Here is a 57,671-nt window from a genome sequence, read left to right as displayed (position 1 = left end):
CCTTGGCTAAGGGAAGAAATAGCGAGTGCTAACGTCGCGCCCGCCATTCCGCCCCCCACGATAATCACATTCATGCGTTATTTCTTACCTTTATTAATAACTCTTTTTAAACCAAACGCTGTTTTGCTTGCAACATTAAAGCTTCTATTTCATCTGGGTCTTTCACGACCAGATCTGTCAGATTTTCGTTGCCCTCTGCAGTGATCACAATATCGTCTTCAATACGTATGCCGATACCACGGTATTGAGGAGGCACATCAGCATCTGGTGCAATATATAAACCAGGCTCGACGGTTAATACCATCCCAGGCTCAAGTATACGGTCTCTATCGGTCCCATAAAAACCGACATCATGCACATCTAGCCCTAACCAATGACTTAAACCATGCATAAAGAAAGCTTGATATGCTTTGTTTTCGATCAATTGATCGACATCGCCTTGTAAAATACCTAAGGCCACTAAGCCTTCGGTTTTGATACGCACAATCTGGCGAGTAACCTCATGCATACTCGTTCCCGGGCGATACAATTCTAATGCGGTATTTAGAGCTTTCAGCACGATATCGTAGACTTCGCGCTGAGCTTGGCTAAATTTGCCATTAACAGGAAATGTACGCGTAATATCCCCCGCATATCCCTCAAACTCTGCCCCTGCATCAATTAATACCAGCTCACCATCCTTCATTTGGCATTCATTTTCGGTGTAATGCAAAATACACGCGTTTTCACCGCTTCCAACAATAGAATTATAAGAAGGGAAACGTGCACCATGACGGGTAAATTCGTGCTCTAACTCACCGCATAACTGGTATTCATACATATTTGGCCGACAAGTTTCCATTGCTCGGATATGTGCAAGGGCTGAAATCCGCCCTGCCTCGCGCATCGTATTAATTTCTGCTTCCGATTTAAATAAACGCATTTCATGCACAATCGGACGCCAATCCACCATAGTTTCTGGCGCACGCAGATTACGACGGCTTCCCTTACGTAAAACATCTAGTGCATCAAAAACGAGTTTATCTGCGTAAGCAAATTCACCTTGAGCATGGTAAACCACATCTAATCCGTTGAGTAACTGATACAACTGCTCTTCAACTTCGTTAAATGGTAAGGCTTTATCAATGCCTAGCTTTTCAGGAGCGGCCTCTTGACCAAGACGACGCCCAAACCAAATTTCAGCTGTTAAATCGCGCACCCGATTAAAAAGAACAGTATGGCTATGTTTTTCATCACTTTTAATTAAGACTAATATAGCTTCAGGCTCGCTAAAACCGGTCAGATAAAGGAAATCACTGTGCTGACGATAAGGGTATTCACAATCCGCATTGCGCTGTGCAGGCGGGGCAGAAAAAATAATTGCTGCACTACCTGACTGCATTTTTGCCAATAATGCGTTACGACGAGAAATAAATTCCTGTTTATTCATACCGTTTTTGCCTTATTATCTGAATTATGATGTTGCTAATATTATGCTAGCGAACAATACGCGCTGGCGACAATGACCCAAAGCTGGATAAACCAGCTCTAAGTTCCCCTATTTTAGTGATAAAACAGAGCTCATGTGTAAAACTGACGCGATTAGAATTAATGAAGGATAGGCTTATTATTCTCAACCGCTGTTGGGCCTTTATTTGGCTCAACTAATGCGATATAACATAGCTGTACCGCAACCCTGACGTACTCAACCACTTCTTCTAGCGCTTGCTCAAGCTCTTCTTGGTCTTCGTCTTCGTCATACCCAAGCATTCCGATATTACGTAAATCTGTAATAACTTCTGCAATCTCTTTTTTATCCGCCAGTTTGGGTTGAGCCACCCCAACGCCTAATAAAAAGTGATTAACCCAACCCGCTAATGCGTCTGCATGGTCAAAAATAGAGGCGTCTTCATCAGGGAATAGCATAGTAAATGCAAATTCACTGTCATCTAGCGACTCAAAAGTGGTGTCAAATAAATCACGTAGTGGCTGTGAAATTGTTTGAGGAAATGCTAAACCATCGTTAGCAAGGTCATGGACTAATGTTTGCCAGCTATGATCACGGCTACCACCACAAATTAACCCCGTTATTAGACCATGGATTTCAGCTGCGGTAAGTGCTATTGAGTGCTGTTGTAACAGTTTGTCCAGTGTTTCATAGTTTGGTAAAGATTTTTGTATAGACATCTGAATTCGTCATGTTAGCTTATGATTCGTGATATGCTACCATCAAGGATAGCCGCTAGACCAGTATGCTTTTGTCTTATCTATTAATTGCGCCAAATATGTTGTATTTATGGCGAACATTATTCAGTATGGAGGTAACATGTCCGCACAACCTGTCGACATTCAAATTTTTGGGCGCTCACTGCGAGTCAACTGCCCTGCAGAACAAAAGGAAGCCCTTCTTGAGTCGGCTAAAGAATTAGAACAGCGCTTGCAGAACCTAAAAGATAGAAGCGGTGTCACCAATATGGAACAACTTATTTTTATCGTAGCATTGAACGTCTGTCACGAATTAGCACAAGAAAAGACAAAAACGCGTGATTATGCTTATAATATGGAAGAAAAGATAAAAATGTTGCAACATACTATTGAACAAGCGTTGCATGATCAGGTAAAAATTACTGAGAGGCAAGTATTGCCCCTAGAGTAAATTCGCTTATTAATCAGACACTAGTAGAAAAAAATATCCAAAATTAAGGTTGCATTTTAAATCTAGTTTTGTACAATGAAATCACTGGGTAACGAAAGTACTCAAACCAAATTTCTCTGAGATGCGCGTGAGTGGGCGAGTCCCCTGAGCCGATATTTCTACCAAACAGAATGTGGTTATTGCGCTGGTGAGCATGCCTGATTCGTTCAGGAAGCCTAAAGGTTGCTAAACTGCGTTCACCTTGAACCAAGGGTTCAAGGGTTACAGCCTACAACGGCATCTTGGAGACCCTCTACTGTATTCCTATTTACCTTTAATAACACACACCAATAATACAACGTCGTATTGATTCAGACGATTTACTTTTCTACAATAATTTTCGCCTTGCGATATACTCTAAATAGTTAATTATTTCCTATTGCTGATAGAGTAGGTTTTCATATGCAAGATGCCCTTTCCACACAACGCCAGCAAGTACGCCAATCCATCCGTCAGGCTCGCCGTCAATTAACCACGAAACAACAACAGTTAGCCGCTCAACTGGTCATGAAGAATGCCTTGCAGCACCCAAAGATTAACTCAGCGAAATGCATTGCTCTATTTCTCTCGTTTGATGGTGAAATTGATACTAGGCCATTAATTAGTGCACTGTGGGAACAAGGCAAACAGGTTTACCTTCCTGTTTTACACCCTTTCAGCCGCCATCATTTACTTTTTCTTCGCTATCACGCAAAAACACAGTTAGTCAAAAACCGCTTTAATATTGATGAACCTCCACTCAATGTACAAGATGTACTCCCTATAGAAAAACTGGATATCATGTTCATTCCCCTTGTGGCTTTTGATAGCCAAGGGCAGCGATTAGGAATGGGGGGTGGGTTTTATGATAGGACATTAGCTCATTGGCAACAAACCGGTTTTTACCCCATCGGCTTAGCCCATGATTGCCAGCAGGTCGAGGCACTTCCCGTAGCGCACTGGGATATTCCGTTACCTGAAATTATTACGCCACAAAAAATATGGCGCTGGTAATTAATACCTGCGCCATCATCATCAAGTAAAAGCAACCAATGCTAATTTAGAACAGCAAACGTGCTCGGATAGTGCCTGGCAGTGCTTTTAGCTTAGCTAAGGCATCATCTGTTTGACTTGGGCTCTGCGTTAACACATCGATCACCACATAACCAACATTACCAGCTGTACGTAAATACTGCCCAACTACGTTGATATTATTCTCCGTAAATACTTGGTTAATGCTATTAAGAATACCTGGGCGGTTTTCATGAATATGCAAGAAACGGTTAGTATCCTCGGTATGTACTGGCAGTGAAACCTCAGGGAAGTTAACAGCAGATAACGTTGAACCATTGTCTGAGTATTTTGCTAATTTACTTGCAACTTCTAACCCGATGTTTTCCTGAGCCTCTTCAGTCGAGCCACCAATGTGCGGTGTTAAAATCACATTGTCGAATTTAATTAATTCAGAGATAAACGGGTCGTTCGGGTCATTATTCGCCGCTGGCTCTGTTGGGAATACGTCAACGGCGGCACCTGATAAATGCTTGCTTTCCAGCGCAGCTGCCAATGCTGGGATATCCACCACTGTACCTCGAGAAGCATTAATAAAAATAGAACCCGGCTTCATACGGTCAAACTGCTCTTTAGCAAACATATTTTTGGTGCTTGCTGTTTCAGGTACATGTAAGCTCACGACATCACTCATATTAAGCAGTTCAGTTAAAGAACGGACCTGAGTTGCATTACCTAATGGCAATTTGTTTTCTATATCATAGAAGAAAACATTCATACCGATCCCTTCAGCTAAGATCCCCAACTGAGTACCAATATGACCATATCCAACAATCCCTAAACGCTTACCACGAGCTTCAAAGCAGCCTTTAGCTTGTTTTTCCCATATCCCACGGTGTGCTTGCATATTCGCTTCGGGAATACGGCGTAATAACAGTAATAGTTGACCTAACACCATTTCTGCAACGGAACGAGTATTGGAAAATGGCGCATTAAATACTGGAATACCGCGTTTTGCCGCAGCATCTAAATCAACTTGGTTAGTCCCGATACAAAAACAGCCGACTGCAACTAATTTCTCTGCTGCCGCAAAAACCTCTTCAGTAAGGTGAGTACGGGAACGGATACCAACAAAACGTGCATCTTTAATCGCTTTTTTTAATTCTTCGTCGGATAACGCGCTTTTGTGGTATTCAATATTGGTGTAACCTGCTGCTTTTAGGTTCTCAACCGCACTTTGATGCACACCTTCTAGCAGTAAAAATTTTATTTTGTCTTTTTGCAAAGATACCTTGACCATTTCCCCTACCCTATCGTGAACGTACTAATAATTTATAACCGATGAATTTGCATGTTTGCTTCGCATTCTTCAAAGCACCTGTAAAAATCGACATCCACCCACCTTGAAGTATGCAGCTATACCAACATAACAAAAAACGGCGCAGTATCAATACAACCGTTTGCTTTATGGATACTAAAAATAGCAAAGAAAAAGAAGTTAAACGGTAGAAAATCAGGAGCAGTAACACAAAATAAGTTTTTTTCCTGCACAATGCGCATTAGTGTGAGATATATCACCAAAATAACGGGGTATTAAAAAAAATGAAATAAATTTCAAATCATCGATATTTATAAAACTGGTTAATTAATTTAGTGCTATCTCAGAAATAACACCCGCTCAATTCACAATCAAACATAAAAAAAGCCAGTAAATATGACATCTACTGACTTATTTTAAGACGCTGAATTTATCTATTTGTTATAACATAAATTATAACTTAATAGTTTTAACCCCTTCATCAGAGGTTCCCATTAATACGACGTCTGCACCACGGTTAGCAAATAGCCCAACAGTCACCACGCCAGCAATGCCATTGATAGTATTTTCTAATGCAACAGGGTCTACAATACTTAAATTATGGACATCTAAAATCACATTTCCGTTATCAGTTACGACATTTTGACGATATTCAGGGGTCCCCCCCAATTTCACCAACTCACGTGCCACATAGCTACGAGCCATAGGGATCACTTCAACGGGTAATGGGAACTTACCTAAAACATCAACTAATTTGGATTGGTCAACAATACAGACAAATGTTTTTGCAATAGCTGAAACAATTTTTTCTCTTGTTAAGGCTGCCCCGCCACCTTTAATCATATTCATATGATGGTCGACTTCATCAGCGCCATCGACATAAACATCTAATGAATCAACTTCATTACAGTCAAATACAGTGATCCCCAGTGATTTTAGCTTTTGGGTTGATGCTTCTGAACTGGATACCGCCCCTTCTATTTGCCCCTTCATCGTTGCCAAAGCATCAATGAAATGAGAAGCTGTTGAACCCGTTCCAACACCAACAATAGTACCCGGTTTAACGTAATCGAGTGCTGCCCAACCTACCGCTTTTTTTAATTCGTCCTGAGTCATGATCATGCCTTTTGCTAATTAATTGAGTCGTGATTAAGGTTATGAATAGCTAGTATATACCGGACACTGGCTAAGTTGCAGTATTGTTCTTTACATTTATGCCGTTGTTTTTGGGATTTATCTAGCAACAATAATATTTTCAAGTGTTATCACTAAAAATATGGCATAGTGATTTAAGGTTACTGCTCTTTGTTAATAACCCTAGCTGAGCTTTTACACTGAGTTGGAAATTCGCCTTGTGTGTTTTCCCCATCTATTTTTATGGAACAGCAAAGGTCAATAGCCTCGAATAGAATAACAATAAGGAGATCTTTTCGATGAAGCGCCCTGATTATCGCGCGTTACAAGCACTGGATGCCGTCATTCGTGAACGCGGCTTTGAGCGTGCGGCTCAGAAACTTTGCATCACACAATCTGCTGTTTCACAACGTATCAAGCAGCTAGAGAACCTGTTTGGGCAACCTTTACTTGTCCGCACTGTTCCGCCTCATCCAACAGAACAAGGGCAAAAACTGCTAGCGCTACTTCATCAAGTAGAACTATTAGAGGAACAATGGCTTGGCGATGAAAATGGGGGCTCAACACCACTTCTTCTGTCCCTTGCCGTTAACGCAGACAGCTTAGCAACTTGGTTGCTACCCGCGTTAAACCCAGTACTGGGTAATAGCCCTATTCGGCTAAATATACAAGTTGAAGACGAAACTCGAACTCAGGAAAGGTTAAGGCGTGGTGAAGTCGTGGGTGCTATCAGTATTCAACCCCAAGCATTACCCGGCTGCTTAGTTGATAAACTCGGTGCTCTCGACTACATTTTTGTCGCTTCCCCTGACTTTGCCGCTAAATATTTCCCTGATGGTGTAACTCGTTCTTCATTACTTAAAGCCCCCGCGGTTGCATTTGACCATTTAGATGATATGCACCAAGCCTTTGTGCAACAAAATTTTGGGCTATCACCGGGGAGTGTTCCTTGCCATATCGTAAATTCATCCGAAGCCTTTGTCCAACTGGCGAAACAAGGCTCAACTTGCTGCATGATCCCTCATTTGCAAATAGCAGATGAGCTGAAAAATGGTGAATTGGTTGATTTAACGCCGGGGTTATGCCAAAGGCGTATGCTGTATTGGCACCGGTTCGCACCTGAAAGCCGTACAATGAAGAGAGTAACCGACGCCCTATTGAAAACAGGGCGCCAAATGTTAAAACAAGAAGATGATATAGCCTCTGAAAATTAACGTTTCAACTCAAACACCACATCCACTTGGTCATTAAAATCAATACTCTGTTGTTCATAGGTCTCATCAACTTTGAGGTCTTGAGCAACAGAGGCTTTCATTGCCCCACCGTAATTTCTTGCAGCGATTGGATATGGCACCGCAGCTGGCGCATTATAGTTAATGCTATACACTGGGCCTAACTGAACATTAAAACCTTTCGCTAAGATATTGGCTTGTTCTGTCGCATTTTTAATCGCTTGAGACCGTGCTTCATCACGGTACTGTTGCGGGTTAGCAACACCAAACTGTACTGAGTTTATTTCATTAAGACCAGCTGCTAAAGCGCCATCTAATAAAGTATTCAGTTGATCAAGTTTTTTAACCTTAACTTCCACTGAGCGTGTTGCAGTATAACCTTCAATCGTCGATTTTTGCTTCACACTACTGTAATCGTATTTTGGCTGAGTACGCACATTAGCAGCATTAATATCTTGTTTTTCAATGCCATTTTTCTTCAAAAATTCAAAATACTCAGCGACTCGTTTATCAACACCCGCTTTAGCCGCAGCCGCATCTTTTGCTGTTACCTCGACCAAAATATTCAGTGTTGCCATATCAGGGGCTGCTTTTACGATTGCGTTCCCTGATGTCGTAATATGTGGGCCATTCGGTAGTGGATCGGCGAATGAGAAGCCCGGAACCGCAGCACCAGCTACCATAGTAGCAAAAACTAAAGACTTTAATTTCACAGAACCTCCCAATGATATTATTTATCGCTAAAAAAAGGATAGTTCATAACAAACTATCCCTCAATACAACTTAACAATATCACACTAAATAAAAAACGTAGTTCAGAATAATAAGAAACTGAAAGGCGTTTTCAATCTGTTGATGTAATATTGTCTTTTAAAACCCTTTTAAGCCTTGCAATGCTAACTGAACAGCAATAAACCACATAACACTACCAACAAATACGTTGATCAAGCGTTGTGAACGAGGTTTATTAAGTACAGGTGAAAACCATGCAGCTAATATAGCTAAAGCAAAAAACCATACAAAGGATGCCGTCAGTGCACCTGCGGTAAACCAAGGCCGTAGCTGGCTTTCTAGTTGGCCACCTACGCTACCTAACACAACAAAAGTATCTAAGTACACGTGTGGGTTTAACCATGTCACGGCAAACAAAGTTACAATTACTTTCCACCGAGTAATCACTCGGTTTTCAACTTGAAGAATTGTCTCATCTGGGCTCATTGCAATACGGAATGCACCATAGCCATACCACAAAAGAAACAATACCCCAGCCCAAGTTATCAATTGCATTAATATTTCTGACTGACTCAGTAATGCACTACCACCAAAAACACCAGCACTAATTAAAACGGCATCACTTAAAGAGCATAACAATGCACTCATTAAATGAAACTGCTTACGACTTCCCTGCTGTAAAACAAATGCATTTTGTGGCCCTAATGGCAATATCATTGCTGCACCCAATAATATCCCCTGAAAATAAATCGTAATCATGCATAAATTCCAAATAGTTATTCAATTTATATGCGGGATATTAGCGAGAAACAATTATTAGCGGAAATGATTTACTCTAATGGGTCATAAGTCAGACTTATGGCATTTAACTTAATTAAGCTAGATTTTCTGTCATAAATGCCAATGCCATATTGGTATATTAAAAACAAAAATGGAGCCAAATTGGCTCCATTTTTAAATATTAATGCAAATTACTCTGCTGATACTTTATTCGTTGCTGTATCTTGTTTGTATAAATGGACATCCATTTGTGGGAATGGAATACCAATTTGGTGCTTATCTAAGGCACGCTTGAATTCTTCTAGCAGATCCCAATACACTGGCCATGCATCCCCATTTGTCGTCCAAAAACGCACTACGTAATTTAATGAAGATGGCGCCATATCATGTAAACGTATCGTGACCCCTTTGCTGTGCTGAATACGTTCATCAGCCGCAACAATATCACCTAATACTTTTTTCACGGTATCAATATCAGAGTCATAAGCCACCCCGACAATGATATCTTGACGACGGTTAGGTTCACGTGAGGTGTTAATTATGTTATCAGCAATTATTTTGCCATTTGGAATAACAATAATGCGGTCATCAACTGTTTTTAGTGTAGTTGAGAATATTTGCACATTTTGCACCGTGCCTTCAACCGCACCTATAGTGACATACTCCCCCGCTTTTAATGGCCTAAATATTACCAGTAATACACCAGCAGCAAAGTTACCGAGTGAATTTTGTAATGCCAAACCAACCGCTAAACCTGCCGCACCCATTACCGCAATAACAGAAGCTGTCTGTACACCAATTTTGCCTAATACCGCGATTAAGGTAAACGCAACAATCGTATAGCGAACTATTGCAGATAAAAAGTCACTCACTGTAGCGTCAATGCCTTTCATCGTCATTACGCGATGCAAACCGCGCCCGACTGCTTTTGCTACCATCATACCGACTATGAGGATAACAATAGCTGACACGATGTTCACCACATACTGAACTAACAGATCTTGGTTTGCCACAAACCAATTCGTTGCATTATTCAACGCCCCTGTAACATCATCAGTATTCATATATATATGCCCTTTTGGATCTCATTATCAATATCAACCCTAGCCATTTAAGTTTCTAATAAAAAGTTTAATAGCTAGCTATACCCTGAAAATAATAGCGATAATTTATAGAAATACAAAACAAATCACTAAAAAAATTATTTTTTCCCATTTTCAATAACAAAAACACGGTAATCTTTTAACATTAAAAGAAAGTCATCGATACCGCAAAATGCAATACTTTCATTATCGTAATAACTCATTCCCTCTTCTAGGCCATCTGTTTCAAAGAATAATTGATTAGCTCGGATCATCACCTCTTCATCATCAAGTAACAGTGTATATTCATGACCAATAAGCTCCCACTGCTTTTCACTGCCTTTGACTTTTTTATAATTATCTTCGATAGCATCTAACAGACTAAGGTTATTTTTAACCTCTTCATTAAGCCAATATCCAATAGCCTCATGATCCATCGAGAATTTAGCGGAGATAGCTCCGGTGATATCTTGGAAAAATTGGTAGTCCATATGCAATACCTCTACTCTTTGCGTCATTATGACCAGTATAACGTGAGACAATCACGTTTGTTGAGAGGTATTACCTGCTCGCTGAAAGAAAATTCGATAAAACACCAATTTCAACACTATAATTTTTATATTCACTTAATATTAAATGACTAAAAAATGATAATAACCTCTGTTTAGATTATAGGAGTTCCAATGATCAACCGCTTAGACCATTTAGTCCTAACAACCACTCACCTTGATGCCTGCCTTGATTTCTACCAGCGTGTATTAAAGATGTCAGTGATGACCTTTGGTGAACAACGCTATGCCCTGCAATTCGGTCAGCAAAAAATAAATATTCATCAATATGGAAAGGAATTTGAGCCAAAAGCACATTTACCTGTTCCCGGCGCATTAGACCTGTGTTTTATTAGCGATATCCCCCTTGAACAGGTACAGGCACACATCGAACAACAAGGTGTAAAAATTGTAGAAGGGCCAGTGAAACGTACTGGTGCAGTGGGGCCAATTATGTCAATTTATTTACGCGACCCTGACTTAAACCTAATTGAAATTTCACAATACATTTAACTCAATATTCTGCAATAGAGACAAAAAAGGCCCCTAAATTAGGAGCCTTTACGGTTAATATAAAAAGTGGCTTAAACCGCTGTTTGGAAAATCACGCCATCCGCTTTTTCGGTATATTGTGATAATTGGTCAAAGTTCAAGTAACGGTATGTATCCGCTGCTGTTTCGTCGACTTTATCCATAAATTGCTGGTACTCTGCAGGCGTTGGTAAACGGCCTAACAATGAAGCAACTGCAGCAAGCTCAGCTGATGCAAGATACACATTCGCCCCTGTTCCTAAACGGTTAGGGAAGTTACGGGTTGATGTCGAAACAACCGTTGCCCCATCCGCCACACGCGCTTGGTTACCCATACACAGTGAACAGCCTGGAACTTCTATCCTTGCACCACTCTTACCAAACACACTGTAATAACCTTCTTCGGTTAATTGTGCTGCATCCATCTTAGTGGGTGGAGCAACCCATAAGCGGGTTGGTAACTGGCCTTTGTGAGAATCCAGTAATTTACCTGCTGCACGGAAGTGACCGATGTTTGTCATACAAGAACCGATAAACACTTCATCAATTTTCTCGTTTTGGACATCAGACAGTAAACGTGCATCATCAGGGTCATTTGGTGCACACAAAATTGGCTCTTTAATATCGTTTAAGTCAATTTCAATCACTGCTGCATATTCTGCATCTGCATCGCCTTCGAGCAGTTGCGGATCAGCTAACCAACTTTCCATACCTTTAATACGACGTTCGATAGTGCGGCGGTCGCCATAACCTTCAGCGATCATCCATTTCAATAAAACGATATTCGATTGCAAGTATTCAGTGATTGGCGCTTTATCTAATTTAATAGTACAACCCGCGGCTGAACGTTCTGCTGAAGCATCAGCTAATTCAAACGCTTGTTCAACTTTCAGTTCTGGCAAACCTTCGATTTCTAAAATACGACCTGAGAAAATATTTTTCTTACCTTTTTTCTCAACAGTCAGAAGGCCGTCTTTAATCGCATACAAAGGGATGGCATGAACAAGGTCACGTAATGTGATACCTGGTTGCATTTCACCTTTGAAACGAACTAAAACAGACTCAGGCATATCCAGAGGCATTACCCCTGTTGCCGCTGCGAACGCAACTAGCCCTGACCCTGCTGGGAATGAAATACCAATAGGGAAACGCGTATGTGAGTCACCACCTGTACCGACGGTATCAGGCAAGAGCATACGATTTAACCAAGAGTGGATAATACCGTCGCCCGGACGCAGAGAAACACCACCACGGTTCATGATGAAATCCGGTAATGTATGGTGCGTAGTAACGTCAACAGGTTTTGGATACGCCGCAGTGTGACAGAATGACTGCATCACTAAGTCAGCAGAAAAACCAAGGCAAGCTAAGTCTTTTAGCTCATCACGTGTCATTGGGCCTGTTGTATCCTGTGAACCTACTGACGTCATTTTTGGCTCACAATACTCACCTGGGCGGATACCCGGGCGACCACAAGCACGACCAACCATTTTCTGTGCCAATGAGAAACCACGGTTGCTTTGAGCTACAGATTTCGCATGACGGAATACATCAGTTGCTTCTAAACCTAATGATTCGCGAGCCTTGTTAGTTAAACCACGGCCAATAATCAATGGAATACGGCCACCGGCACGGACTTCATCAATTAAAACATCCGTTTTTAATTCAAATGTTTCAAGCAGCTCACCTGTTTCATGGTTGCGTACTTCACCTTTAAATGGATAGATATCAATAACATCACCCATATTTAGTTTAGACACATCCACTTCAATCGGTAACGCACCAGCATCTTCCATCGTATTGAAGAAGATTGGGGCAATTTTGCCGCCTAATACTACCCCACCACCACGTTTATTTGGCACAAATGGGATATCATCACCCATAAACCACAGCACGGAGTTAGTGGCTGATTTACGAGAAGAACCGGTACCGACTACGTCACCCACGTAAGCTAATGGAAAGCCTTTCTTATTTAGCGCGTCGATTTGCTTGATTGGGCCAACATTGCCCGCATCGTCTGGTTCAATACCATCGCGCGCATTTTTCAGCATGGCTAAAGCGTGTAGAGGGATATCAGGACGTGACCATGCATCCGGAGCTGGAGATAAGTCATCAGTATTCGTTTCGCCAGTGACTTTAAAAACAGTCACGGTCATTTTTTCTGCTAATGCAGGGCGCTGTTTGAACCACTCAGCATCAGCCCATGATTCAATAACTTGTTTCGCATGCGCATTTCCAGCTTTCGCTTTTTCTTCTACGTCGTAGAAGTTATCAAACATTAATAATGTATGGGAAAGGGCTTTCGCTGCGATAGGCGCTAATTTAGCATCATCAAGAGCTTCAATTAGTGCATGGATGTTATATCCGCCCTGCATGGTACCTAGTAATTCAATGGCTTTTTCAGGGGAGATAAGAGAAGAGGAAGTTTCGCCTTTAGCAATTGCGGCTAAAAATCCAGCTTTTACGTACGCTGCTTCATCAACACCAGGGGGGACGCGGTTGGTTAGCAGGTCTAACAAGAAATCTTCTTCACCTTTGGGTGGGTTTTTTAGTAACTCTACCAGTGCAGCTACTTGTGACGCATCTAATGGCTTAGGGACAATCCCTTGAGCGGCACGCTCGGCTACGTGCTTACGGTATTCTTCTAGCACGACGTTCTCCTCGCTTCTTTGTTATTTATATACCCGGCTGTCTGCACCTTATTGATAAAATTATCATCCGGTGCCAGGTCAGAGGAATTTGCTCGCATAATCTCAATGGCGGTAAAATTATGTCCAGCTTCGGGCTCTCAGCATAGCAGAATTTAAACGCAATGTTAATTCATTCACAAGAAAGTAACATTTATCTACTAACTTCATGCCTTAACACTTAATTACGGGTTATTTTTTAGCTTAAGAGATTATAAATCTTTATAAAAAGCTGAAAAAACCATACTTTTTATAATGCATTTCGCTGATTAAAGCACCCTCTTTTATGGCTTTTTCCTTTGGGTATCACAAATTATATTTATTATCGTAATTTTATTTACATTACTAATTGATAAGGTAAATCATTACGATTGGTTTTAATCTATTTAAAGGATTTTATTGATTTTATTAACCTTTTATTCCAAGTAAATTTCCGAAGCGGTCAATAAACTGGCACATGTGGTTGTTATCATCGATTAACATTGGCCCTCGATATAATTTTGCTCCTAACTGAGTGAAATGTTCACAGGCCAAATTAAAATTATCGACTTGCCAATAAAGCACAGTGCCTTTACTGCTTAATTTCTACTTCTGATGCTCCATTAAAAACCTTTGCGTTACCTTTATTTGGCATTTCAATTAAAGTCCTATTTCCTATTTGAATGCCTTTTTTATGTACAAGGATATTTTTGTGGGTCAATTAAAAATTTCCAGCTGAGCGATTTTTCAATCTCCGCAATGTTCTTTCTGAAGGTAATTAAATTATTTTCAATTAATATTTGTTTAGATTTTAATAAATAATTGAACTGAAACATGTGACTAGTTGTTTATATTCACAAAAACAAAAAAAAGCCAACATGTTTCCACATTGGCTTCAATTCGCTTTGGTGATAAACAGCATACTAGAGATACTGTTTATCAGTGCAGTTAAAGAAAATTATTTTTTCTTTTTCGCTTTAGCGTTTGGTAAATCAGTAATGCTACCTTCGTAAATTTCAGCAGCCATACCGATTGATTCGTACAGTGTTGGGTGCGCGTGGATAGTTAATGCTAAATCTTCGGCATCACAACCCATCTCAATTGCTAGGCCGATTTCACCCAGTAATTCACCACCGTTGACACCGACAACAGCACCACCAATAACACGGTTAGATTGCTTGTCGAAAATCAGTTTAGTCATACCTTCTGAACAATCAGATGCGATTGCACGGCCTGATGCTGCCCATGGGAAAGTCGCAACTTCATAGCTGATATTTTGCTCTTTCGCTTCTTTCTCAGTTAAACCAACCCATGCAACTTCTGGCTCAGTATAGGCAATAGAAGGAATAACTTTCGGGTCAAAGTAATGTTTCAGACCAGAGATAACCTCAGCGGCAACATGACCTTCATGCACACCTTTATGCGCTAACATTGGCTGACCAACGATATCACCGATAGCGAAAATATGTGGCACGTTAGTGCGCATTTGTTTATCCACATGGATAAAGCCACGATCATCAACTTCGACGCCTGCTTTGCCTGCATCCAAGTTTTTACCGTTAGGAACACGGCCGATAGCCACTAATACCGCATCATAACGTTGTGGTTCTGCGGAAGCTTTTTTACCTTCCATCGAAACGTAGATACCGTCTTCTTTCGCTTCAACTGCTGTTACTTTAGTTTCTAACAGTAGGTTGAATTTTTTACTGATTTGTTTGGTGAATACTTTAACCACATCTTTGTCAGCCGCTGGGATGACTTGGTCAAACATTTCAACCACATCGATTTGAGAACCCAGTGCATGATACACAGTCCCCATTTCTAAACCGATAATACCACCACCCATCACCAGCAGACGCTCAGGAACTTCAGTCAGTTCTAATGCATCTGTTGAATCCCAAATACGTGGGTCTTCATGTGGGATAAATGGTAATTGAATTGGACGGGAACCTGCAGCAATGATTGCGTTATCGAAATTGATAGTCGTACTACCATTTTCGCCTTCAACAACCAGAGTATTAGCGCCTGTAAATTTACCGAAGCCGTTAACCACGTTAACTTTACGGCCTTTAGCCATACCAGCTAGACCGCCAGTCAGCTGATTAATCACTTTTTCTTTCCATAAACGAACTTTGGAAATGTCAGTTTTTGGCTCACCAAAAACAATACCGTGCTCAGCTAAAGCTTTTGCTTCTTCGATCACTTTTGCAACATGCAATAAAGCTTTTGAAGGGATACAGCCAACGTTTAAACAAACCCCACCAAGCGTTGAATAACGTTCTACTAAAACAGTTTCTAAACCTAAGTCAGCGCAACGGAAAGCCGCAGAATAACCTGCAGGGCCTGCACCAAGCACAACGACTTGGGCTTTAATTTCAGTACTCATCATGACCTCTTTTTGTTTTGTCCAGCGGTACTGCTGAATAAACGATTTTCCACTGGAAAAGTACACACCGAGAGCAGTTTACAGAATTGTTAACACCCTGAAAAGGCTCATTTCGTGATGTAACTCCCAACCTTTCGTAGCAGCAGCAAAAAATTCTGTCTCAGCCTAAATAAAGCAGACCGGCCTATAAGCCGGTCTTATTATTTACATCACTAAGCGGCGAATATCGCTCATTAATTGCCCTACTAAGGTAATGAAGCGAGCTCCATCAGCGCCATCAATAACACGATGGTCAAAGGACAGTGACATAGGCAGGATCAGGCGAGGAACAAACTCACTACCATTCCAAACTGGTTTCATTGCAGAACGTGACAGCCCCATAATCGCAACTTCTGGTGCATTCACAATTGGTGCAAAGCCGGTTGTTCCGATACCACCAAGGCTAGAAATAGTGAAACATCCGCCTTGCATATCAGATGCAGTCAGTTTACCTGCACGTGCTTTCTTAGAAACTTCCATCAGTTCGCGAGATAACTCTAAAATGCCTTTTTTGTTAACGTCTTTAAAGACAGGAACAACTAAGCCATTTGGTGTATCAACTGCAATACCGATGTTGATGTATTTTTTCAGGAATAAACGCTGCGCATCTTCAGAAATCGAGCTATTAAAGCGTGGCATTTCTTCCAGTGCGCGAGCAACGGCTTTCATGACAAATACCAGTGGGGTAATTTTCACGCCAAGCTGTTTTTTCTCTGCTTCTTTATTTTGTTGCTTACGGAATTCTTCAACTTCTGTGGTATCTACTTCTTCCATTAGCGTAACATGCGGGATCATCACCCAGTTACGGCTCAGGTTAGCACCAGAGATTTTTTGAATACGGCCCAGTTCAACTTCTTCGACTTCACCGAATTTGCTGTAATCCACTTTTGGCCACGGCAACATGCCTGGTAAACCACCACCAGCTGCTGCTGGAGACTCTGCGCGTTTAACCGCATCTTTCACGTAAGCTTGAACGTCTTCACGCAGGATACGACCTTTACGACCTGTACCTTTTACTTTCGCTAAGTTAACACCAAATTCACGCGCTAAGCGACGAATAACTGGCGTTGCATGTACATATGCATCGTTTTCAACGAATTCATTTTTGCTATCAGCGGCTTTAGCTGGGGTAGCCGCCGCAGGAGCTGGCGTTGCTGCTTGAGCAGGTGCTGATGCTTGAGGTGCTGGTGCCGCAGCTGGCGCTGCACCCGCAACTTCAAAAGTCATAATCAGCGAGCCAGTTTTCACTTTGTCGCCAGTCGCAATTTTGATTTCTTTAACAGTTCCCGCAAATGGTGCAGGCACTTCCATTGATGCTTTGTCGCCTTCAACCGTAATGATTGATTGCTCAGCTTCAACGGTGTCACCCACTTTAACCATCACTTCGGTAACTTCAACTTCATCGCCACCAATATCTGGAACATTAACATCTTTAATTGCTGAAGCTGCTGGAGCAGCTGGTGCCGCCGTTTCAGAAGTTGGAGCTGCTGCTGGCGCTGCGCCTGCAACTTCAAAGACCATAATTAGCGAGCCAGTTTGTACTTTGTCGCCAGTCGAGATCTTGATTTCTTTAACAGTACCTGCAAATGGAGCAGGTACTTCCATCGAAGCTTTATCACCTTCAACAGTAATCAATGATTGCTCAGCTTCAACGGTGTCACCGACTTTTACCATGATTTCGGTAACTTCAACTTCATCACCACCGATATCTGGTACAGCAACGTCTTTTGACGCTGCTGCGCTTGGTGCTGCCGTTGGAGCCGCTGCAGGTGCTTCTGCTGGAGCAGGTGCTGCTGCACCCGCTTCTGCTTCAAACAGCATAATCAATTTACCGGTTGTGACTTTATCACCAACTGCAATTTTAATTTCTTTAACCACACCCGCTTGTGGAGATGGGACTTCCATAGAAGCTTTATCACCTTCAACGGTAATAAGCGATTGCTCAGCTTCTACTTTATCACCCACTTTAACCATCACTTCGGTGACTTCAACTTCATCAGCACCGATATCTGGCACTTTGATTTCAATAGACATTGATTTTTACCTCTTATGCCAAACGTGGGTTAACTTTATCTGGGTTGATGTTGTATTTTTTGATCGCTTCTTCAACGACCTTAACATCAATCTCACCACGTTTAGCTAATTCACCTAATGCTGCAACGATCACATAGCTAGTATCCACTTCAAAGTGGTGACGTAAGTTTTCACGGCTATCTGAACGACCGAAGCCATCTGTACCCAGAACACGGTAGTCACTTGCTGGTACATAAGTACGAACTTGTTCAGCAAACAGTTTCATGTAGTCAGTCGACGCTACTGCTGGTGCATCGTTCATCACTTGTGCGATATATGGAACACGTGGAGCTTCAGATGGGTGTAGCATATTCCAACGCTCACAGTCTTGGCCATCACGCGCCAATTCAGTAAATGAAGTCACGCTGTATACATCAGAGCCGATGCCATAATCTGCAGACAGAATATCCGCCGCTTCACGCACATGACGCATCATAGAACCTGAACCTAACAACTGAACTTTGCCTTTACTACCTTCAACTGAAGCCAGTTTATAGATACCTTTACGGATACCTTCTTCTACACCTTCTGGCATTGCAGGCATATGATAGTTTTCGTTCAGAGTTGTGATGTAGTAATACACGTTCTCTTGTTTTTCACCGTACATGCGCTCTAAACCGTTTTGCATGATCACAGCAACTTCATAAGCAAATGCTGGGTCATAAGAAATACAGTTAGGGATTGTCAGTGATTGAATATGGCTATGGCCATCTTCGTGTTGTAAACCTTCACCATTTAGCGTTGTACGACCTGAAGTACCACCAATCAAGAAGCCACGTGCTTGTTGGTCACCCGCTGCCCACATTAAGTCACCAATACGTTGGAAACCAAACATTGAGTAGTAGATATAGAATGGGATCATCGGCAAGTTGTTAGTGCTGTAAGATGTTGCAGCAGCTAACCAAGAAGAACCTGCACCCAATTCATTGATACCTTCTTGCAGGATTTGACCTTTCGAATCTTCTTTATAGTATGCGACTTGTTCTCTGTCTTGTGGTGTGTATTGCTGGCCTTTCGGGCTATAAATACCAATTTGACGGAATAGACCTTCCATACCAAAAGTACGCGCTTCATCAGCGATGATTGGCACTAAACGCTCTTTGATAGACTTGTTTTTCAACATAACGTTCAATGCACGAACGAAAGCGATCGTGGTCGAAATTTCTTTCGATTGTTCTTCTAATAATTGGCTGAAATCTTCCAGTGCAGGGATTTCCAGCTTCTCATCAAAAGTTGAACGACGAGCAGGTAAATAACCACCCAGCGCTTGACGGCGCTCGTGCAGATATTTGTATTCCTCTGAATCTTTTTCAAAAGTAACGTAAGGCAGTTTTTCGATTTGCTCATCAGCGACTGGAACATTGAATTGATCACGGAAATGACGAACGCCATCCATGTTCATTTTTTTCACTTGGTGCGCAATGTTTTTACCTTCTGCTGTTTCACCCATACCATAACCTTTAATGGTTTGAGCTAAGATAACAGTTGGTTTGCCTTTGGTTTCTTGTGCTTTTTTGAATGCTGCATACACTTTCTTCGGATCATGACCACCGCGGTTCAGTGCCCAAATCTCATCATCAGTCATATCTTTAACTAATGCAGCCGTTTCAGGGTAGCGGTTGAAGAAGTGCTCACGGACATATGCGCCATCACGTGATTTAAAGGTTTGGTAGTCACCGTCTAAGGTTTCGTTCATCAGTTGAACAAGTTTGCCACTCGTATCTTTACGCAGCAGTTCATCCCAACGGTCGCCCCACATCACTTTGATAACTTGCCAGCCAGCGCCACTAAAGACACCTTCTAATTCGTTAACAATTTTACCGTTACCTGTAACTGGGCCATCCAGACGTTGCAGGTTACAGTTAATAACGAAAACTAAGTTATCTAATTGATCACGTGTTGCAATAGTAATTGCACCTTTAGATTCTGGCTCATCCATCTCACCATCACCAAGGAATGCATACACACGCTGAGCGGATGTATCTTTCAGACCACGGTTGTTTAGGTATTTCAGGAATTTAGCTTGATAAATAGCATTAATTGGCCCCAGCCCCATTGATACGGTTGGGAACTGCCAGAAATCAGGCATTAATTTAGGGTGCGGGTAAGAAGACAGACCATTGCCGCCAATTTCTTGACGGAAATTGTTCATTTGCTCTTCAGTTAGACGACCTTCTAAGAAAGCACGTGCGTAGATCCCCGGAGAGATATGACCTTGGAAAAATACTAAGTCACCGCCATCATTGTTATTATGAGCGCGGAAGAAGTGGTTGAAGCATACTTCATATAAGGTTGCTGATGACTGGTAAGAAGCCATATGGCCACCCAGTTCTAAGTCTTTTTTAGAAGCCCGCAGAACAGTCATTACTGCGTTCCAGCGAATTGCCGAGCGAATACGGCGCTCTAAATCCATGTTACCAGGGTATGCCGGCTCATCTTCAACAGCAATTGTGTTGATGTAATCAGAACGACCAGATGCACCAGCGGCAATATTAACACCGCCTTTACGCGCTTCGCTTAATACCTGTTCGATAATAAACTGAGCACGATCAACACCTTCTTCACGGATGACCGATTCAATCGCCTGTAGCCAGTCGCGAGTTTCAATCGGATCCACGTCATTTTTTAGCATATCTGACATGGTGTATTCCTTATCTGTTATCTATTTTATATGGTTATATGGAGCCTATCTTCCTGCCATTTTCCCAATATGACTAAAAATAGCGGGAAGATAGGCCCTGATGTAGTTGCCGCTTTAACTCTCGTTTAGAGTATTCACAATAATATAGACGCAGCAGTCAGGATCTATATTATTAATTTAAATCAGGATGTTGCTGTAACCGACGTAAAGAACGTTCTCGTCTTGTCTGTTCACGGCTGATATCCAATAACAAATCTTCGATAAAAGCTAAATGACGATGAGAAGCTTCACGCGCTTTTTCTGGCTCTCTTGCCATTATAGCTGCAAAAATCTGGGCTCTATGTTCACTAACTGCTTTATACATTTCTTTACGGGTATATAAGAACTCAAAATTCTGACGAATATTTTGTTCTAGCATTGGGATCATGCAACGCAATAGGTGTAATAGCACAACATTATGGGCAGCTTCCGTCACAATTAATTGATATTGCAATACGGCATCTGACTCAGCTTCTAGGCCGCCATTTTCTTGTGCTGTCTTAATTAGTTCATAGCTTTGCCGAATTCGTTCAAGATCCTCTTCTGTGCCGCGAAGTGCAGCATAATAAGCTGCAATACCTTCGAGGGCATGGCGAGTTTCAAGCAGATCGAATTGAGATTCGGGATTACCTTCAAGTAGTTGGGCTAAAGGATCACTGAAGCTTTGCCACATTTTCTTTTGAACGAAAGTGCCGCCACCTTGGCGACGAGATAGAAGCCCTTTAGCTTCTAACGTTTGAATTGCTTCACGCACTGATGGCCTAGATACGTCGAATTGCTTGGCAAGTTCACGCTCAGGAGGCAGCTTTTCGCCGGGCCGTAGTGTCCCTTCGAAAATAAGATGTTCGAGTCGTTGCTCTATCACATCTGATAACTTTGGTTGGCGAATTTTACCGTAAGTCATAATCTGCCATATTCATTAGTGAGTAATTATTGATTAGGTATTACCCAGTGTTAATTGGTAATACCAATTTTCTTATGGGGTAATAAAGTAACAAAGTATTCACTATCTGTCCATAAAGACCTTGCGCTAAATCATAAAATCCTGCAAATCTTAACAATTTTTTTTAATATTTAGCATGATTTGATAACTTAATAACCAATCACATATGAATATTTTTAACATTAAAACCGATTTTTTATGCTAAAAAACAAAAGCTGAAGCGTTAAAGTAAGTCATTATTTAAATTTAAATTCATATTTTTTGAATAAATAATCGATAATAAAAACCAACTTATATTCAGGCTCTAAAAAACACTATCTATTGTAATGAAAATGTTAACAAAAGAGTTAACCCTGACTTAAGTGAAACACAGTGTGTTGATAACACACTTTTTTTACCATAAAACTTCAGAATAAAATGGAAGTAATGAATAGAATAACACGCTAATATTTCAATATTGCGGATAGGCGCAAGCCTATTTATTCAGTTTAATCATGGGGCGACAAAAATAATGAAATTTTACCGCCCTCCGATTCCACTAACCCTTTGATCTAATTAATTTTAACAGTAAAAGAAAGGCCAATTTATACTTTACTTTCAACAAAGCGCATTGATAAATCCATTGCTTTAATATGCTTAGTCAATGCCCCTACAGAAATAAAATCAACCCCTGTTTCCGCGAATTCCTTTATTGTATTTAATGTAACATCCCCTGAGACCTCAAGTGCTGCTTTCCCTGCGGTGAGTACTACGGCTTCTTTCATCATCATTGAAGTGAAGTTATCTAACATAATGATGTCAGCCTCTGCCTTCAAAGCACGTAATAGCTCAGCTAAACTTTCAACTTCGATCTCAATCGGTACATCAGGGTGAGCTTGGCGAGCTAACTCAACAGCGCGCTCAACAGACCCTGCGGAGATAATATGGTTCTCTTTTATTAGATAAGCGTCAGACAACCCTAGTCGATGGTTAAAACCACCGCCCATCAGCACAGCATACTTTAAAGCGGTTCTCAGCCCAGGTATGGTTTTACGGGTATCAAGCAGTTTAGCTTTCGTCCCCTCGATTTGTTTCACATACTGCGCGGTTACACTTGATACCGATGAAAGTGTTTGAATAAAGTTCAACGCAGTACGTTCGCCAGTTAATAAAATTTGTGATGGGCCATGCATCTCACACAATACTTGGTTTGGCGTAACAACTTCGCCATCTTGTACTTTCCAGTCAATTTTGACTTGCCCCCCTAGTTGAAGAAACACCTCTTCTAACCATTGTTTCCCGCAAAAGACCCCATTTTCACGGGTGATAATGCGTGCTGTCGCTTGAGTATCCGCATTCAATAACTGACCTGTTATATCCCTTTTATAATCAATGACCTGACCTAAATCTTCTTTCAGAGCAACACCAACCATAAATGGAATATCCGTATCCAATCTTGCCTGAAGAATTGTACGTCTTTGCTGTTCATCATAACGTCGTATAGGCATTTATAACTCCAAAATATGCACCCGTCTTATTTTATCTATGCTAATCTTTTCATTCGCAGATAACGAGTATTAACAAAAAAGAAAAGAGAATACTATGGATAACGATATGAAAATACATGATGGTTGGCTAAATAATGTGACTCATATCCCTTCCCCACACCACGACCAACGCCCTGAGAATGTTATTCCTTCTCTTTTGGTTATCCATAATATTAGCCTCCCCCCCGGTAGGTTTGGTGGACCTTATATTGATCAACTCTTTACAGGGAAGTTAAACCCTAAAGAACACCCCTTTTTTGAAGAAATCAAACACCTTCGTGTTTCTGCACACTGCTTAATACGCCGTGATGGTGCGATCGTTCAATATGTACCTTTTCATTTACGAGCTTGGCATGCAGGGCAATCTAGCTACCAAGGCAAAGAAAAATGTAATGATTTTTCAATTGGCATTGAGCTGGAAGGTACAGATTTTGAACCATTCACTGAAGCGCAATACCAGTCTCTTGCCCAACTAACCCAGTTGCTTATTTCTGTGTACCCATTAATTAAACATAATATTACTGGTCACAGTGATATAGCCCCTGAAAGGAAAACAGACCCAGGCCCATTTTTCGATTGGCAAAAATATAAAAATAAATTAAAACGTTAATAGTTATTATACTTAATTAACAGCTAATATTTTTATTTTAATATATATTAGCTGTTAATAGCACCGAACTTATCTTATATAACAATTCATTACCTAACACTGTTTTAAAAGCAATTCTTTTTTTATTGCGAAGCCACTCGAAAAAAATAATGTAACGCATCCTTTCACACTACAAAACTTACAAAACGCTTTCTATTTTTTTATTTATCGATAAGTTTATTAAAAAAAATTAATTATGATTAAACCTCACTAAACAAAAGAGGTTTTAATTATGAATCAGCAAGGTTTTTCTCTTATCGAAATAATGGTAGTCATCGCAATCATTTCTATACTTAGTGCTATTGCTATTCCTGGTTATCAAGGGTATATGCAAAAAGCTGCGATGACAGATGTACTACAAATGGTGCTCCCCTATAAAAGTAGTATAGAACTGTGTAGTTTTGAGCAAGGAAGTTTATCACAATGTAATAATGGAAATAATAACATACCTACTAATATAACAGGAAAGTACATTAGTAAAATAGAAGTAAAGTCTGGGGTTATTAAATTAACGGGTGATAAGTCACTATCAGCACTTAATATAACCTTAACACCGTCAATCCCAGCAAATAGCATGCCTTTTAAATGGTCAGTTCTTTGTGAAAGTAAAACTGATGCAAATTTAAAATCATTATGTGAAAAAACATTTGTATTTTAATTAGGAGTTTTCATGAACACACTCAAGGACAAGCAATATATTTTAAAAGAGTTAAAAAATATATGTGATAGAAACTATATGATCATAATTGATTATAATCACAAAAGGTTATCTATCGCTGTCGCAAAAAAGCCTAATGACAATTTAATTGCCACACTAAAATTTATTGCAAGTGTACCCGTTTGCTACGATATTTGGCCAAAAGAGAAAATCGACCATTATTTCAACAGTGAAATACATCAAATAAAAGAAGAAGAGACTCAATATCAACCTAAAGAGGCTGAGTCCCTTAATGTTAGCTCACCCGCTGTTGATTTTGTTGAGGACCTACTAAAAACCGCTGTTCATAAACGTTCATCGGACATCCATCTTGAACCTACCAAACAAGGGTTAAAGATTAGGTTGCGGGTTGATGGGAAATTATATTTTATCCCTTCCCCACCATATGAAATTAACAATGAAATCATTGCTCGTATAAAAATACTCGCAAAAATGAATATCGCAGAAAAACGGCGTCCACAAGATGGGCAAATGAGTTGGCATTTTGATGGGAAAAATTACAGTATCCGCCTATCAAGTATTCCAATTCTTCATGGTGAAAAACTAGTATTACGCATTTTGAATACACAGTTAAAATATTCTTTAGAGCACATTGGGATGTGCTCTTCCCTTCTTTCTTCACTACAAGACTATCTAAATCAGCCACAAGGGTTAATTTTAGTTACAGGCCCTACAGGTAGCGGTAAAACAGTAACGTTGTATAGTGCCCTTGAATATTTAAATAAGTCCTCTAGAAATATCTCAACCATCGAAGACCCAATTGAGATCCCTTTACAAGGGGTCAATCAAACTCAAGTCAATGAAAAATATGATCTTAGCTTCGCTTTTATTCTGAGAGCATTACTAAGACAAGACCCAGATATTATTATGATTGGGGAAATTAGAGATGAAGAAACCGCTAAAATTGCCACGCGTGCCGCACAAACAGGGCATTTAGTTTTATCAACATTACATACTAATTGTACCTTTAGTGCGATAGAGCGCATGAATCAGCTAGGCGTTAGTCATATTGAATTAAAATCGTGTTTAAAAATGGTAATAGCACAAAGGTTAGTAAGAAAGCTTTGCCCTTATTGTAAAGGAATTACAGCGCAGCCCGTTAAACTGAATGATGATCTAATTATTAATCAGTGGTCGTCTAAAGGGTGTGAGCTCTGCTTCTCTGGCTTTATGGGCAGAACCGCTATTTATGAGTATATCGATCAACCAAAGATAGGCAAATTATTTTCTGGTCAGCCCTCTAGCATAGAGGGTTTCGATAACTTATTTAAAGCGGGCCTAACTTTAGTTGAATCAGGTGAAACAACTCTGCAAGAAATTTATTCTGTTATTGGGCATGGAAAACTATAATTATGTTTATTTATTCATATATTGCTATTGACAGTAACAACAATTTAATTAAAAAAAACCTTTTAGCCAGTAGTAAGAAAAATGCTTTTTTGGCAATTACTAAAAATAACCTAACCCCATTAAAAATTAAATTTAAAATGATTTTTATTTTAAATCGTGAGAATATAGATTATCGAATACATTTCTTTCACCAATTAAGTATATTGGCATCTTCAGGTATTAACCTAGTTCAATGCCTAAAAATACTACTATCTAATTGCCACCTTCCTTATTGGCAAAATATGATAGAAAATTCAATTGACAACCTAGAAAAAGGCGATAAGCTTTCACAGCATCTAACTAAGCACCCTCTTATTTTTAATAACACAATAGTCAGCCTAATAATTGTTGCCGAAAAAACAGGGCGTTACGATGAAAGCTTTCAAGTTATTAGCACAATGTTAGAACACAATGAAAAAAATGCATTACTTATCAAAAAAGCAATGCGTTATCCAATCGCACTATCACTATTTTCAATCTTATTATTAATAATTATGATGTACTATGTTGTCCCTCAATTTGAAAATATATATGGTAATTTTCAACATGAATTACCTTTTGTTACTAAAGTTGTTATTTTTACCTCTGAATATATACAAGAAAAATCAATCATTCTGTTATTTATATTTTTCATTTTATCAGTATTAACAGTTAAATTTAAATTTACACTTAAATCTATTTTAAATAGAGTCATGATGCGCATACCATTACTCAAAGATTTAATACAAACCCATTACTTAAGCCTTTATTTTTTAACCATGCACTCAACATTAAGAGTCGGATTATCATTATCTGAATGCTTAAGTTGCACTATTCAAACTATCAGCAATTACCAATACAATAAAGATTGTAGGCAAATACAAACCTCTGTACACCAAGGGGAATTACTTTCTTATGCAATGAAGCACACTAAACTCTTCCCTGATTTATCTGTACAGCTACTCTCTATTGCTGAAGAGTCAGGAAAGCTTCAGTATTTCACCCAATATTTATTTAAATATTATTCAGAGCAATATCTATTTTTAACTGAAAAATCGCTCAAAAACCTAGAGCCTATTTTATTGGTTTTTATTGCAATTTTAGTCGGTACGATTATGTTAGCGATGTATTTGCCGATATTTAATTTAGGTAATGTAATAACTGGGTTATAACTTATTTTAATAAAGATACAATTGTTATATTTACAGAATATCAATATCATATGGCGTACTTTCACTAGTTATTTTTAACTAGTGAAATTAATACAAAATTGAGTAAAGACAAACTGATTGTTTCAGTGTAATCTATTTTTCTTCGATGAATAAATGAATAATTTTATGCCCTATATAGTTGCTTTGACAGGTGGTATTGGTAGCGGAAAGACAACGGTTGCAAACGAGTTTGCAAAATACGGTGTCCCTCTTGTCGATGCGGATGTCATCGCGCGTCAGGTCGTAGAGCCAAATACACCAGCATTAGAAACCATTAAATCTCATTTTGGTGAAGAGGTTATTCTCCCTAATGGCTCTCTCAACCGGCGTAAGCTCAGGGAAATTATTTTCTCTAACCCTAATGAAAAAAAATGGTTGAATGCACTGCTACACCCCCTTATTCAGCAAGAAACACAAAAGCAATTCCAACAAGCAAATTACCCTTACGTGCTCTGGGTTGTTCCATTATTAATTGAAAATAATATTTATCATTTGGCTAATAGAGTGTTAATTGTAGATGTAACACCCGAAGAACAAATTCAGCGAACCCTGAAAAGAGATAATACCAGTCTTGAGCAAATAACGAATATACTAAATGCGCAGGTAAGCCGTGAAAAACGTCTATCTTATGCCGATGACATAATTACAAACCACACTAACGATACAGATATTTCAGATAAGGTAGCAATTCTACACAATCAATATTTAGCATTAGCAAAAATAAAAAAATAGGAATAAAAATGGGCGAACTAATTGCAACAAATTTTATTACTTATGAGTATCCGATGAATGAAAAGATCCGTTCATGGTTGCGCCTTGAAACACTTTTATCTCAAATTTATGAGCTTAGTAATATTACCTCTTATTCTTCAGGTATCGCTTTTTTTCGCTCTGTTTCAGAATTAATTGAAATTCTCGATAGAGGGGAAGTTCGTTCTGAGCTAATTAAAGAACTTGAAAAACAACGGACTCGGTTATCCAATTGGGCTGAAGCCCCTAACGCAGATAATGAATTGATTTCCTCATTATTAGAACAATTATCCGGTAAAATTTCCCATTTAATGTCTGCGCCTCGTTTTGGTCATCACTTACGTACAGATAAAATTATTAGTATGGTGCGCCAACGCCTAAGCATTCCTGGAGGATGCTGTAGTTTTGATCTTCCTACATTACAACTCTGGTTAAATATCCCTCAAGTTGAACGGGATAAAGCGATTAACGGCTGGCTACAAAGTATTGAGCCTCTAAATGACGCATTAAAAACTGTTCTTACTTTAATTCGGCAAAGTGGAAAATTCGAAGTCAGAGAGTCTAATAATGGCTTCTACCAAGATAATGTAGAAGGCAAAGAATTGTTGCGTATCAAGCTATCTACAGAATACCTGATTTACCCGCAAATCTCAGGGCACAAAACACGGTTTGCTCTACGTTTCCTGCATATTGACAGTGAGAATGGTATACTACCAGACGTAATTAATTTTGAATTATCCTGTTGCTAGCTAGAGTTATAATTTATGAGTGAAATTATTGAGGTAAATTGCCCCACATGCAAAAAAATAGTGGTCTGGGATGAAACTAGCCCTTATCGACCTTTTTGCAGTAAACGTTGCCAACTTATTGATCTTGGTGAATGGGCAAGTGAAGAAAAACGCATTGCGAGTCAAGGTGACATATCTGACAGCGATGATTGGAGTGAACAACCCGATAAGTAATATCTATAATTTAGGTGGAAAATACAAAATATGGTGATTATCCCCTTATGTATTTTCCACTTACTATGCTTTCAGGTACGATTCTTTATGTTTAGTCCTCAATTCGTACCGGACTAAAAACTACCCGATTTTACCTTAGCATATCAACAATAACACGGTTTGCTGGCGGGAATTCATCCGCAACCAGATCTTGTTGAGCAACCCAACGTGAAACCTGCCCTTCTTTACCATAAGGTTCATTATCCCATTCGGAAACCATAAAGAAGTAAAGTGTAATAAACCGATCATCAAACTCATGGTCAACGCGGTGAAATAATTCACTTTGAGTGACAATAATGCCAACTTCTTCTTCAAGTTCACGGATTAATGCCGCTTCTGGTAATTCTCCTTTTTCAAGCTTGCCGCCCGGAAACTCCCAAAAACCAGCCATGTGAGTACCTTCTGGGCGTTTAGTAATAAAAATTTGCTGCTGTGAATTGCGTATAATCCCAGCTGCAATATGCAAATGTTTTTTTTCCATTATTTCTTCACCAAAAAGGCGGGTACCCCCGCCTTTTTTATAGTATTGATATTTTTAACAACGAATTAGTTTAAGCGGCCATGGCATTGCTTATACTTTTTACCTGAGCCACAAGGACATGGGTCATTACGACCGATTTTATGGCCTTGTGTTGCTATTTTGGCTTCAGTTTCAGTCATTAAAGATTCCGAACCTGCTTCGTGACTAAGTTGTTGTTTCTTCGCTAAACGCTCTGCTTCTTCACGGCGCTGTTGTTCTAAAGCTTCGACCTCTTCAGGTAAACGAACTTGTACTTTAGATAACGTACTGATCACCTCATATTTCAGTGCTTCAAGCATATTTGCAAACATGCTGAAAGACTCACGTTTATATTCTTGTTTCGGGTCTTTTTGGGCATAACCACGTAAATGAATACCTTGACGTAAATAATCCATTGAAGCTAAATGCTCTTTCCATAAGGTATCTAATGTTTGCAACATTACCCCTTTTTCAAAGTTACGCATTGCTTCTGCACCGACAATTTCTTCTTTGCGATCATAAACTTCAATGGCTTTTGCCATGATACGTTCACGCAATGTTTCCTCGTGCAGTTCTGGTTCTTTATCTAACCACTCTTTGATTGGTAAATCGAGGTCAAAATCATTAACTAAACGCTGATGTAGCCCTTCAATATCCCACATTTCTTCTAATGACTGCGGAGGAATATATGCATCCATTGTTGTTGTGAATACATCTTCACGAATGCTATCAACGGTTTCCTTGATATCACCACCATCCAACAATTCATTACGCTGAGTATAGATAGCACGACGTTGGTCGCTCGCTACATCATCATACTCAAGTAATTGTTTACGAATATCAAAGTTACGGCTTTCAACTTTACGTTGCGCATTCGCAATCGCTTTAGTGACCCATGGATGCTCTATTGCTTCACCAGGTTTCATCCCTAGTTTTTTCATCATCCCAGTGACACGGTCAGAGGCGAAAATGCGCATAAGTGCATCTTCCATCGATAAGTAGAAACGTGATGAACCTGCATCCCCTTGACGACCAGCACGGCCTCGTAACTGGTTATCAATACGGCGAGACTCATGACGCTCTGTACCAATGATATGTAAACCGCCGGATGCTAATACTGCATCATGACGAATTTTCCATTGGGCTTTGATTTCATCAATTTGTTCTTGAGTTGGGTCTTCCAAAGCGGCAATTTCAGATTGCCAGCTACCACCCAACATAATATCAGTACCACGCCCCGCCATGTTCGTTGCAATGGTGACAGCACCCGCTTGACCCGCATTGGCGATAATATCAGCTTCCATTGCGTGGAATTTAGCATTAAGAACATTGTGCGCAATCTTAGCTTTTTTCAATGCATTAGAAATTAGCTCTGATTTTTCAATCGAAATAGTACCGACCAGTACTGGCTGACCATTGGCAGTTCTTTCACGGATATCTTCAATAATTGCAGCGAATTTATCTGCTTCATTCATATAAACCAGATCAGGTAAATCTTTACGAACCATTGGGCGGTTAGTTGGAATAACGATGGTATCAAGTTTATAAATAGAGCTAAATTCAAACGCTTCTGTATCTGCGGTACCCGTCATACCGGCTAGTTTTTCATACAAACGGAAGTAATTTTGGAATGTTATAGACGCGAGTGTCTGGTTTTCATTTTGGATTTCAACACCTTCTTTCGCTTCAACAGCTTGGTGCAAACCATCAGACCAACGACGCCCTTCCATTGTACGACCTGTATGTTCGTCGACAATAACAATTTGGCCATCTTTTACAATATAATCAACGTCTAACGTAAATAAAGCATGCGCACGTAAGCCAGCCATAACATGGTGCATTAACATAATGTTAGATGGAGAATATAACGACTCTCCTTCAGCCATTAAGCCTTCTTTTGCCAATAACTCTTCGATTAATACTAGCCCACGCTCAGTAATGGTAACTTGACGTGCCTTTTCATCAACCGAAAAATGACCTTCCCCTTGGAAAGTATCGGAGTCTTCTTTTTCTTGGCGTTGCAGATGTGGAATTAGTTTATCCACTTTTTGGTACAATTCTGAGCTATCTTCAGCAGGACCTGAGATAATTAGAGGTGTACGAGCTTCATCGATAAGAATTGAGTCAACCTCATCCACTAAAGCATAATGAAGCTTACGTTGAACGCGTTCTTCAGGACTAAACGCCATGTTGTCACGTAAGTAGTCGAAGCCAAACTCGTTATTAGTTCCATAAGTAATATCCGCAGCATACGCTTCGCGTTTCGCTGGAGGAGCCATACCCGGTAAGTTAATACCCACCGTTAAGCCTAAGAACTCAAATAATGGGCGGTTATTTTCCGCATCTCGTTTTGCTAAGTAGTCGTTTACTGTTACAACATGGACACCTTTGCCACTTAATGCGTTAATATATGCAGGTAACGTTGCGGTAAGTGTTTTACCTTCACCTGTGCGCATTTCAGCGATACAGCGTTCATTCAGTACCATCCCACCAATTAGCTGTACATCAAAGTGTCGCATACCAAATACACGTCGACTCGCTTCACGTACCGTAGCGAACGCTTCAGGAATGATGCTTTCTAAGCTTTCGTTTTTCTCTAGACGCTCACGAAACTCAATTGTTTTAGCTTTTAGTTCATCATCCGATAACTTTTCGAAATCAGGCTCTAAACGGTTAATTTTTTCAACTTCTTTGCGTAAGCGGCGTAGTGTGCGGTCGTTACGGCTACCAAAAACTTTGGTTAGGATCTTTGTTAACATATCTTTAATCTCTAATATATCAATTAGTTATTTAATTTTTTATTCATTGTTATGCCATAAAATAATACAGCGATATCTGCTGATACTTTATGAGGGAGATTAAGAAGTTAACGGCCCTGCACGAATACCATGGACTTGTGCCACCCACATCGCAGGTTGGTAAGAAATAAAGTGAGGGTAATCATAATGATTAACTTGAACAACACGTTCATCCCACTGAAGTGAACGCTGAGCCAACATGGCATACAACGTATCTAACATCAATTGTGGTACAATAAGTTGTTCTGATTCTTTTTTGGCCGTACTTGCATCGTCATCTTCGGTTGCTGAAAAGGCAAAAGTTAACTGACGGATGACATTTCTTACCGCATGTTGCTGCCAATAATTAACCGAAAAAGAGGATGAGGATGAAGAACGTTGAGAATTTTGCTGAGCAAATAAATTATCAAACGCATTAACCGCCTGACTTTGGCGATTAACTGGTGAAGAGTTAATTTGTGTTAATTGAGACTCAGATAATGCATTTAAAATTGTAGGCAAGCCGACACCCGTGGCAACCACACCTAATAATAGGTGGGACCAAAAGTATTTTCTACCAAGTTGTCGCCAAAAATTTAAAATGCCCATTAAACTCTTATATCATCAATTCGTGACAATGCTATTATCTGTCTATACGTTTTATCATTGTACATTGTTAGCTGGAGCCAAAAATGAGAGATAGTCATCCCCAAGCACTTTTTGATGTTCTTGAAGGGTCATTGGCAACATCATCGAACACGTTGCAGACAATTCAGCGCAATGCAAAAGCCATTGTTAAACTGAACCGTGCAGTAAAAGGCTTACTTCCTAGTGAAATCAAACCAATGTGCCGTGTTGCAAACTACCGTAACAATGTTATGGTCCTCGAAGTGGCTAATGCCAGCTGGATGACCCGCCTTAATTATGAAAAAATAAACCTTCTTTCTGCATTAAGGACATCTATTCTACCATCTTTATCTTCTATCGACATCAGAATCAATCCCGATCTAATGCGAAAATCGAAGCAAAATAGTTCAGTAACTAAGCAAACAGACTCAACAAGTCAAAAAATGAACAACCGTCAGATAAGCACGCAAACAGCACTAACATTATTAAAATTAGCGGAGAATAGCCCAAAAGGGTTAAAAGAAAGGTTTGAGCGGCTGGCTGCACTAGCCGGAGAGAGTACTAGCACAGCCAACAGAAAGGGCTAACCCCGATTATTTTCGGTGATAGCCGCATAACCAACGTTATGCGTATACAGCTGAAGGGGCTTTAAATGCCACTGGCAATTGAGCTTCATCTTCAAAGGTAACAAGATCCCAAGCGGACTCTTTCGCTAAAACCGCTTGTAGAAGTTTGTTATTCAGTGCATGACCAGATTTGAACGCAGTAAATGCGCCAATAATGTTATGCCCACACATGAATAAGTCACCTATTGCATCCAACATTTTGTGACGAACGAATTCATCTTCAAAACGTAAGCCATCTTCGTTAAGAACTTTATAGTCATCAACAACGATAGCGCAGTCGAAACTACCGCCTAAGCATAAGCCTTTTGATTGCAGATATTCAATATCACGCATAAAACCAAAAGTACGTGCTCGGCTGATTTGATTAACAAATGATTCCGCAGAGAAATCAAGTGAATAGCGTTGTGTGCTGCTATCAATAGCCGGGTGTTGGAAATCAATAGTGAAATCAAGACTAAACCCATTATAAGGTTTCATCTCTGCCCATTTATCACCATCTTCAACACGTACAGTTTCTTTAATACGCAAAAATTTCTTTGCACAATTTAACTCTTCGATACCGCCATCAAGCAGTAAGAAAACAAATGGTGCTGCACTGCCATCCATAATAGGGATTTCAGGCGCATTGACTTCAATAACAATGTTATCGATACCTAACCCTGCTAAGGCAGCATTCAAATGCTCAACAGTTGAAATACGTACGTTATCTTCGTTGACTAAGCAAGTACATAACATAGTATCGCGAACTGATTTCGCATCTGCCGGAAAATCAACCGGTGGATTAAGGTCAGTACGACGGTAGATGACCCCGGTATTGGCCGGCGCTGGACGTAAAGTAAGCGTAACTTTTTTGCCGGTATGTAGACCGACACCAGTCGCTGTAATTATACGTTTTAATGTCCTTTGTTTGATCATCGTATTTTTCTCGCAATGTTATAAGTCCTACTGATTATCTTACAGGATAACCAGTAGGAAATTTTAGCACAAAAAGCGGAGAAACCAATATAAATTAAAATTAATCGGCCTGCTTACGCAAGAACGCAGGAATATCAAGATAATCTGGTTCTTTATTTGTTTGCGTATTTTGGTCATTAACCGCTTTAGCTGCTGGTTTCTCTTCTGTTAATGAAGACATGCTATTTTGCATTTGCTGATAACGTTGCTCCATTGACGTCTGCTGAGACATCTTATTGCTGACTAAGGTAATTTCAGGGCGTTTGTCCATACCAATACCCGTAGCAACAACAGTGACGCGCAGCTCTTCGTGCATTTCTGGGTCTAGAGAAGTACCGATTACTACCGTCGCATTATCAGATGCGAAAGCACGGATAGTATTACCTACCGTCTCAAACTCATCCAAGCGCAGGTCGAAACCAGCGGTGATGTTAACCAACACACCACGCGCACCAGACAGGTCGATATCTTCAAGTAGTGGGCTAGAAATGGCCATTTCAGCCGCTTCTTCTGCTCTATCTTCACCACGAGCGACACCTGAACCCATCATCGCGTAGCCCATTTCTGACATGACTGTACGTACGTCAGCGAAGTCTACGTTCATCAAACCTGGGCGTGTAATCAGTTCAGCGATACCTTGTACTGCACCTTTAAGTACGTCATTTGCCGCACCAAAAGCATCTAGTAACGAGATACCACGACCAAGTACTTTCAATAATTTATCATTTGGGATGGTGATCAGTGAGTCTACGTGTTTTGATAACTCAGTAATCCCCGCTTCTGCAAATGCCATGCGCTTTTTACCTTCAAAATTGAAAGGCTTAGTCACAACAGCAACTGTCAGAATACCCAGTTCTTTGGCTACCTCGGCAACAACTGGAGCAGCCCCAGTTCCTGTACCACCGCCCATACCTGCTGCGATAAAGACCATATCTGCGCCATCTAATGCATTACGCAGAGCTTCACGATCTTCTTCAGCGGCATTACGGCCGACTTCAGGGTTTGCGCCAGCACCCAGACCTTTGGTAATACCTGTACCGATCTGGATAGTTTGTCCAACTGCGGTTTTACGCAGTGCCTGTGCGTCTGTATTGACAGCGAAGAACTCAACGCCTTCAATACGTTCACGCACCATGTGTTCAACGGCATTACCGCCGCCGCCCCCAACGCCGATGACTTTAATCACCGCATCGTTGGTTAGCTCCATTGGTTCAAACATAATGTCTCTCCGTTTTGTGCTTACTACTTTTGAAGCTAATAATATGCTTCTTTATAAAAATTAAAATTCTTTTCTCAGCCAGCTAGTTATTTTACTAAACCACCCGCTCACTGATGCTCGTTTTTCTATTTCGGTATCATCGCCTAAATGGCTTTCTTTACCGTAGTGCAGAAGCCCAACCGCAGTTGAATAGTATGGCTCCTGCGCATAATCCGTTAATCCTGTGATGTTGAGCGGTGTACCAATTCGCACTTGCGTATGGAACACTTTTTGAGCACATTCGACTAAACCATCGATTTGAGCTGCTCCACCAGTCAACACGATACCAGCGGCCAAATGGTGTTTGACACCTTGTTGGCGTAACTGTTCCTGTAAATTTAAAATTTCTTCATTTACTAAGTTTAACAGCTCAGTATACCGTGGCTCGATAACTTCTGCTAAGGTTTGACGCTGTAAACTTCTAGGTGGACGACCACCCACACTAGGCACTTCTACGGTCTCATCTTTACTGACAATCGAACCTACTGCACAACCATGACGCACTTTGATTGCCTCTGCATCTGTTGGCGGTGTTCCGAAAGCATAAGCGATATCACTAGTCACCACATTACCTGCGTATGGAATAACCTTAGTGTGGCGTAAAGCGCCCCCCGTATAAACTGCCATATCCATTGTACCGCCACCAATATCGACGACACAAACACCTAACTCACGCTCATCTTCAGTTAACACGCTATAGCTTGCAGCAAGACCCGCAAAAATAAGCTGATCGACTTTTAACCCACAACGCTCAACTGCTTTGACGATGTTCTTCGCCATATCATTATGGCAGGTGATCAGATGTACTTTGGCTTGCATACGTACACCCGATAACCCAACCGGATTTTTAATCCCTTCTTGGTAATCTATCGCGAACTCTTGTGGAATTACGTGCAATATTCTGTGTTCATCACGAACACGAACTGATTTTGCAGTATGTACCACACTATCAACATCTTCTTGTGTCACTTCTTCTTCTGAAACTGGCACCATACCAATTTCATTTTGGCAGCTAACATGCTTACCCGATAACGCAAGATATACTGAAGATATTTGGCAATCTGCCATTAATTCGGCCTGATCAATCGCTCTTTGGACACATTTTACCACTGATTCAAGGTCGTTTACGCCACCTTTGTCCATTCCGCGAGATGGACAACTTCCCACCCCAATAATATTAACCATACCATCGGGCAGAATTTCGCCAACAAGGGCTGATACCTTGGAAGTTCCAATTTCAAGGCCTACCACTAATTTTCTGTCCGTTGCTTTAATCATTTCTTCTGCCTAATTAGAGTTATTAGTCATTATTGTAAACTCGGTGGAGCATCGACCAATAGTGGTGCCCAACCCACCGCAGCACCACTGGTATAACGTAAGTCAACATAATCAACTCGTTTATCCGTCGTTTGCTGCAAAAGCGGATAAAGTTCAAGGAACCTGTTTAGCCGCTCTGAAACATCTTTTTTACCCAGTTCAATTCTGACATCGTTGTCTAAAATAATTTGCCATGCATGCCTAGCAGTCATAGAGAGTGACTTTAGTTTTAAGTTATGTGCAGCTAATGTATTCTTAAATACTGCAAATTCTTTAAGAACTTCTTTTTGGCTACCTTGTGGGCCATACAGCAACACATAGTCGCCTTTCCCATTTTCGCTGACCGGTAAACTAAATACCCGCCCCTCTCCATCTACCATGTTTTGATCATTCCACCTTGCAAATGGACGATACTCAACAATGTGAATCTTTAATTCGTCAGGCCATTGTTTGCGCACTGTAACTTGGCGTATCCAAGGCATCATGCTTATTTGATTTTGGATAGCATTGACATCAACTGTCATAAACGTACCCGGTTGCCCTAATGCTAAAATTGCCTTTCTAACATCATCATTTTTGGTGTAATGACGCTCCCCTGTTAGAACCAACTTAGACATTGGTAGCCTATCTGCATCTTTCATCCATGTCGTTACCATCCAACCACTCCAAATGATAGTACTTACAACAATTAGGAAGAAAAATAACCCACCTAAAAATGCACCATTACTTGGCCCTGAACTTGGGTCTTCATCGTTCTTATGGTTATGATGTTTAACGTTTAATGCTGCCTGCGACATATCAACGAGCCAATTTCAGAATTTGCACAACTAACTCAGAAAACCCCATACCTGCTTGACGTGCGGCCATTGGTACTAGGCTATGGCTAGTCATGCCTGGTGAGGTATTCACTTCTAATAAATAGAACTGACCGTCACTATCTTGCATTACATCCACTCGCCCCCAGCCTTCACATCCTATTGTCTGATATGCATTCATTGCTAACTCAGACAACTCAGATTCCGTTTGTTCATCTAAACCACTTGGGCAAAAATATTGCGTTTCATCTGACAGATATTTTGCTTCATAGTCATAAAAAATACCCGGTGGTTGAATACGGATGGACGGTAATGTCTTATCACCTAATATTGCAACCGTAAATTCTGGGCCACTAAGCCATTTTTCTATCAACACTGTATCGTCAAACTGAAATGCCAATTCTAATGCTGAAGACAATGTCTCTAAACTGTCGACTTTACTCATCCCAACACTGGAACCTTCTAAACTTGGCTTAACAATAAGTGGTAAACCGAGTTGTTGAACCTTTTCGATAACTTGTTCATGGGAAGCTTGGGTATACTGCTGCTGAGTCAAGTATACATACGGAGACACACTTAACCCTGCCCCTTCCCACAATTGTTTTGTTCTTAGCTTGTCCATGCTGAGTGCCGAGGCCATTACACCGCTACCAGTATAAGGTAGGTTTAAAAATTCCAATAACCCCTGTAATGTTCCGTCTTCACCGCCACGACCATGTAACGCAATAAATACTTTATCGAAACCTGCATTTCTCAGTGTTTCAACAGGAAAATCTTTGGTATCAATAGGATGAGCATCAATACCTGCTTGACGTAACCCTGTCAGCACAGCACTCCCTGACTGAAGTGAAACCTCACGTTCAGCGGATGTCCCTCCTAATAAAACCGCAACTTTCTCTGCCATATTTATTCCTCAACCATCGGCGGCTGTAATTTCGTTTCCGCTAGGTTTTTTGCTATTTTACCAATATTTCCTGCGCCTTGAACTAAAATTAAATCATTTTCATCAAGAGTTTGAGCTAGGATGTGTGGTATTTGTTCAACGTCGGCAACATAAATAGGATCAATCTGACCGCGACCACGAATTGTTCTACATAATGAGCGGCTATCAGCCCCCGGAACATGCTTCTCACCAGCAGAATACACATCTAACATCAGTAATATATCAACTTGCCCCAGCACATTAACAAAATCATCGTATAAATCACGCGTACGTGTATAGCGATGAGGCTGAAAAATCATAACAATACGTTTATCTGGCCAACCTGCTCTTGCTGCTTTAATGGTGGCGTCAACTTCTGTTGGATGATGACCGTAGTCATCAACTAACATCACTTCGCCTTCCTTACCATTCACATTGCGTAATGCGAAATTACCTAGGAAATCAAAACGACGCCCAGTGCCTTGGAACTCTACCAGCGCAGACAAAATATGTAAGTCATCAATGCCTTCCTCAGTTGCCACAGCAACCGCAGCCGTTGCATTCAATGCATTGTGACGCCCCGGCGCATTAAGTACGACAGTCAGTTCTGGCATCCCTTCACGCGCAATGGTGAAAAAACCTTGATTACCTTTTTGTTCATATTTTGTGATACGCACATCAGCATCTTCACTAAAACCATAAGTCGTTATATAACGACCAATTTTGGGTAATAATGAACGAATTACAGGGTCATCAATACACATGACTGCACGGCCATAAAATGGCAAATTATGTAAGAAGTTAATGAACGTATTGGTTAAATTATCAAAGTCACCTTGATAAGTATCCATATGGTCAGCTTCAATATTCGTGACGACCGCAACTAACGGTTGTAAGTGCAAAAATGAAGCATCGCTTTCATCAGCTTCAGCAATTAAGTAACGGCTACTGCCTAAGCGAGCATGTGTCCCTGCTGATTTAACTAAACCGCCATTCACAAAGGTTGGGTCTAAACCTGCTTGCGCATAAATCCCAGAAATCATTGCTGTCGTTGTTGTTTTGCCATGAGTCCCTGCAACAGCAATACCATGACGATAACGCATTAGTTCAGCTAACATTTCTGCACGGCGAATAACAGGAATACGTAACTCTTTTGCTGCTTGAATTTCAGGGTTCTCACTGGAAATAGCTGTAGAAACTACAACCACACTCGCATTTTCAACATTTTCGGGGCGATGGTTAAAATAAATTGTTGCGCCCAATTCGGTTAACTGTTGAGTCACTGCATTTGGTGCTAAATCAGAACCACTAATTTCATAACCTTCATTTGCCAACACTTCAGCGATACCACCCATGCCGGCACCACCGATGCCAACAAAATGGATGTGCCTAACTCTTCTCATTTCTGGCACTGATATTCTTAATTTCGCTAATTGTTGTGTATTCACTATATTTCTTCGCTTCTAATTAAATCGGTATCAATTATGGCTAAAATTATTTAGCCACTTCGCAAATAACAGCAGCAACGCGTTCCGTTGCATCAGTTATTGCACAATCATGGGCTTTTTGCGCCATCGACAGTAACGTTGCCCTATCCCACTGTTCAAGTAGGTTCGCCACAGCATCAGCCGTAAATTGCGGCTGTTCTAATATTTTAGCGGCCCCTGCTTTTTCTAGCGGCAGTGCATTCCAATATTGCTGGCGGTCTTTATGCTGAAAAGGAACAAAAATGGCAGGTAAACCTGCGGCTGCAACTTCACTTACTGTCAATGCACCTGAGCGGCAAACAACAATATCTGCCCAAGCATAAGCTTGCGCCATATCGTCAATAAATTCAGTAACTTTATACTCGGAATTACCCGAAACTTGCAGGTGTTCATTATACAATGCTTCAGTAGAACCTTTACTACCTTTTCCAGCCTGATGCCAAATATTTAACTGCTTGCTTGTTTTTTCAGCCACTAAAGGCATAACTTGGTTTAAAATTCGCGCCCCTTGGCTACCACCGATAACCAACACACGTATTGCGCCATCTCTACCCGCCAAACGGATTTGTGGGGCTGGTAAAGCTAAAACATCTTCACGGACGGGGTTGCCAACCACAGGTGCATTTGGAAATGCCCCCGGAAAAGCTTGTAATACACGCTTAGCTATTCGAGATAACCATTTATTCGTTAAACCAGCTATGCCATTTTGTTCGTGCAAAACAACCGGAACCCCACACTGCCATGCTGCAATTCCCCCCGGACCGGAGACATAGCCCCCCATCCCTAAGACTGCATCGGGTTGATACTGTTTAATAATGGCCTTAGCTTGACGGATCGCTTTGTAAATCCGCCAAGGTGCACCGACCAATGCCGCAATCCCTTTTCCCCTTAAACCCGATATCTGAATAAACTCGATATCAATGCCATGTTTAGGTACTAATGTAGCTTCCATACGATCAGCGGTGCCTAACCAACGAATTTCCCAGCCCTGAGCCTGCAAATAATGCGCCACAGCTAGACCAGGAAAAACATGTCCCCCTGTTCCACCGGCCATGACGAGTAGTTTTTTTGCCTGACTCATTTAACGCTCCTTACAAACGCCTGTGCTTTTTCAAGACGTGTTTCAAAATCAATTCGTAATAATATTGCTATCGCAGCAGCCATAACCAGTAAACTTGAACCACCATAACTAATTAATGGTAATGTTAACCCTTTCGTTGGCAGCATACCGGATGCCGCACCGACGTTGACAAGTGCTTGGAAAGTAAACCAAATCCCAATTGAGCACGCTAAATAACCACCAAACAGTTGATTTGACATTAATGCGCGGCGACCAATCATCATCGCCCTGAATGCCAACATAAATACCATTAGCAGAACCAGTACCACGCCTAAATAACCCAGCTCTTCGGCTAAAACTGAAAAAATAAAATCCGTATGCGCTTCGGGCAAATATTCCAATTTTTGTACTGAATTACCTAACCCCTGACCAAACATTTCCCCACGACCAAAAGCCATCAAGGATTGCGTTAACTGATAACCACTACCAAACGGGTCATCCCATGGGTTTAAGAAAGAGGTAACACGTCGCAAACGATATGGTTCAAACCAAATCAATGCTAATACCCCAACTGCACAAGCAGCGATCCCAATAATAAATGGTGCGAGCCTTGCCCCAGCTAAAAACAATAAACCAAGTGTCGTTACCACTAAAACAATGACGGTTCCTAAATCAGGCTGTAATAACAATAAAGAGGCCATAACGACCAAAATACACATTGGTTTGATAAAACCGAGGAAGCGTGTACGTACCTCATCTGATTTACGAACTAAATAACTAGATACATAGCAAAATAATGTAAATTTTGAGAGCTCCGCAGGCTGGATTTTTACCAACCCGATATCTATCCAGCGTGATGCACCATTAACCGAGCTGCCTGCGACAAGTACTACAACTAGCATGGCTAATGATGCCATCAGTAATATAAAGTTGTATTTTTCCCAAACTGCCATCGGAATACGCATTACACCTAGCGCTAAAATAAATGCAATGACGATATACACAACATCACGTTTAGCAAAATAGAATGGGTCTTCCGTTAAACGTTGCCCTACGGGCATCGACGCGGATGTCACCATAATGAAACCAACCGCAGCAAGACCGAATGCCAACCATACTAATGTACGGTCGTAAAGCGTTGAGCCTGAAATCACGCCATTTCTTTCACCAATGACCCAGTTTTTGATACGCAATGCACCCGGTATTGTCATTAACCTAACTCCTCGGCTAATTGAGCAAAGACAGCACCGCGCTGCTCAAAACTTTTAAATTGATCCAAACTTGCACAGGCAGGAGATAACAACACCATATCACCGGCTTTTAAATTTGGTGCAATTTGGCGTAAGCTTTGCTCCATGGTTTCTGTCAATACTGATTTTTCCGGCGCCAGCGCCGCCAATGTTTCACCATCGCGACCAAAACAATACAAACGGTAGTTATCCGCAGCAATATAAGGTTTGAGTGATGAAAAATCAGCAGACTTACCATCGCCACCTAATAATAAATACAAAGTGCCTTCAACATGTAACCCATTCAGCGCCGCTTCTGTACTACCAACATTAGTTGCTTTAGAGTCGTTAATCCAACGAACACCATGTTTAAATAGGACCAATTCAAAACGGTGTGCCAGCCCTGCATATTCTTTCAAGACTTGTACACTCGCTTTACGAGGAATATTAACTGCATCTGCCAAGGCTAATGCGGCTAACGCATTGAGGTAATTATGTTGGCCGGTCAGATGCATCTCGTTAACATCCAACAGTTGCTCACCTTTAGCCACTAACACACGTTTTTGGGTATCAAAGAAATAATCACCGTTATTTAAACCAAAACTGATGCATTCATCTTGTGTTAGGTTTTCGGGTAATGTCAGCGCATCTTGCCCATTCACAATGCAGTTTTCAGCTTGATGATAAATTTTCAATTTTGCTGCGCGATACTGCACTAGCCCCAATGGATAGCGATCCATATGGTCTTCACTAATATTCAATACCGTTGCAGCAGCCGCTTTTAAACTGGATGTCGTTTCCAGTTGAAAGCTTGATAGCTCTAAAACATAGAGAGCATGCCCTGCATTCAGTAATGAAAGTGCAGGAATACCTATATTGCCACCAACGCCGACTGAAACCCCGGCGGCTTTTGCCATTTCACCCACAAGTGAGGTAACCGTACTTTTACCATTCGACCCCGTAATAGCCACTATCGGAGCATCGGCTTCACGGCAAAAGAGTTCAATGTCACCCACAATTTCGATGCCGTTTTGTGCAGCTTGCTGCAATTGCGGTGTTGCTAAAGCAATACCAGGGCTTGCAACAATTAAATCCGCTTCTTGTAGCCATGAGTTATTCAAACTACCGCTATGGCACACCACATTTACAGGAAGTTTATCAACACCGGGCGGTACGGTTCGGGTATCCATCACACGCGGCACAACGCCACGCTCAATGAAAAAATGAACGCAGGATAGGCCTGTTACCCCAAGACCTATAATAACCACATTCTTACCCTGATAATCGACCATGTTAACGCACCTTCAAGGTTGCTAGCCCGATCAGGACTAACATTAACGAAATAATCCAAAAGCGCACGATCACTCGTGGCTCTGGCCAGCCTTTCAATTCATAATGGTGGTGAATTGGTGCCATGCGGAAAATACGTTGACCGCGTAATTTAAACGAACCAACTTGTAAGATCACCGACAGTGTTTCAACCACAAACACACCACCCATAATCACTAATAAAAACTCTTGGCGTAGTAGCACCGCAATGGTACCGAGTGCACCACCAAGCGCTAATGAGCCAACATCGCCCATAAAGACTTGTGCTGGATAGGTGTTAAACCACAAGAAGCCCAAGCCAGCGCCAACAATGGCGGTACACACAATCACCAATTCACCTGCATGAGGTAAAAATGGAATATGCAAATAACCTGCAAAGTTTACGTTACCTGTCGCCCATGCCACTAAAGCAAACCCAGCTGCAACGAAAACAGTCGGCATAATAGCTAAGCCATCTAGGCCATCCGTTAAGTTAACCGCGTTGCTAGTCCCGACAATCACAAAGTAAGTCAATAAAATATACAGCACACCCAGTTGCGGCATAACATCTTTAAAGAATGGAACAACCAACTGTGTTGCTGGTGTGTCTTTACCAATCGCGTACATTGAAAATGCAACGACTAATGCGATAACGGATTGCCAGAAATATTTCCAACGCGCGATTAACCCCCGCGTATCTTTACGAACCACTTTGCGGTAATCATCAACAAAGCCAACAATACCGTAGCCGACTAATACCAGTAATACACACCAAACATACGGATTATCTAAGCGAGCCCATAACAGTGTTGAAACTGTAATTGAGAATAAAATCAATAAGCCGCCCATGGTTGGCGTGCCGCGTTTACTAAAGTGTGACTCAGGCCCTTCACTACGAACGACTTGACCAATTTGCATTTTTTGCAAGTAAGTAATTAGATGTGGACCCATCCATAAAGCAATAGCGAGTGCTGTCAGCAAACCGACAATGGCTCTGAACGTCAAATAAGAAAAGACGTTCAACACGGAAAACTTGTGGACCAACATTTCGGCAAGCCAGACTAACATTCAAAGCACTCCTTTAATGCATTCACTACATCTTCCATCGCGGAGCTGCGTGAACCTTTAACTAAAATGGAAACAACATCATTCTGCTGTGCTAGCGGAATTAGTCGGGACAATAAATCTGTTTTGGTGGTGAAGTGTTCACCGCACTCACTTAATTGGCTGATCAGCTCACTCAGTTCACCAACACTTAATACTTTTTCTAAACCTGCTTGCTTAGCTGCGATACCAACACGTTGGTGACAATCGTGAGCGTAATCGCCTAGCTCGCCCATATCGCCGACAACCAGAATGCGATATCCCGGCATTTGTGCTAGCACATTAATAGCAGCAATCATTGAGCCATCATTTGCATTATAGGTATCATCGAAAACCACTTTATGCTCAGCTAAACTGACAGGGTATAAGCGCCCCGGTACAGCTTGAGTTTTCGCCAAGCCATTTTTAATGTTTTCAAGGCTAGCCCCCACTGAAATGGCTAATGCACTCGCAGCAAGGACATTCGCAATATTATGCATCCCCGGAAGTGGCAATGTGATATCAGCACGCCCCACTGGTGTGTGTAAAACAAAATCCGTTGTCAGTTGCTTAACTTGAATATCTGAAGGGTAAAAATCCACGTTAGCTTCTGGCGCTAATGAATAATACCAAACCGTCTGGCGTGGCTGAAACCGCCATTTATCACTGTAGCTATCAAGATTAACAATCGCAGTGCCTTCTTCTGCCACACCTTGATAAATTTCACCTTTGGCCTTAGCAACCCCTTCAGGTGAACCAAAACCTGCTAAATGCGCCCCAAATAAATTATTCACTAGTGCCGCTTCAGGCTTCACTATATTCGTCGTATAAGCAATCTCATTGGGATGATTGGCCCCCATTTCTATGACGGCAAAATCGTATTCGTCAGTCAAGCGAAATAACGTTAACGGAACACCAATATCATTATTCAAATTACCCGCGGTATATAGGGTTTTGCCCCGCTCTGACAAAATTGACGCCACCATTTCTTTCACCGACGTCTTGCCAGAAGAGCCCGTTAAGCCAACAACTTTCGCTCGACTTTGTTGACGTACCCACGCAGCCAGTTGCCCCATAGCAATCCGAGTATCTTTCACGACGACTTGTGGGCAATCCACATTCAGTTTACGTGCTACCAATAAGGCTTTTGCACCCGCCTCAACCACCTGCTGTGCAAAATCATGGGCATCGAAACGCTCACCTTTTAAAGCAATAAACAAGCCGTTTTCTGGAATTTTCCGGCTATCCGTACTCACTGCGGTTAGCTGTAATTGGTTATCTGCCGTGCATTCAATCTGCCCAGCTGTAATTTGTGCTAATTGTGCAAGTGTTAGTGGGATCATGCGATTACCCCCAATAACCTTGCGACCGTTAAGCGGTCTGAATAATCCAATTTTCGCTGGCCGATAATTTGGTAGTCTTCATGGCCTTTACCCGCGATCACAATCACATCATCTGGTGAGGCTTGCAAAATTGTACTGGTCACCGCCTCTGGACGGCCAGGGATAGCTAATGCTCGGCTTGAATCTAACAAACCCGCCATAATGTCATTAATAATGTCAATCGGGTCTTCACTACGAGGGTTATCATCTGTAATGACTATTTTATCAGCCCATTCTTCCGCCGCAGCCCCCATTAGTGGGCGCTTGCCTTTATCACGGTCGCCGCCACAGCCAAACACGCACCAGAGTTGCCCTTTACAGTGTAAACGAGCCGCAGCTAATGCTTTTTCTAAGGCATCAGGTGTATGGGCATAATCAACCACCACTGTCGGTTTGTTAGGTGCACTAAATACTTCCATGCGACCACACACTGGCGATAATGAGGATGTTGTCGCCATCAGTTCGCCCAATGGGTAATCCATCATTAATAAAGTTGCCATCGCCACTAATAAGTTACTGACATTAAAAGCCCCCATTAATGGGCTTTCGAACACCCCATTCCCCCACGAGGAAGCAAAGTGGATCGTCGCGCCTTTATCATGGTATTCCACCTCTGTCGCAGCTAACCATGGGCCCTGCCAACCATTAGGTATTCGATTTTCCATCGTTACCGCACAGGCCTGAGGTAAACGCTGTAACCATTTCAACCCGACATCATCATCTGCATTAATGATTTGCGATTTTGTATTATGAGTAGAAAATAATAACCATTTTGCGGCTTCGTAATTTTCCATATCACCATGATAATCAAGGTGATCACGGCTTAAGTTGGTAAATACTGCCGCATCAAATTGTAATGCAGCCACACGGCCTTGAATTAAGCCATGTGAAGATACTTCCATCGCGGTTAAACTCGCTTTTTTATTTAATAATTGTGTAAGTTCAAGCTGGATATCAACTGCTGAGCCAGTGGTGTTTTCACTTGGCGTAACCTGCCCTAATAGCCCATTACCCACAGTTCCCATTACGGCACTGGTTTCACCTAAGCCTTTTGCCCACTGCGCAATTAATTGTGTTGTCGTCGTTTTACCGTTTGTCCCAGTAACACCAACTAATTTCATTTTTGTTGATGGATGTTGGTAAAACTCACCAGCAAGTGCCGACAAGCGATTATTAAGGTCATGCAGATAAATAACAGGTACGCCGTGGATAAAACGCACTTCGCCTTCTGCCGCTTCTCCCTGTGCCTCAGCAATAACAGCGGAAACTCCTTGAGCAATTGCTTGAGGAATATAGTGTCGACCATCCGATTGATGACCTTTTATAGCAATGAACAGATCGCCCGAGGCAGCCTTTCGACTGTCTAGTGTCATCTCACGTAGTGAGACTGGAGCTATGCTCACACCAAAAGGTGAGAGAAGATCACAAAGATTACGATCTGCCACTTTTAACCTCTTTTTTGCTATTCACAATTTCGTTTTGTTCGTTCGGTTGTAATGCATCAGGTTCAATATTCATGAGTCGTAAGACCCCGCCCATAATTGAACCAAATATAGGTGCAGATACCGCACCACCATAATATTTGCCTGCACTTGGTTCGTTAATTAACACCACCAATGCATAACGCGGATTACTGGCTGGCGCAACGCCAGCGGCGTAGGCTAGATATTTTTCGACGTAACGCCCTTCAGGACCGACTTTTTTCGCGGTCCCTGTTTTGATTGCAATGCGATAGCCTTTAATGGCAGCACTTGCACCACCACCGCCTGGTAAAGCGACGCTTTCCATCATATGAACCACTGTTCGCATAATCGGCTCGGGAAATACACGAGTCCCTGGAACAGGAGGGTCTACCTTTGTGATAGATAATGGGCGATAAATACCAAAACTACCGATTGTTGCATAGGCCCGCGCAAGCTGTAACGGAGTTACCATTTGCCCGTAGCCAAAAGAAAAGGTGGCCCTTTCAAGATCAGACCACCGTGTTTTTTTACTTGGGAATATGCCACTACTTTCCCCGACTAACCCCAGATTAGTCGGCTTGCCAAACCCAAAGCGGTTATACACATCCACCAGCTCTGTGGCAGGCATCGCTAACGCCAGTTTAGAAACACCAACGTTACTCGACTTCTGTAAAATCCCAGTGATTGTTAACTCTGCATAACGCCCAACGTCTTTAATTTCATGACCGCCAACACGATATGGATAAGTATTTATCACTGAGTTTTCTTTAATAATTTTATTATGCAACGCGCTCATTACGACCATTGGTTTCACGGTCGAACCCGGTTCAAAAATATCGGTAATAGCACGATTACGCATTGCATCCATTGGTGTACCAGCAAGGTTATTAGGGTTGTAGGATGGGCTGTTAGCCATCGCTAAGATTTCCCCTGTATGCACATCCACTAAAATTGCCACACCAGATTCGGCTTTATTTTGTTGAACACCACGAGTTAACTCACGGTATACAATAGACTGAATTCGCTCATCAATACTCAACGTTAAGTTATGAGCTGCTTGGCTATCAACCGATGAGATAGTTTCGATAACTCGTCCATTACGGTCTTTACGCACGGTACGCTCACCCGGCGCCCCTTTTAACCAACGGTCAAAGCTTTTTTCGACCCCTTCAATCCCTTCACCATCAATATTTGTCACACCAAGCAAATGCGCGGTAACTGGGCCTGATGGGTAATAGCGGCGGGATTCTTTACGTAAATAGATCCCTGGGATTTTTAATTTTTTAACGTAATCACCGATAGATGGATTAACTTGGCGCGCTAAATACACAAAACGGCCTCTTGGATTGGCCGATATTTTGTTGGTAATTTGTTCCAGTGGTATCTCAAGTGCATCAGCGAGTGCTTTCCAGTGCTCATCATTGCTGATCCCCCCTTTTTCAAACACTTCTTTTGGGTCAACCCAAATTGCATTAACAGGCACACTGACGGCGAGTTGGCGCCCTTCTCGGTCACTAATCATTCCTCTTGAGGTTGCCACTTCTTGCACACGCAAAGAGCGCATGTCGCCTTCTTTTACCAGTTTTTCTGGCGCTATAATTTGTAGATAAGCCACACGCGCCAATAAACCAGCTAACGCTAAGACAATGCATCCACACAGCAAAATAAAACGCCAGCGGATAAAGCTGGTGCTTTCATCTTGTTTCTTATTTTTCGCTGTTTTCGGTGCTTTCATTAGGGACCTTTTTATTGTTTAGAAACAATAATTTTTTCTTGTGATGGTTCAACTTGTACCATCTGTAATTTATCAATAGACAAACGTTCTATCCGGCTATGGCTCGCTAATGCATTTTCCTCAAGGATCAGATTGCGCCATTCAATATCTAGCGAGTCTTTCTCTTCGTAGAGCCTGTCTTTCGCAGCAGTTAACAAACGTGTCTCATGTGCCGTGGTCACCACAAATATTGCACTAACAATAATTGCAGCTAATAAAATCAAAGGAACAACGCCATAACGGAATAAATCGCGCCCAATCACGCGTGCTAGGCTGTGCCTTTCAGGAACCATTATTGCCCCGCCTTTTCTGCAAAACGCAGCACAGAGCTACGTGCGCGTGGATTTTCGTTTATTTCCCTATCTGAAGGCTTCATTTTCCCTAAGTCGCGCAATTTCGCAGCACCGAGTTCCTTTATTTGACTCTCCGTGAGGGGTATCCCCGCAGGTACAGTAGGCCCTTTGCTATTTTTGCGAATGAATCGTTTAACTAGCCTATCTTCCAAAGAGTGGAAACTAATTACAGATAAACGCCCATTTGGAGCAAGTACATTCATCGCCCCCTCTAATGCCTGTTCAATTTCTTCCAATTCGCTATTGATATAAATACGAATCGCTTGAAAACTGCGGGTTGCTGGGTGCTTATGTCGGTCTTTCATTGGACTAACTTTGGCAATTAATTCAGCAAGGTGCCGCGTACGAGTTAATGGCTCTTCTTCTGGATTGTGATTACGTTCAACGATCGCCCTTGCGATACGCTTAGCAAAACGCTCTTCACCAAATGTTTTAAGTACCCAAGCAATGTCATCTACCTCAGCGTTCATCAGCCATTGTTGTGCTGACTGGCCTTTCGTTGGGTCCATTCTCATGTCTAATGGCCCATCACGCATGAAGGAAAACCCCCTTTCTGGGTCATCTAATTGCGGCGAAGAAACACCTAAATCCAACAAGACCCCATCAACTTTACCCACTAAACCTTCTTCTTCTACGTAGGCTGCTATATCAGAAAACGGCCCATGTTTAATCATAAAACGAGGGTCATCAATACTTTGTGCTGCTTTTATGGCTTCTGGGTCACGGTCAATGGCTATCAATCGACCATGTTCACCCAGTTGGCTTAAAACCAGACGGGAGTGCCCACCGCGACCAAATGTGCCGTCGATGTATACCCCATTAGGCTGAATATTTAAGCCATTAACGGCTTCATCCAATAATACTGTTACGTGCTTAAATTGCTGTTGCGTCATTGTTATAGTGACAAATCCTGTAAGCGGGCTGAAAGTGGTTCATTGGTAAGGCGTTCAGCGGCAATATCGTCATCCACTTGCTGATACCAAGTTTGTTCATCCCAAAGTTCAAATTTATTAATCTGGCCAACCAACATGACCTCTTTGGTTAGCCCTGCGTGTTGACGCAATGTACTGGCTAACAAAAGACGCCCCGCATTGTCCATTTGGCATTCACTTGCATGGCCAAGCAAAAGCCTTTGTACGCGCCGTTCTGCAATGTTCATGGTCGATAACCGAGAAAGTTTTTCTTCGATGATCTCCCATTCGGGTAAGGTATAAAGCAGCAGGCATGGCTGGTGAAGGTCAATGGTACAAACCATTTGCCCTTTTGATTCCTCGTTCAGCATTCCTCGATAACGAGTAGGCACGGTTAAACGCCCTTTGCTGTCGAGATTAACCAGTGTTGCCCCACGAAACATACCCGATTAAACCCCTTTTATTTCCAAGCCACCCACTTTACCCCACAATTCACCACATATAAAGTTTACGAATGGTATGAAAACCTTGTCAAGCCAGTCAGATTGAGCTTTAGCTTTATTTACAGAACAATTCAGAAAAAATAATGGCGGGTAAAATCTTACTGGGAAAGAAAATAAGAAATAACAGATTGATATAATTGACATATTTTATAGAACACAGTCTAAATAAACTAAATTATGATAATTTGACTAAAAATCAAACAATTTGTTATAAGTCTGACCTATGTTTTATTTTTAATCCGTGCATCTCTCACCAATTTTTTGGGTTTACTTGGTCTTAAAACAACCACTAATATATAATCACAGCAAAAACACCCCTGTAAAAAAATAAAACCATTATATTTCAACCCAATAAATAACTGTTTTAATAAACAGTATTAATTAATAGAAGATTTACAAACTAATTTTTTATAAAACAGTCAGACTCGAATTCTCACTCTAATCCGCTAATTTAGCTTTCACTGTTAAATGGTTAATAAATATTTTAAGATAATTCCTAAAGTTAAATATTTACCTATTTTTGCATATAAAAAAAAGCCCCTACTGTGTAGGGGCCGTTATCTTACTCATTTTTGTGATTAACATCACTCATTATCGCATAAATAATTAACTGTTCGGCTAAAGTTAAAGCGAGTAATTATTGCTTACGACCTAAACTTCCACGACGACATAAATCACGACGAATACGGGTGACACCCGGTTCCGGTTTTTGTTTTTCATCTAGGCTGGCTAATACCAACTCTAAGATACGTTCTGCTATGTCTCTATGACGCTGAGCTAGGGAAAGCACAGGGCACCCCAGAAAATCTAACAGTTCGTTATCACCAAAGGTGGCAATGACCATGTGTTCCGGTAAACGACCGCTGCGTTTAAGCGCAATATCAAGTACCCCTTGTAGCAAGGAGAATGACGTCGTGAACAACGCATCAGGCATTTCATTACCACTATCAAGCCAGTGGGCAAAAACTTCCGCTGCTGAATCCCGTTCATAGCTATTTGCATATAAATAATCAACTTGGCGAGGGTCTTCGTTCCATGCTTTACGAAAACCTTGCTCACGCAAATAGCTGACAGATAACTCAGGTAATGCCCCTAAATACAATACCGATTCAGCTTTAAACTTACGCAATTCTGCTGAAATCATGAAAGCATCTTCTTGGTCATCCCCTACTACGCTAATAAAGTGCTCTTTTTCAAGGGCTCTATCGAGTGCAATAATAGGTAAAGAACGGTTTGCCCAGCGCTGGTAAAACGGGTGCTCTGGGGGTAATGCCGTTGAAACAATAATGGCATCAACTTGCCGTTGCAGAAGGTGTTCAACGCAGCGGATTTCGTTGTCTGGTTGGTCTTCTGAGCACGCAATGAGTAATTGGTAACCACGCTGACGTGCCTGCCTTTCAAGGTAGTTCGCTATACGGGTATAGCTGGTATTTTCCAGATCAGGGATCACTAACCCTATAGAACGGGTACGACCTGCACGTAAACCCGCCGCGACTGCATTTGGATGGTAATTGTGCTCTCTGACGACTGCCATCACTTTTTCTACAGTTTTATCGCTGACTCGATACTGCTTGGCCTTGCCGTTGATCACATAACTAGCCGTTGTGCGGGAAACACCCGCTAGACGGGCTATCTCATCCAGTTTCACGTTAACCTCTTTACAATTTTGGGAATAGCTCCGAGTCATTCGGAGCCTTAAACGCGAGTATTCTACCTTTGGAAGATAAATTTTTCATCGCATAATTTTATCACCACGTGAAACACCGACGATCCCTGAGCGCACAACTTCAACAATTTCAGCAACACCGCGTACAGATTCGATAAAAGCATCGAGTTTTTCGCTTGTTCCCGCTAGCTGAACGGTATAAAGCGTTGGAGTCACATCTACGATTTGCCCACGGAAAATATCAGCACAACGTTTCACTTCATCACGCCCATAACCGGAAGCTTGTAGCTTCACTAACATGACCTCGCGTTCAATATGTGCTGACGCTGTTAGCTCACTGACACGCAAAACATCAACCAGTTTATGCAATTGCTTTTCTATTTGCTCAAGCACCTTTGCATCACCTTTAGTTTGGATGGTCATCCGTGACAAGGTTGGGTCATCCGTTGGTGCGACGGTTAGGCTTTCAATATTATAACCACGTTGAGAAAACAGACCTATGACGCGGGACAAAGCACCTGATTCATTTTCTAATAAAACGGATAAAATACGACGCATGATCAGGTCCTCTCTGTTTTGCTCAACCACATTTCATCCATTGCCCCACCACGGATTTGCATTGGATAGACGTGCTCAGTTTCATCAATATTAATATCAACAAATACTAACCGTTGATTTTCGTTCACCTCAACGAGGGCTTGTTGCAACTTGGTTTCAAGTTCATCAGGTGAGGAGATTGAAATCCCCACATGACCATAAGCCTCTGCTAACTTAATAAAGTCAGGTAATGATTCCATATAAGATTGTGAATGGCGACCTTGGTAAATCATGTCCTGCCATTGTTTCACCATACCTAAGAAACCGTTATTTAAATTAAGTACGACAACTGGCAAACCATATTGCAGCGCGGTTGAAAGCTCTTGAATATTCATTTGGATGCTGCCATCGCCAGTCACACAAATAACCGTTGATTTAGGGTGTGCTAATTTCACCCCTAATGCAGCTGGCAAACCAAACCCCATCGTGCCTAAGCCACCTGAGTTAATCCAATGACGTGGTTTATCAAAAGGGTAATATAATGCAGCAAACATTTGATGTTGCCCTACATCAGACGTGACATAGGCTTCCCCATTCGTTAAACGATAGATCATTTCAATCGCCTGCTGGGGCTTAACTTTTGTTGAGTTAGTTTCATAACGCAAACATTGTTTAGTACGCCATTGCGCTATATCTTTCCACCAATCTTTGAGCGCTTGGCTGTCTTGTTGTGATGATGTTTGCTCTAACTGACCCAGCATTTGTTTTAGTGTTAATTTGGCATCTCCGACAATAGGAATGTCCGCATTAACCGTTTTTGAGATAGACGTTGGATCAACATCAATTTGAATGACCGTCGCGTTTGGACAGTATTTTTCTAAATTGTTGGTTGTACGGTCATCAAAGCGCACACCAACTGCAAAAATAACATCCGAGTTATGCATAACCTTATTGGCTTCATAGGTACCATGCATACCTAGCATACCAACAGACTGCTGGTGAGTTTCAGGGAAAGCCCCTAACCCCATTAGTGTGGATACTACCGGCAATTGCAGTTTCTCAGCCAGTTCAATAATTTCTGCGGAGCAATTTGCATTGATGGCACCCCCACCAATATAAAAAACCGGTTTTTTTGCTGCGACTAGCTTAGATAGCGCTTTTTTTATTTGGCCTTTATGCCCTTGCAACGTTGGGTTATAAGAACGCAAAGAGACACTGTCTGGATAACGGTAAGCAAATTTTAAAGCCGGATTAACGGTATCTTTTGGAAAATCAATGACCACCGGACCCGGACGACCGCTGGCTGCAATATAAAAAGCTTTTTTGATTGTTTCAGGGATCTCTTGTGCATCTTTAATTAAAAAGCTGTGTTTAACTATTGGACGAGAAATCCCAACCATATCGCATTCTTGGAAAGCATCATTGCCAATTAGCGAACTAGCAACCTGCCCTGATAACACGACCATCGGAACAGAGTCCATATATGCTGTCGCTATCCCTGTGATTGCATTCGTTGCACCAGGACCCGATGTCACAAGCACCACGCCGACATCCCCTGTTGAACGAGCGTAACCGTCTGCCATATGCACCGCAGCCTGTTCATGACGCACTAAAATATGTTCTACCCCACCAACAGTGTGAAGTGCGTCATAAATATCTAATACTGCACCGCCTGGATAACCAAACACGTGCTTTACTCCTTGGTCAATCAATGATTTGACGACCATTTCAGCTCCCGACAACATCTCCATGAGTTTGCCCCCAGACATTATTTGCAAGTTAAGAGGTATCAATTACCCCTTTATTTTTATCATTAAAATAGGTGAATTAGTGCTATTAACATATCGCTCCGGCTGAAACGAAGCAAACATCATTTTCAGCACCAAGTACATTAAACTTTCAGATAATCTTGAACATCAGTCGTTGGTAGGTAGATTGACTATATATGAAAAAAATAGGAGGTTGAATGACTAGTTTAGCTAAAAAAACAGTGGAATTTCCCTTCGCATTGTCAGTTGCAAAAATCACAAGGTTCATAAACAAAAAAGCCACCCAAGTAAGTTAGCTTGAATGGCTTTAGTTTCTATATCTATTATTCTTTATACATAGTTTCAATTTCTAATTGGTAGCGCTCAGAAATAATTTTACGGCGCAACTTCAATGTGGGGGTTAATTCCCCTTGTTCCATCGTAAAAGTAGTCGGTAATAAGGTAAAACGTTTAACTTGATGAAAATGTTCTACATTCTTTTGTAAGTCTTTTAAGCGGGACTCAAACAACGCCACAATTTTTGAGTCTTTTAAGAGCTCTAAACGGTCACGATATTTCAAATTAATTGAATTAGCGTACTCTTCCAAACTGTCATAGCAAGGTACGATCAGCGCAGAAACAAATTTACGTGCATCAGCAATAACGGCTATATGTTCAATAAATTTGTCTTGCCCTAAAACGCCTTCAATCATTTGTGGAGCAATATACTTACCGTTAGACGTTTTCATTAAATCTTTCAGTCTATCTGTAATATAGAGGTTACCGTGGGCATCGATTTTCCCTGCATCCCCAGTTTTTAACCAACCATCAGATGTAAAAGTGTCTAAGGTCTCTATTGGCCGATTATAGTAGCCTTTCATGACGACAGGGCCTTTGACTTGAATTTCGTCATCTTTACCAATACGTACAGAGACTGCTGATAATGGTGTGCCAATAGACCCTAACGGGTATTTACCTTCTTCCCAGCAAGATACCGTGGCACAGGTTTCTGACATGCCGTATCCATATTTGATATCGACACCTGCTGAAAGAAAAAAGGCAATCACGTCATCATCTAGACGAGCACCTGCTGCTGGCATAAAGCGAATTCGCCCACCTAAACCAGCACGAATTTTACTCAATACTAGTTTATCTGCGAGAGGGAAAAGACCCCGGTTAAACAATGAAGGTTGGCGACCTTTTGCTATGGCATTGACGCGGCTTTTACCTAGCGAAATTGCCCAGTTAAATAACCCTCTGCGTAACCACGGTTGTTTAGCCGCTTTACTTTGTACCGCGCTATACACTTTTTCATAGAAACGCGGTACCGCACACATGACGGTTGGTTTAACATCGGCGAGAGCTTCACGTACATTGTTGGTATCGGTTAGATAAACATTTAAAGCCCCCACGTGCATCACATAAAAGCTCCAAGCACGCTCAAACACATGGGAAAGCGGCAAGAAGCTCAAAGAAATATCATCCGCTGTTAATTTTAGCCGTTGGTCATGAAGGTACAATTGCGCCGCCATGTTGTAGTAGTCCAACATGACCCCCTTCGGCTCACCAGTGGTCCCTGATGTATAGATTATCGTAAATAAATCACTAAGATTATGCGCCGCAATACGGGCATCTAACTCAGTTTGAAATTCAGGCTTAGCTTGAGACATAAATGCCGACAAATGCATCGTTTCTACGGAGCTACCGATCAGCTCCACGCTCTCATTCATCACGACAATCATTTTTAACTGTGGACAAAGTGCTGGTAGCTGGCAAGCGACCTGATATTGAACGTCTTCCCCAACAAAAAGAATGTTGATATTTGCATCATTAACAATATAGGCTGCTTGCTCAACGCTACTGGTTGCATAAAGTGGAACGGTGACCGCCCTAATTTGCAAAGCCGCAAAGTCAACAAGCGACCAGTCCATACTGTTATGAGCAAAGAGACCAATATTACCTTGCGTTGCAACTTGTAACGCCAAAAGGCGGCGAGAAATCGCAGAAGTGCGTTCACCAACCTCACTCCATGTTAACGAGCTTTGTTGCCCGCAATCCCATTGACTGAAAGCTATCCGGTTCGCTGACTCTTGTGCATTAATTCTGCTACGTAAGCGATTAACCAAGTGGTATGGATATAGATTTTCAGTAATCAAAGTTAATTTCCTATCGGCCATTATCAATATAAGTTGCTCGGTTTGCTCACAAGCACTTAGCTATCTTACAATTTCAGCTTACAACTGTTAGCTGAATATTCGAAGTGTATCGACTAAAGGGAAGCGTGGAAAGCATTTATATGTAAATTTTTTGCAAATGTTATATGCACTACAAAACTCATCAT

General features: G+C 41.4%; 50 protein-coding genes and 1 other RNA gene (1 of these 51 cut by a window edge). 13 read left to right on the top strand and 38 right to left on the bottom strand.

What is annotated here, in order from left to right:
• From ubiH to ABE954_RS07125, 3 genes are all read right to left on the bottom strand, one after another.
• Positions 1-74, bottom strand: partial view of a 2-octaprenyl-6-methoxyphenyl hydroxylase gene (gene ubiH, locus ABE954_RS07135; RefSeq protein WP_240133203.1) — the 5' portion only. 1,105 nt of this gene lie to the left of the window's left edge; 74 of the gene's 1,179 nt are visible here — the first part of the coding sequence; the start codon lies at positions 72-74; its stop codon lies beyond the left edge, outside the window.
• Between the two features lie 32 nt (positions 75-106).
• Positions 107-1,429: a Xaa-Pro aminopeptidase gene (gene pepP / locus ABE954_RS07130; RefSeq protein WP_042845055.1), complete on the bottom strand. Its 1,323-nt coding sequence runs from the start codon at positions 1,427-1,429 to the stop codon at positions 107-109.
• A gap of 158 nt (positions 1,430-1,587) precedes the next feature.
• Positions 1,588-2,166, bottom strand: coding sequence for a YecA family protein (locus ABE954_RS07125; protein WP_042845057.1), 579 nt, complete (start codon positions 2,164-2,166; stop codon positions 1,588-1,590).
• 139 nt (positions 2,167-2,305) lie between these two features.
• Here ABE954_RS07125 and zapA point away from each other — a divergent pair, with 139 nt between their 5' ends.
• The 3 genes from zapA to ABE954_RS07110 all read left to right on the top strand — a co-directional run bounded on the left by zapA (position 2,306) and on the right by ABE954_RS07110 (position 3,667).
• The gene (zapA, locus tag ABE954_RS07120) at positions 2,306-2,635 is read left to right on the top strand and encodes a cell division protein ZapA (RefSeq protein WP_042845059.1); all 330 of its coding nucleotides are present in this window, start codon (positions 2,306-2,308) and stop codon (positions 2,633-2,635) included.
• A gap of 110 nt (positions 2,636-2,745) precedes the next feature.
• Positions 2,746-2,927: non-coding RNA, 6S RNA (ssrS, locus tag ABE954_RS07115), on the top strand.
• Positions 2,928-3,076: 149 nt separating this feature from the next.
• Positions 3,077-3,667 (top strand): 5-formyltetrahydrofolate cyclo-ligase, encoded by a 591-nt coding sequence (locus tag ABE954_RS07110; RefSeq protein ID WP_042845060.1) that lies wholly within the window; start codon positions 3,077-3,079, stop codon positions 3,665-3,667.
• 46 nt (positions 3,668-3,713) lie between these two features.
• Here ABE954_RS07110 and serA read toward each other — a convergent pair whose 3' ends face one another.
• Positions 3,714-4,964 (bottom strand): phosphoglycerate dehydrogenase, encoded by a 1,251-nt coding sequence (serA, locus tag ABE954_RS07105; protein WP_042845062.1) that lies wholly within the window; start codon positions 4,962-4,964, stop codon positions 3,714-3,716.
• A gap of 471 nt (positions 4,965-5,435) precedes the next feature.
• On the bottom strand, positions 5,436-6,098 hold the full coding sequence (gene rpiA, locus ABE954_RS07100; protein WP_042845064.1) for a ribose-5-phosphate isomerase RpiA: 663 nt from the start codon (positions 6,096-6,098) through the stop codon (positions 5,436-5,438).
• Between the two features lie 317 nt (positions 6,099-6,415).
• Here rpiA and ABE954_RS07095 point away from each other — a divergent pair, with 317 nt between their 5' ends.
• Entirely contained in the window at positions 6,416-7,330 is a 915-nt protein-coding gene (locus tag ABE954_RS07095) for a LysR family transcriptional regulator ArgP (RefSeq protein ID WP_042845066.1), read from the top strand.
• On the opposite strand, the gene ABE954_RS07090 is transcribed toward ABE954_RS07095, so the two are convergent.
• The 4 genes from ABE954_RS07090 to ABE954_RS07075 all read right to left on the bottom strand — a co-directional run bounded on the left by ABE954_RS07090 (position 7,327) and on the right by ABE954_RS07075 (position 10,433).
• The gene (locus ABE954_RS07090; RefSeq protein WP_042845068.1) at positions 7,327-8,061 is read right to left on the bottom strand and encodes an oxidative stress defense protein; all 735 of its coding nucleotides are present in this window, start codon (positions 8,059-8,061) and stop codon (positions 7,327-7,329) included. The genes ABE954_RS07095 and ABE954_RS07090 overlap by 4 nt on opposite strands.
• Before the next feature lie 157 nt (positions 8,062-8,218).
• Positions 8,219-8,839, bottom strand: a complete 621-nt coding sequence (gene argO, locus ABE954_RS07085) for an arginine exporter ArgO (RefSeq protein ID WP_042845070.1) — start codon at positions 8,837-8,839, stop codon at positions 8,219-8,221.
• Between the two features lie 212 nt (positions 8,840-9,051).
• Positions 9,052-9,924, bottom strand: coding sequence for a small-conductance mechanosensitive channel MscS (gene mscS / locus ABE954_RS07080; RefSeq protein ID WP_048607929.1), 873 nt, complete (start codon positions 9,922-9,924; stop codon positions 9,052-9,054).
• A gap of 137 nt (positions 9,925-10,061) precedes the next feature.
• Positions 10,062-10,433, bottom strand: a complete 372-nt coding sequence (locus tag ABE954_RS07075) for a YacL family protein (RefSeq protein WP_042845072.1) — start codon at positions 10,431-10,433, stop codon at positions 10,062-10,064.
• Positions 10,434-10,625: 192 nt separating this feature from the next.
• Between ABE954_RS07075 and ABE954_RS07070 the strand changes: the two genes are divergently transcribed.
• Entirely contained in the window at positions 10,626-11,003 is a 378-nt protein-coding gene (locus tag ABE954_RS07070) for a VOC family protein (RefSeq protein ID WP_042845074.1), read from the top strand.
• Between the two features lie 71 nt (positions 11,004-11,074).
• Here the strand turns inward: ABE954_RS07070 and acnB are convergent, their stop codons facing one another.
• From acnB to nadC, 6 genes are all read right to left on the bottom strand, one after another.
• Positions 11,075-13,672 carry a bifunctional aconitate hydratase 2/2-methylisocitrate dehydratase gene (acnB, locus tag ABE954_RS07065; RefSeq protein ID WP_042845076.1) on the bottom strand — a complete coding sequence of 866 codons (2,598 nt, stop codon included), beginning with the start codon at positions 13,670-13,672 and terminating at the stop codon, positions 11,075-11,077.
• Positions 13,673-14,645: 973 nt separating this feature from the next.
• The gene (lpdA, locus tag ABE954_RS07060) at positions 14,646-16,073 is read right to left on the bottom strand and encodes a dihydrolipoyl dehydrogenase (RefSeq protein WP_094301215.1); all 1,428 of its coding nucleotides are present in this window, start codon (positions 16,071-16,073) and stop codon (positions 14,646-14,648) included.
• 204 nt (positions 16,074-16,277) lie between these two features.
• Positions 16,278-18,146 (bottom strand): pyruvate dehydrogenase complex dihydrolipoyllysine-residue acetyltransferase, encoded by a 1,869-nt coding sequence (gene aceF, locus ABE954_RS07055; protein WP_371025811.1) that lies wholly within the window; start codon positions 18,144-18,146, stop codon positions 16,278-16,280.
• Positions 18,147-18,159: 13 nt separating this feature from the next.
• Positions 18,160-20,826, bottom strand: a complete 2,667-nt coding sequence (gene aceE / locus ABE954_RS07050; protein WP_042845081.1) for a pyruvate dehydrogenase (acetyl-transferring), homodimeric type — start codon at positions 20,824-20,826, stop codon at positions 18,160-18,162.
• Positions 20,827-20,998: 172 nt separating this feature from the next.
• Entirely contained in the window at positions 20,999-21,769 is a 771-nt protein-coding gene (gene pdhR, locus ABE954_RS07045) for a pyruvate dehydrogenase complex transcriptional repressor PdhR (protein ID WP_042845083.1), read from the bottom strand.
• Positions 21,770-22,392: 623 nt separating this feature from the next.
• Entirely contained in the window at positions 22,393-23,295 is a 903-nt protein-coding gene (gene nadC, locus ABE954_RS07040) for a carboxylating nicotinate-nucleotide diphosphorylase (RefSeq protein ID WP_042845085.1), read from the bottom strand.
• A gap of 94 nt (positions 23,296-23,389) precedes the next feature.
• Here nadC and ampD point away from each other — a divergent pair, with 94 nt between their 5' ends.
• From ampD to yacG, 7 genes are all read left to right on the top strand, one after another.
• Complete coding sequence (gene ampD, locus ABE954_RS07035) at positions 23,390-23,944, top strand: 1,6-anhydro-N-acetylmuramyl-L-alanine amidase AmpD (protein ID WP_042845086.1); 555 nt, start codon at positions 23,390-23,392, stop codon at positions 23,942-23,944.
• Positions 23,945-24,215: 271 nt separating this feature from the next.
• Positions 24,216-24,641 carry a prepilin peptidase-dependent pilin gene (gene ppdD / locus ABE954_RS07030; protein WP_042845088.1) on the top strand — a complete coding sequence of 142 codons (426 nt, stop codon included), beginning with the start codon at positions 24,216-24,218 and terminating at the stop codon, positions 24,639-24,641.
• Positions 24,642-24,653: 12 nt separating this feature from the next.
• Positions 24,654-26,051 carry an ATPase, T2SS/T4P/T4SS family gene (locus ABE954_RS07025; RefSeq protein ID WP_210846931.1) on the top strand — a complete coding sequence of 466 codons (1,398 nt, stop codon included), beginning with the start codon at positions 24,654-24,656 and terminating at the stop codon, positions 26,049-26,051.
• Between the two features lie 2 nt (positions 26,052-26,053).
• Positions 26,054-27,241 (top strand): type II secretion system F family protein, encoded by a 1,188-nt coding sequence (locus ABE954_RS07020; RefSeq protein ID WP_210846932.1) that lies wholly within the window; start codon positions 26,054-26,056, stop codon positions 27,239-27,241.
• Positions 27,242-27,406: 165 nt separating this feature from the next.
• A complete protein-coding gene (coaE, locus tag ABE954_RS07015; RefSeq protein WP_042845092.1) occupies positions 27,407-28,012 on the top strand; it encodes a dephospho-CoA kinase in 606 nt (201 codons plus the stop codon).
• An 8-nt stretch (positions 28,013-28,020) separates the two neighbouring features.
• Positions 28,021-28,779 (top strand): cell division protein ZapD, encoded by a 759-nt coding sequence (zapD, locus tag ABE954_RS07010; RefSeq protein WP_042845094.1) that lies wholly within the window; start codon positions 28,021-28,023, stop codon positions 28,777-28,779.
• Positions 28,780-28,794: 15 nt separating this feature from the next.
• The gene (yacG, locus tag ABE954_RS07005; protein ID WP_042845096.1) at positions 28,795-28,992 is read left to right on the top strand and encodes a DNA gyrase inhibitor YacG; all 198 of its coding nucleotides are present in this window, start codon (positions 28,795-28,797) and stop codon (positions 28,990-28,992) included.
• A 130-nt stretch (positions 28,993-29,122) separates the two neighbouring features.
• On the opposite strand, the gene mutT is transcribed toward yacG, so the two are convergent.
• The 3 genes from mutT to secM form a co-directional block, all read right to left on the bottom strand.
• Complete coding sequence (gene mutT, locus ABE954_RS07000; RefSeq protein WP_042845097.1) at positions 29,123-29,512, bottom strand: 8-oxo-dGTP diphosphatase MutT; 390 nt, start codon at positions 29,510-29,512, stop codon at positions 29,123-29,125.
• 65 nt (positions 29,513-29,577) lie between these two features.
• A complete protein-coding gene (secA, locus tag ABE954_RS06995) occupies positions 29,578-32,289 on the bottom strand; it encodes a preprotein translocase subunit SecA (RefSeq protein ID WP_042845099.1) in 2,712 nt (903 codons plus the stop codon).
• A gap of 99 nt (positions 32,290-32,388) precedes the next feature.
• Positions 32,389-32,916, bottom strand: a complete 528-nt coding sequence (gene secM, locus ABE954_RS06990) for a secA translation cis-regulator SecM (protein ID WP_131680655.1) — start codon at positions 32,914-32,916, stop codon at positions 32,389-32,391.
• Between the two features lie 83 nt (positions 32,917-32,999).
• On the opposite strand from secM, the gene ABE954_RS06985 reads away from it, so the two are divergent.
• Positions 33,000-33,521: a DUF721 domain-containing protein gene (locus tag ABE954_RS06985; RefSeq protein WP_240133200.1), complete on the top strand. Its 522-nt coding sequence runs from the start codon at positions 33,000-33,002 to the stop codon at positions 33,519-33,521.
• A 36-nt stretch (positions 33,522-33,557) separates the two neighbouring features.
• Here ABE954_RS06985 and lpxC read toward each other — a convergent pair whose 3' ends face one another.
• The 20 genes from lpxC to ABE954_RS06885 form a co-directional block, all read right to left on the bottom strand.
• On the bottom strand, positions 33,558-34,475 hold the full coding sequence (lpxC, locus tag ABE954_RS06980) for a UDP-3-O-acyl-N-acetylglucosamine deacetylase (RefSeq protein WP_042845110.1): 918 nt from the start codon (positions 34,473-34,475) through the stop codon (positions 33,558-33,560).
• A 100-nt stretch (positions 34,476-34,575) separates the two neighbouring features.
• On the bottom strand, positions 34,576-35,733 hold the full coding sequence (ftsZ, locus tag ABE954_RS06975) for a cell division protein FtsZ (protein WP_042845111.1): 1,158 nt from the start codon (positions 35,731-35,733) through the stop codon (positions 34,576-34,578).
• 60 nt (positions 35,734-35,793) lie between these two features.
• Complete coding sequence (ftsA, locus tag ABE954_RS06970) at positions 35,794-37,050, bottom strand: cell division protein FtsA (protein WP_042845112.1); 1,257 nt, start codon at positions 37,048-37,050, stop codon at positions 35,794-35,796.
• 29 nt (positions 37,051-37,079) lie between these two features.
• Positions 37,080-37,886, bottom strand: a complete 807-nt coding sequence (gene ftsQ / locus ABE954_RS06965) for a cell division protein FtsQ (protein WP_042845113.1) — start codon at positions 37,884-37,886, stop codon at positions 37,080-37,082.
• A gap of 1 nt (position 37,887) precedes the next feature.
• A complete protein-coding gene (locus ABE954_RS06960; RefSeq protein WP_371025810.1) occupies positions 37,888-38,808 on the bottom strand; it encodes a D-alanine--D-alanine ligase in 921 nt (306 codons plus the stop codon).
• A 2-nt stretch (positions 38,809-38,810) separates the two neighbouring features.
• Positions 38,811-40,274: a UDP-N-acetylmuramate--L-alanine ligase gene (gene murC / locus ABE954_RS06955; protein ID WP_042845115.1), complete on the bottom strand. Its 1,464-nt coding sequence runs from the start codon at positions 40,272-40,274 to the stop codon at positions 38,811-38,813.
• 46 nt (positions 40,275-40,320) lie between these two features.
• On the bottom strand, positions 40,321-41,394 hold the full coding sequence (murG, locus tag ABE954_RS06950; protein ID WP_042845116.1) for an undecaprenyldiphospho-muramoylpentapeptide beta-N-acetylglucosaminyltransferase: 1,074 nt from the start codon (positions 41,392-41,394) through the stop codon (positions 40,321-40,323).
• Complete coding sequence (gene ftsW / locus ABE954_RS06945) at positions 41,391-42,584, bottom strand: cell division protein FtsW (protein WP_042845117.1); 1,194 nt, start codon at positions 42,582-42,584, stop codon at positions 41,391-41,393. Before ftsW ends, murG begins: the two co-directional genes overlap by 4 nt.
• On the bottom strand, positions 42,584-43,894 hold the full coding sequence (gene murD, locus ABE954_RS06940; RefSeq protein ID WP_166687130.1) for a UDP-N-acetylmuramoyl-L-alanine--D-glutamate ligase: 1,311 nt from the start codon (positions 43,892-43,894) through the stop codon (positions 42,584-42,586). The genes ftsW and murD overlap by 1 nt, the downstream gene beginning before the upstream one ends.
• 1 nt (position 43,895) lies before the next feature.
• Positions 43,896-44,978: a phospho-N-acetylmuramoyl-pentapeptide-transferase gene (gene mraY, locus ABE954_RS06935; RefSeq protein ID WP_129466223.1), complete on the bottom strand. Its 1,083-nt coding sequence runs from the start codon at positions 44,976-44,978 to the stop codon at positions 43,896-43,898.
• Complete coding sequence (gene murF / locus ABE954_RS06930) at positions 44,972-46,336, bottom strand: UDP-N-acetylmuramoyl-tripeptide--D-alanyl-D-alanine ligase (protein WP_129466224.1); 1,365 nt, start codon at positions 46,334-46,336, stop codon at positions 44,972-44,974. The genes mraY and murF overlap by 7 nt, the downstream gene beginning before the upstream one ends.
• Positions 46,333-47,820 carry a UDP-N-acetylmuramoyl-L-alanyl-D-glutamate--2,6-diaminopimelate ligase gene (murE, locus tag ABE954_RS06925; RefSeq protein WP_048607943.1) on the bottom strand — a complete coding sequence of 496 codons (1,488 nt, stop codon included), beginning with the start codon at positions 47,818-47,820 and terminating at the stop codon, positions 46,333-46,335. The genes murF and murE overlap by 4 nt, the downstream gene beginning before the upstream one ends.
• Complete coding sequence (gene ftsI / locus ABE954_RS06920) at positions 47,807-49,573, bottom strand: peptidoglycan glycosyltransferase FtsI (protein WP_042845122.1); 1,767 nt, start codon at positions 49,571-49,573, stop codon at positions 47,807-47,809. Before ftsI ends, murE begins: the two co-directional genes overlap by 14 nt.
• A gap of 11 nt (positions 49,574-49,584) precedes the next feature.
• Entirely contained in the window at positions 49,585-49,905 is a 321-nt protein-coding gene (ftsL, locus tag ABE954_RS06915; protein ID WP_048607944.1) for a cell division protein FtsL, read from the bottom strand.
• On the bottom strand, positions 49,905-50,858 hold the full coding sequence (gene rsmH, locus ABE954_RS06910) for a 16S rRNA (cytosine(1402)-N(4))-methyltransferase RsmH (RefSeq protein WP_129466226.1): 954 nt from the start codon (positions 50,856-50,858) through the stop codon (positions 49,905-49,907). Before rsmH ends, ftsL begins: the two co-directional genes overlap by 1 nt.
• A 2-nt stretch (positions 50,859-50,860) precedes the next feature.
• A complete protein-coding gene (gene mraZ, locus ABE954_RS06905) occupies positions 50,861-51,319 on the bottom strand; it encodes a division/cell wall cluster transcriptional repressor MraZ (RefSeq protein WP_042845126.1) in 459 nt (152 codons plus the stop codon).
• A gap of 697 nt (positions 51,320-52,016) precedes the next feature.
• A complete protein-coding gene (gene cra, locus ABE954_RS06900; protein WP_042845417.1) occupies positions 52,017-53,027 on the bottom strand; it encodes a catabolite repressor/activator in 1,011 nt (336 codons plus the stop codon).
• An 84-nt stretch (positions 53,028-53,111) separates the two neighbouring features.
• Positions 53,112-53,603, bottom strand: a complete 492-nt coding sequence (gene ilvN / locus ABE954_RS06895; protein ID WP_042845128.1) for an acetolactate synthase small subunit — start codon at positions 53,601-53,603, stop codon at positions 53,112-53,114.
• Between the two features lie 2 nt (positions 53,604-53,605).
• On the bottom strand, positions 53,606-55,333 hold the full coding sequence (gene ilvI / locus ABE954_RS06890) for an acetolactate synthase 3 large subunit (protein ID WP_042845418.1): 1,728 nt from the start codon (positions 55,331-55,333) through the stop codon (positions 53,606-53,608).
• 341 nt (positions 55,334-55,674) lie between these two features.
• Positions 55,675-57,507, bottom strand: coding sequence for a long-chain fatty acid--CoA ligase (locus ABE954_RS06885; RefSeq protein WP_080750874.1), 1,833 nt, complete (start codon positions 57,505-57,507; stop codon positions 55,675-55,677).
• Positions 57,508-57,671: the final 164 nt, after the last annotated feature.

The organism is Providencia sp. TYF-12, assembly GCF_041344805.1.
In the GTDB taxonomy this organism is placed as follows: domain Bacteria; phylum Pseudomonadota; class Gammaproteobacteria; order Enterobacterales; family Enterobacteriaceae; genus Providencia; species Providencia huashanensis.
The sequence above is the reverse complement of the archived record's forward strand: the minus strand, read 5'-3'. Positions and strand labels throughout refer to the sequence as shown.

Excerpts from the sequence above, each read along its gene's own strand:
- pepP (WP_042845055.1), bottom strand. The coding sequence starts at position 1,429 with ATGAATAAACAGGAATTTATTTCTCGTCGTAACGCATTATTGGCAAAA.
- ABE954_RS07125 (WP_042845057.1), bottom strand. The coding sequence starts at position 2,166 with ATGTCTATACAAAAATCTTTACCAAACTATGAAACACTGGACAAACTG.
- zapA (WP_042845059.1), top strand. The coding sequence starts at position 2,306 with ATGTCCGCACAACCTGTCGACATTCAAATTTTTGGGCGCTCACTGCGA.
- ABE954_RS07110 (WP_042845060.1), top strand. The coding sequence starts at position 3,077 with ATGCAAGATGCCCTTTCCACACAACGCCAGCAAGTACGCCAATCCATC.
- serA (WP_042845062.1), bottom strand. The coding sequence starts at position 4,964 with ATGGTCAAGGTATCTTTGCAAAAAGACAAAATAAAATTTTTACTGCTA.
- rpiA (WP_042845064.1), bottom strand. The coding sequence starts at position 6,098 with ATGACTCAGGACGAATTAAAAAAAGCGGTAGGTTGGGCAGCACTCGAT.
- ABE954_RS07095 (WP_042845066.1), top strand. The coding sequence starts at position 6,416 with ATGAAGCGCCCTGATTATCGCGCGTTACAAGCACTGGATGCCGTCATT.
- argO (WP_042845070.1), bottom strand. The coding sequence starts at position 8,839 with ATGATTACGATTTATTTTCAGGGGATATTATTGGGTGCAGCAATGATA.
- mscS (WP_048607929.1), bottom strand. The coding sequence starts at position 9,924 with ATGAATACTGATGATGTTACAGGGGCGTTGAATAATGCAACGAATTGG.
- ABE954_RS07075 (WP_042845072.1), bottom strand. The coding sequence starts at position 10,433 with ATGGACTACCAATTTTTCCAAGATATCACCGGAGCTATCTCCGCTAAA.
- ABE954_RS07070 (WP_042845074.1), top strand. The coding sequence starts at position 10,626 with ATGATCAACCGCTTAGACCATTTAGTCCTAACAACCACTCACCTTGAT.
- lpdA (WP_094301215.1), bottom strand. The coding sequence starts at position 16,073 with ATGAGTACTGAAATTAAAGCCCAAGTCGTTGTGCTTGGTGCAGGCCCT.
- aceF (WP_371025811.1), bottom strand. The coding sequence starts at position 18,146 with ATGTCTATTGAAATCAAAGTGCCAGATATCGGTGCTGATGAAGTTGAA.
- aceE (WP_042845081.1), bottom strand. The coding sequence starts at position 20,826 with ATGTCAGATATGCTAAAAAATGACGTGGATCCGATTGAAACTCGCGAC.
- pdhR (WP_042845083.1), bottom strand. The coding sequence starts at position 21,769 with ATGACTTACGGTAAAATTCGCCAACCAAAGTTATCAGATGTGATAGAG.
- nadC (WP_042845085.1), bottom strand. The coding sequence starts at position 23,295 with ATGCCTATACGACGTTATGATGAACAGCAAAGACGTACAATTCTTCAG.
- ampD (WP_042845086.1), top strand. The coding sequence starts at position 23,390 with ATGGATAACGATATGAAAATACATGATGGTTGGCTAAATAATGTGACT.
- ppdD (WP_042845088.1), top strand. The coding sequence starts at position 24,216 with ATGAATCAGCAAGGTTTTTCTCTTATCGAAATAATGGTAGTCATCGCA.
- ABE954_RS07025 (WP_210846931.1), top strand. The coding sequence starts at position 24,654 with ATGAACACACTCAAGGACAAGCAATATATTTTAAAAGAGTTAAAAAAT.
- ABE954_RS07020 (WP_210846932.1), top strand. The coding sequence starts at position 26,054 with ATGTTTATTTATTCATATATTGCTATTGACAGTAACAACAATTTAATT.
- coaE (WP_042845092.1), top strand. The coding sequence starts at position 27,407 with ATGCCCTATATAGTTGCTTTGACAGGTGGTATTGGTAGCGGAAAGACA.
- zapD (WP_042845094.1), top strand. The coding sequence starts at position 28,021 with ATGGGCGAACTAATTGCAACAAATTTTATTACTTATGAGTATCCGATG.
- yacG (WP_042845096.1), top strand. The coding sequence starts at position 28,795 with ATGAGTGAAATTATTGAGGTAAATTGCCCCACATGCAAAAAAATAGTG.
- mutT (WP_042845097.1), bottom strand. The coding sequence starts at position 29,512 with ATGGAAAAAAAACATTTGCATATTGCAGCTGGGATTATACGCAATTCA.
- secA (WP_042845099.1), bottom strand. The coding sequence starts at position 32,289 with ATGTTAACAAAGATCCTAACCAAAGTTTTTGGTAGCCGTAACGACCGC.
- secM (WP_131680655.1), bottom strand. The coding sequence starts at position 32,916 with ATGGGCATTTTAAATTTTTGGCGACAACTTGGTAGAAAATACTTTTGG.
- ABE954_RS06985 (WP_240133200.1), top strand. The coding sequence starts at position 33,000 with ATGAGAGATAGTCATCCCCAAGCACTTTTTGATGTTCTTGAAGGGTCA.
- lpxC (WP_042845110.1), bottom strand. The coding sequence starts at position 34,475 with ATGATCAAACAAAGGACATTAAAACGTATAATTACAGCGACTGGTGTC.
- ftsZ (WP_042845111.1), bottom strand. The coding sequence starts at position 35,733 with ATGTTTGAACCAATGGAGCTAACCAACGATGCGGTGATTAAAGTCATC.
- ftsA (WP_042845112.1), bottom strand. The coding sequence starts at position 37,050 with ATGATTAAAGCAACGGACAGAAAATTAGTGGTAGGCCTTGAAATTGGA.
- ftsQ (WP_042845113.1), bottom strand. The coding sequence starts at position 37,886 with ATGTCGCAGGCAGCATTAAACGTTAAACATCATAACCATAAGAACGAT.
- ABE954_RS06960 (WP_371025810.1), bottom strand. The coding sequence starts at position 38,808 with ATGGCAGAGAAAGTTGCGGTTTTATTAGGAGGGACATCCGCTGAACGT.
- murG (WP_042845116.1), bottom strand. The coding sequence starts at position 41,394 with ATGAGTCAGGCAAAAAAACTACTCGTCATGGCCGGTGGAACAGGGGGA.
- ftsW (WP_042845117.1), bottom strand. The coding sequence starts at position 42,584 with ATGACAATACCGGGTGCATTGCGTATCAAAAACTGGGTCATTGGTGAA.
- murD (WP_166687130.1), bottom strand. The coding sequence starts at position 43,894 with ATGGTCGATTATCAGGGTAAGAATGTGGTTATTATAGGTCTTGGGGTA.
- mraY (WP_129466223.1), bottom strand. The coding sequence starts at position 44,978 with ATGTTAGTCTGGCTTGCCGAAATGTTGGTCCACAAGTTTTCCGTGTTG.
- murF (WP_129466224.1), bottom strand. The coding sequence starts at position 46,336 with ATGATCCCACTAACACTTGCACAATTAGCACAAATTACAGCTGGGCAG.
- ftsI (WP_042845122.1), bottom strand. The coding sequence starts at position 49,573 with ATGAAAGCACCGAAAACAGCGAAAAATAAGAAACAAGATGAAAGCACC.
- ftsL (WP_048607944.1), bottom strand. The coding sequence starts at position 49,905 with ATGGTTCCTGAAAGGCACAGCCTAGCACGCGTGATTGGGCGCGATTTA.
- rsmH (WP_129466226.1), bottom strand. The coding sequence starts at position 50,858 with ATGACGCAACAGCAATTTAAGCACGTAACAGTATTATTGGATGAAGCC.
- mraZ (WP_042845126.1), bottom strand. The coding sequence starts at position 51,319 with ATGTTTCGTGGGGCAACACTGGTTAATCTCGACAGCAAAGGGCGTTTA.
- ilvN (WP_042845128.1), bottom strand. The coding sequence starts at position 53,603 with ATGCGTCGTATTTTATCCGTTTTATTAGAAAATGAATCAGGTGCTTTG.
- ilvI (WP_042845418.1), bottom strand. The coding sequence starts at position 55,333 with ATGGAGATGTTGTCGGGAGCTGAAATGGTCGTCAAATCATTGATTGAC.
- ABE954_RS06885 (WP_080750874.1), bottom strand. The coding sequence starts at position 57,507 with ATGGCCGATAGGAAATTAACTTTGATTACTGAAAATCTATATCCATAC.